Origin of the sequence: Agathobaculum sp. LCP25S3_E8, from assembly GCF_052117165.1 — a bacterium.
GTDB lineage: Bacteria > Bacillota > Clostridia > Oscillospirales > Butyricicoccaceae > Agathobaculum.
The window spans coordinates 1-49,977 of the sequence record NZ_JBQKJR010000020.1; the positions used below are offsets into that span (position 1 = coordinate 1).

41 protein-coding genes and 1 pseudogene are annotated in these 49,977 nt (G+C 49.6%); 12 read left to right on the top strand and 30 right to left on the bottom strand.

Annotated elements, in window-relative coordinates; all coding sequences use genetic code 11:
- Positions 1–140 precede the first annotated feature (140 nt).
- The 13 genes from ACTQ34_RS08640 to fliD form a co-directional block, all read right to left on the bottom strand.
- Positions 141–980 carry a PHP domain-containing protein gene (locus ACTQ34_RS08640; protein WP_441363438.1) on the bottom strand — a complete coding sequence of 280 codons (840 nt, stop codon included), beginning with the start codon at positions 978–980 and terminating at the stop codon, positions 141–143.
- Positions 981–991: 11 nt separating this feature from the next.
- The gene (locus ACTQ34_RS08645; RefSeq protein ID WP_441363439.1) at positions 992–2,182 is read right to left on the bottom strand and encodes an adenylyl-sulfate kinase; all 1,191 of its coding nucleotides are present in this window, start codon (positions 2,180–2,182) and stop codon (positions 992–994) included.
- Positions 2,145–4,082, bottom strand: coding sequence for a hypothetical protein (locus ACTQ34_RS08650; protein WP_441363440.1), 1,938 nt, complete (start codon positions 4,080–4,082; stop codon positions 2,145–2,147). Before ACTQ34_RS08650 ends, ACTQ34_RS08645 begins: the two co-directional genes overlap by 38 nt.
- A gap of 88 nt (positions 4,083–4,170) precedes the next feature.
- Positions 4,171–5,715: a flagellin N-terminal helical domain-containing protein gene (locus ACTQ34_RS08655; RefSeq protein ID WP_441363441.1), complete on the bottom strand. Its 1,545-nt coding sequence runs from the start codon at positions 5,713–5,715 to the stop codon at positions 4,171–4,173.
- A gap of 316 nt (positions 5,716–6,031) precedes the next feature.
- The gene (locus ACTQ34_RS08660) at positions 6,032–6,400 is read right to left on the bottom strand and encodes a response regulator (RefSeq protein ID WP_441363442.1); all 369 of its coding nucleotides are present in this window, start codon (positions 6,398–6,400) and stop codon (positions 6,032–6,034) included.
- 41 nt (positions 6,401–6,441) lie between these two features.
- Positions 6,442–6,900 (bottom strand): chemotaxis protein CheX, encoded by a 459-nt coding sequence (locus ACTQ34_RS08665; RefSeq protein ID WP_441363443.1) that lies wholly within the window; start codon positions 6,898–6,900, stop codon positions 6,442–6,444.
- 268 nt (positions 6,901–7,168) lie between these two features.
- Positions 7,169–7,549: a bacteriohemerythrin gene (locus ACTQ34_RS08670; protein ID WP_441363444.1), complete on the bottom strand. Its 381-nt coding sequence runs from the start codon at positions 7,547–7,549 to the stop codon at positions 7,169–7,171.
- 22 nt (positions 7,550–7,571) lie between these two features.
- On the bottom strand, positions 7,572–9,446 hold the full coding sequence (locus tag ACTQ34_RS08675) for a methyl-accepting chemotaxis protein (RefSeq protein WP_441363445.1): 1,875 nt from the start codon (positions 9,444–9,446) through the stop codon (positions 7,572–7,574).
- A gap of 34 nt (positions 9,447–9,480) precedes the next feature.
- The gene (locus ACTQ34_RS08680) at positions 9,481–10,200 is read right to left on the bottom strand and encodes a cell division ATP-binding protein FtsE (RefSeq protein ID WP_441363446.1); all 720 of its coding nucleotides are present in this window, start codon (positions 10,198–10,200) and stop codon (positions 9,481–9,483) included.
- Between the two features lie 32 nt (positions 10,201–10,232).
- Complete coding sequence (locus tag ACTQ34_RS08685) at positions 10,233–11,063, bottom strand: C39 family peptidase (protein WP_441363447.1); 831 nt, start codon at positions 11,061–11,063, stop codon at positions 10,233–10,235.
- A gap of 43 nt (positions 11,064–11,106) precedes the next feature.
- The gene (locus ACTQ34_RS08690) at positions 11,107–11,481 is read right to left on the bottom strand and encodes a hypothetical protein (protein ID WP_441363448.1); all 375 of its coding nucleotides are present in this window, start codon (positions 11,479–11,481) and stop codon (positions 11,107–11,109) included.
- The gene (gene fliS, locus ACTQ34_RS08695) at positions 11,478–11,849 is read right to left on the bottom strand and encodes a flagellar export chaperone FliS (protein WP_373163184.1); all 372 of its coding nucleotides are present in this window, start codon (positions 11,847–11,849) and stop codon (positions 11,478–11,480) included. Before fliS ends, ACTQ34_RS08690 begins: the two co-directional genes overlap by 4 nt.
- Positions 11,850–11,887: 38 nt before the next feature.
- Positions 11,888–14,437, bottom strand: a complete 2,550-nt coding sequence (gene fliD / locus ACTQ34_RS08700) for a flagellar filament capping protein FliD (RefSeq protein WP_441363449.1) — start codon at positions 14,435–14,437, stop codon at positions 11,888–11,890.
- A gap of 158 nt (positions 14,438–14,595) precedes the next feature.
- Between fliD and ACTQ34_RS08705 the strand changes: the two genes are divergently transcribed.
- Together ACTQ34_RS08705 and ACTQ34_RS08710 are read left to right on the top strand one after the other, a co-directional pair.
- Positions 14,596–15,357: a ParA family protein gene (locus ACTQ34_RS08705; protein ID WP_441363450.1), complete on the top strand. Its 762-nt coding sequence runs from the start codon at positions 14,596–14,598 to the stop codon at positions 15,355–15,357.
- A gap of 22 nt (positions 15,358–15,379) precedes the next feature.
- Complete coding sequence (locus tag ACTQ34_RS08710; RefSeq protein WP_441363451.1) at positions 15,380–16,327, top strand: late competence development ComFB family protein; 948 nt, start codon at positions 15,380–15,382, stop codon at positions 16,325–16,327.
- Positions 16,328–16,391: 64 nt separating this feature from the next.
- On the opposite strand, the gene ACTQ34_RS08715 is transcribed toward ACTQ34_RS08710, so the two are convergent.
- The 11 genes from ACTQ34_RS08715 to ACTQ34_RS08765 form a co-directional block, all read right to left on the bottom strand.
- Positions 16,392–16,625 carry a carbon storage regulator gene (locus ACTQ34_RS08715; RefSeq protein WP_441363452.1) on the bottom strand — a complete coding sequence of 78 codons (234 nt, stop codon included), beginning with the start codon at positions 16,623–16,625 and terminating at the stop codon, positions 16,392–16,394.
- On the bottom strand, positions 16,619–17,065 hold the full coding sequence (fliW, locus tag ACTQ34_RS08720; RefSeq protein ID WP_441363453.1) for a flagellar assembly protein FliW: 447 nt from the start codon (positions 17,063–17,065) through the stop codon (positions 16,619–16,621). The genes ACTQ34_RS08715 and fliW overlap by 7 nt, the downstream gene beginning before the upstream one ends.
- A gap of 13 nt (positions 17,066–17,078) precedes the next feature.
- A complete protein-coding gene (locus tag ACTQ34_RS08725) occupies positions 17,079–17,681 on the bottom strand; it encodes a DUF6470 family protein (RefSeq protein WP_441363454.1) in 603 nt (200 codons plus the stop codon).
- Positions 17,682–17,721: 40 nt separating this feature from the next.
- Entirely contained in the window at positions 17,722–18,747 is a 1,026-nt protein-coding gene (locus ACTQ34_RS08730; RefSeq protein WP_441363455.1) for a hypothetical protein, read from the bottom strand.
- 22 nt (positions 18,748–18,769) lie between these two features.
- Positions 18,770–21,127, bottom strand: coding sequence for a FlgK family flagellar hook-associated protein (locus ACTQ34_RS08735; RefSeq protein WP_441363456.1), 2,358 nt, complete (start codon positions 21,125–21,127; stop codon positions 18,770–18,772).
- A gap of 22 nt (positions 21,128–21,149) precedes the next feature.
- Complete coding sequence (locus tag ACTQ34_RS08740; RefSeq protein ID WP_441363457.1) at positions 21,150–21,614, bottom strand: hypothetical protein; 465 nt, start codon at positions 21,612–21,614, stop codon at positions 21,150–21,152.
- Entirely contained in the window at positions 21,614–21,862 is a 249-nt protein-coding gene (locus ACTQ34_RS08745; protein ID WP_441363458.1) for a hypothetical protein, read from the bottom strand. Before ACTQ34_RS08745 ends, ACTQ34_RS08740 begins: the two co-directional genes overlap by 1 nt.
- Before the next feature lie 192 nt (positions 21,863–22,054).
- Positions 22,055–23,107 carry a protein-glutamate methylesterase/protein-glutamine glutaminase gene (locus tag ACTQ34_RS08750; protein WP_441363459.1) on the bottom strand — a complete coding sequence of 351 codons (1,053 nt, stop codon included), beginning with the start codon at positions 23,105–23,107 and terminating at the stop codon, positions 22,055–22,057.
- Positions 23,108–23,120: 13 nt separating this feature from the next.
- The gene (locus ACTQ34_RS08755; protein ID WP_441363460.1) at positions 23,121–23,930 is read right to left on the bottom strand and encodes a CheR family methyltransferase; all 810 of its coding nucleotides are present in this window, start codon (positions 23,928–23,930) and stop codon (positions 23,121–23,123) included.
- A 40-nt stretch (positions 23,931–23,970) separates the two neighbouring features.
- A complete protein-coding gene (locus ACTQ34_RS08760) occupies positions 23,971–24,456 on the bottom strand; it encodes a chemotaxis protein CheW (RefSeq protein ID WP_441363461.1) in 486 nt (161 codons plus the stop codon).
- A gap of 36 nt (positions 24,457–24,492) precedes the next feature.
- Positions 24,493–26,622, bottom strand: coding sequence for a chemotaxis protein CheW (locus ACTQ34_RS08765; RefSeq protein WP_441363462.1), 2,130 nt, complete (start codon positions 26,620–26,622; stop codon positions 24,493–24,495).
- Positions 26,623–26,745: 123 nt separating this feature from the next.
- Between ACTQ34_RS08765 and ACTQ34_RS08770 the strand changes: the two genes are divergently transcribed.
- The 7 genes from ACTQ34_RS08770 to ACTQ34_RS08800 all read left to right on the top strand — a co-directional run bounded on the left by ACTQ34_RS08770 (position 26,746) and on the right by ACTQ34_RS08800 (position 40,445).
- The gene (locus tag ACTQ34_RS08770; RefSeq protein ID WP_441363463.1) at positions 26,746–28,164 is read left to right on the top strand and encodes a hypothetical protein; all 1,419 of its coding nucleotides are present in this window, start codon (positions 26,746–26,748) and stop codon (positions 28,162–28,164) included.
- Entirely contained in the window at positions 28,151–28,483 is a 333-nt protein-coding gene (locus ACTQ34_RS08775) for an EscU/YscU/HrcU family type III secretion system export apparatus switch protein (RefSeq protein WP_441363464.1), read from the top strand. Before ACTQ34_RS08770 ends, ACTQ34_RS08775 begins: the two co-directional genes overlap by 14 nt.
- Positions 28,480–29,070 (top strand): PilZ domain-containing protein, encoded by a 591-nt coding sequence (locus ACTQ34_RS08780; RefSeq protein ID WP_441363465.1) that lies wholly within the window; start codon positions 28,480–28,482, stop codon positions 29,068–29,070. The genes ACTQ34_RS08775 and ACTQ34_RS08780 overlap by 4 nt, the downstream gene beginning before the upstream one ends.
- Before the next feature lie 37 nt (positions 29,071–29,107).
- Positions 29,108–33,988, top strand: coding sequence for an S-layer homology domain-containing protein (locus tag ACTQ34_RS08785; RefSeq protein WP_441363466.1), 4,881 nt, complete (start codon positions 29,108–29,110; stop codon positions 33,986–33,988).
- A gap of 160 nt (positions 33,989–34,148) precedes the next feature.
- Complete coding sequence (locus ACTQ34_RS08790; protein ID WP_441363467.1) at positions 34,149–37,187, top strand: EAL domain-containing protein; 3,039 nt, start codon at positions 34,149–34,151, stop codon at positions 37,185–37,187.
- Between the two features lie 28 nt (positions 37,188–37,215).
- Entirely contained in the window at positions 37,216–37,869 is a 654-nt protein-coding gene (locus tag ACTQ34_RS08795; RefSeq protein ID WP_441363468.1) for a PilZ domain-containing protein, read from the top strand.
- A gap of 461 nt (positions 37,870–38,330) precedes the next feature.
- Positions 38,331–40,445 carry a methyl-accepting chemotaxis protein gene (locus tag ACTQ34_RS08800; RefSeq protein WP_441363469.1) on the top strand — a complete coding sequence of 705 codons (2,115 nt, stop codon included), beginning with the start codon at positions 38,331–38,333 and terminating at the stop codon, positions 40,443–40,445.
- Positions 40,446–40,562: 117 nt separating this feature from the next.
- Here ACTQ34_RS08800 and hcp read toward each other — a convergent pair whose 3' ends face one another.
- On the bottom strand, positions 40,563–42,209 hold the full coding sequence (gene hcp, locus ACTQ34_RS08805; protein ID WP_441363470.1) for a hydroxylamine reductase: 1,647 nt from the start codon (positions 42,207–42,209) through the stop codon (positions 40,563–40,565).
- Between the two features lie 122 nt (positions 42,210–42,331).
- Here hcp and ACTQ34_RS08810 point away from each other — a divergent pair, with 122 nt between their 5' ends.
- Positions 42,332–43,006 carry a Crp/Fnr family transcriptional regulator gene (locus ACTQ34_RS08810; RefSeq protein WP_441363471.1) on the top strand — a complete coding sequence of 225 codons (675 nt, stop codon included), beginning with the start codon at positions 42,332–42,334 and terminating at the stop codon, positions 43,004–43,006.
- A gap of 26 nt (positions 43,007–43,032) precedes the next feature.
- Here ACTQ34_RS08810 and ACTQ34_RS08815 read toward each other — a convergent pair whose 3' ends face one another.
- From ACTQ34_RS08815 to ACTQ34_RS08825, 3 genes are read right to left on the bottom strand one after another with little or no spacing between them, the layout of a single operon-like run.
- The gene (locus ACTQ34_RS08815) at positions 43,033–43,767 is read right to left on the bottom strand and encodes an ABC transporter permease (RefSeq protein WP_441363472.1); all 735 of its coding nucleotides are present in this window, start codon (positions 43,765–43,767) and stop codon (positions 43,033–43,035) included.
- A 3-nt stretch (positions 43,768–43,770) separates the two neighbouring features.
- On the bottom strand, positions 43,771–44,520 hold the full coding sequence (locus tag ACTQ34_RS08820; RefSeq protein WP_441363473.1) for an ABC transporter permease: 750 nt from the start codon (positions 44,518–44,520) through the stop codon (positions 43,771–43,773).
- Entirely contained in the window at positions 44,517–45,431 is a 915-nt protein-coding gene (locus tag ACTQ34_RS08825) for an ABC transporter ATP-binding protein (RefSeq protein ID WP_441363474.1), read from the bottom strand. Before ACTQ34_RS08825 ends, ACTQ34_RS08820 begins: the two co-directional genes overlap by 4 nt.
- Positions 45,432–45,560: 129 nt before the next feature.
- On the opposite strand from ACTQ34_RS08825, the gene ACTQ34_RS08830 reads away from it, so the two are divergent.
- Positions 45,561–46,274, top strand: coding sequence for a response regulator transcription factor (locus ACTQ34_RS08830; protein WP_441363477.1), 714 nt, complete (start codon positions 45,561–45,563; stop codon positions 46,272–46,274).
- Positions 46,271–47,650: a sensor histidine kinase gene (locus ACTQ34_RS08835; RefSeq protein ID WP_441363475.1), complete on the top strand. Its 1,380-nt coding sequence runs from the start codon at positions 46,271–46,273 to the stop codon at positions 47,648–47,650. The genes ACTQ34_RS08830 and ACTQ34_RS08835 overlap by 4 nt, the downstream gene beginning before the upstream one ends.
- A gap of 64 nt (positions 47,651–47,714) precedes the next feature.
- On the opposite strand, the gene ACTQ34_RS08840 is transcribed toward ACTQ34_RS08835, so the two are convergent.
- The gene (locus tag ACTQ34_RS08840) at positions 47,715–48,248 is read right to left on the bottom strand and encodes an HdeD family acid-resistance protein (protein WP_441363476.1); all 534 of its coding nucleotides are present in this window, start codon (positions 48,246–48,248) and stop codon (positions 47,715–47,717) included.
- A 16-nt stretch (positions 48,249–48,264) separates the two neighbouring features.
- Positions 48,265–49,875, bottom strand: a pseudogene (gene ftsH, locus ACTQ34_RS08845) (ATP-dependent zinc metalloprotease FtsH); the annotation flags it as partial.
- Between the last annotated feature and the right edge of the window lie 102 nt (positions 49,876–49,977).

Below are 49,977 nucleotides of genomic sequence, written 5' to 3' on the forward strand. Positions count from 1 at the left end.
TCAAGGCAAAGCTAAAGGGCTTGCCGCCTGCAATTCACAGACAACAAGCCCTTTCGGCTGCTTAAACAATTTTTGCTTTCAAATATTGTCTAACTTTTGGGGGTCACTTCACAAAGCACTGCCGGTATTTTATTCTTCAGTCAAGGCATTCCTGCAACAGGATCTAAAAGCCAAGATACATCCAACTGAATTGGCTTTAACAAATTCTCCGGATGCACGGCTTCTCCATGAAAGTCACTGCCACCCGAGACATACAAATCGTATTTTTGCGCGAATTCAAGATAGCGACGAGTCATTTCCGGTGTATGCTGCGGATAATAACACTCTATTCCATCCAAACCCACGTCCTTGAGCTGTGCGATCTGCTGTTCAAGAGCATCGTCTGTCATGCCGAGCTGATAAGGGTGCGCCAAAATTGCCTTACCGCCGCCCTGATGAATCACCTCAATACATTCTGCTGCCGGCGCCTTATATCTCTCAATTTTCTGATACTCATCCGTATCCAGATAGCGATCAAACGCCTCGCGTATAGAGGAAACATATCCGTGCCGCAACATCACTTGCGCAAAATGCGGCCGTGCAATCACCTCGCCGCCAGCGAGCTCTGTAACCTCATCCAGCGAGACATCTATTCCTTTTTCCCGCAGAAAATCGACAATACGGTACTTACGTTCATCTCGGCTCTGTCGCAGCTTGTTGCAAAGCGTTTGCAGCTCGATGGCATTATCGCAAAAGCCCAACCCGACGATATGCAAATGCCGATTTTCCTTTGCGCCCAATTCAATACCGCGTACAACTGTTATCCCGTATTCCTTCCCTGCACCTTGCGCTTCCTGCAAGCCGGATATTGTATCATGATCCGTAATAGCCAAACAGGTAATCCCTGCTTTTTTCGCTTTACATACCACCTGCACAGGACTGTACTGACCATCAGAAGCCGAGGTATGGGTATGCAGATCAACCATCATCATATGTTTCATTTTTCAGATCCTTACTTTTTTGCAACCACTCGAATAATCGGAGGATCGTCATTTCCATATGGCGCGAAGCCTGTTTTTTCTTCGGCATACTCAATCAAAAATCCTTGTTCCTTGAGGTGGTCAATCAATTCATCCATTACGATAAACCGTCGATAATGATTATCGTAATAAAATGCATTTCTCTCCAGCGCCTCTCCTCTTCCATAAAGCGGATCATGCACGCTGCGGACCTCAATAAAGAATTTCCCTGATTTTTTCAGCGAACGATAAATGGTTTGCATCAGTAATCGCTCCTGGTTTACATTGATAGAATGAATGGTAAAGCGACTGTATGCATAGTCATACGTTTCAGGTTGATGTTCTCCGCAATTTACAAAGTCGCTGCACAGGAATCTAATATTTCGTTTTTCCAAATTTGCCTGCTGCTGTATCGCTGTGTCAGAAAGGTCAATCGCCAAGACATTCAAACCGATATCCGCAAAAAACAAAGCATCACGACCATTGCCACAACCCAAATCAACTAATGTTTTACCTGGATCAACCAAAGTGGAGACATAACGCGCAAACGGCGAGGGTTCTGTCGAACAAATACGATTTTGATAATATTGATTCCAATATGTCGTATTGTCAATCGGATTCTGTACAATACAAGGATACAGAATCTTCTCAATCCGCTTGACAACCTCCAGTGGACTTTCATCCCCATCATTCTGCACGAGAAGATCCGGATTCTTCGGCTCGTCAAACGGCAAATCTACGCCTACCACATTATGTCCGGCTGTATATAATCCTTTCTGATTACGGGCAAGGAGCGTCTCCTTTTTGACCTTAATATAGATCTCCTTGTAACTGGGAATATTATCCCGATTCCACTGTCTCACAGATTCAAACATCGCAATGCTGCAGCAAACCACATCAATCCCCTGATTGGAAAGCAATTGACAAACACGGAAAATCCGTCCCGCCCAACGCAGACGTTCCTCGTGAGTATATCCGATATCCTCACCGAAGGCAGGACGCATTTCATCCCCATCCAGATAAACAACATTGGGCTTTGTCTTTTTCAGCCGTTGATAAAACAAACCGCCGATCGTGGTCTTTCCCGCACCGGAAAGCCCCGTAAAAAAGTAAACAGTTCCTTTGTTATCCATGGCGTTCTCCTTTTTAGTGATAGAGCGGTTGTTCCAGAAGGGCCGGATCAAGACGCAGCGGCGTCATCATGTGCAGCGGCTGGCCCTGCTTGTTGACGAAGCGCAGACCTCTCATCAAAAGTTGCGCAATACGCAAACGATTTTCGTTATAACTGGTTGTCACTTGCTTTGCTCGTTCTACAATATCTTCAGATTGTTTTTCCGCTTTTTTCTCCAATATCAAGTGATCTCTCCACGATTTTTCTATTATTGCATTGATACAAGCGAAATTACTAATTTTTTCTCGTACCCACTGTTCATCAACAGATTCACCCTTATAATACTGAAAATCATATCCATAATGCTCATACGCATCGCGCATAAAATACTCTAAAAACGCGCGTTCATCATCATTTGCAAATTCATCATAGGTTCGATAAACCGTGGCCGCGTCAAAACCTCTAACATTGCCTTTCAATGACTCTGGATTTACCCCATCCTTACTAGAACAATATGTCATACTTTCTGTATAAGGAATATCCAAAAACTCTGCTAACGCAGAAAAAGTAGCTTTGGGGTTTAATTTGCCATCCTCAAAACGCACAAGCACACTATCACGATACAAACGATTATATTGATCAATCATAAAACTCCGATTCAGTAATCTTTCAGCTATTACGTCTGGAGTGACTGCATCGTCACTCTGAAAGTCAGAATTTTTCATAAAGCGAATGGTAGCCGCATAACTTGTCGTAATACGTCGCATCGGTGTAAAAGTTTTTATGTATTTGAATTGCTTAAATATAGTGGATTTCGAAATTTCATCGAACTGTTCTGAATAAAGCAACGTCTTTCCCGTTTTATCATCAATGCGCATTTCGCATAGCACATTATGAAAATGGGGTTGAAAAAAAAGCGCAGGAGCAATCCGACATGTCTGATCAGAAACCGGTGCAGCTTCTAAAAATAAAGCAACCAGAAAATCTTTATCTGTTGGATGGCGGAGCTGAGAAAGCTGAATGTCGATCCGTGTTTTACAGCGCTTTTTCTTCAACTGCTCACGATAATCTTTTATCTGTGACAGGATGGAAGAAAACAAAATCGATTCAAACGATAGCAAATTCGGATGACCGTAAAAGATTTCATTGAAAAAATCGCCGCCGTTATGTGCTGCAAGCTGTGTATGCCAAATCAGTCGGTTGACCTCACGAATTCCAACCGGCTTGACCGGATACTTGCTGTAATCAATTCCAAAACGCTCTTTAAAATCAATCGGATACTGTGATATTTCATCCCCAAACAAAAACACCTGCTTGCTGTCTCGCAGCAGACTGTAGATCGAAAGGCATTGCAAATGGGCGCAAAATACCGGCCAATCTGTATAATGCAAATATATATGATTTTCCCTACCGACCCACTCACTTTTACGCACGTTGTCGGTCAAGTATTCTAACTGATATTGTGAATAAACATCCTTTGCAAGGATGGGATTTTCCAAATCTTTAAAGAAATAGCGGTCGATCACCGGATCGTTAAAATTCACATAATTGCCAAACCTGTTTTCCGCTTTATAATACGGGATATATCCTTCATCATTGAAGGGAAAAAACATAATTGGCAGATCATCAAACGCCAAGAAATCCTTGCGAAACAGATAGGGATAACGTCCTAACCGCTCACAATTCTGTTTATATCGCTTCATCTGCTCTGCTACATTCGGCAGATAAAACGCCTGTGTCATCAAATCCATCAGTTCAGCCTGATAGAAACCACGATTATATAAAGAAACAAATGTTGTGTAGGCTATTTGATAATCGCCCTCTGAAAAAAAGATAAAGCTGGCAGCTTCCATCTCCAATTCCGGCTGTTTCTCAGAAACCTCCTGCAGAACCATAAGATAAGCCTGCTGCGCATCCTCTTTCTGTCCTAACTCTGCTAAACGACGAGCAAGATCAATTGTATTACTGCTCATTCCGGACTCTCCTTTATCCATTACAGAAAAACGGGACGGGCAAATGCCCGCCCCGCTCTGTATGGTTGAACTAAACTGTTGGTTTGGCTTACTGCAGGAGCTGGAGAACGCCCTGCGGAACCTGATTGGCCTGTGCCAGCATAGCCTGCGCAGACTGAACCAGAATGTTGTTCTTGGTGTAAGCCATCATCTCGTCTGCAACGTCGGTGTCGCGGATGGTGGACTCTGCATCCTGAATGTTCTCAGTCATGACGGACAGGTTGTTGATAGTGTGATCCAGACGGTTCTGGGTAGCACCAAGCGTACCACGTACGTCAGAAACAACATTGATTGCGTTCTTGATGAGGTCAACAGCCGCAGCAGCGCCGTCCTGCGTGCCAATGTCGATGCCCGCGATGCCAAGCGAACCAGTGTGCATATCCTGAACGTATACCTGCAGCTTGTTGTAGGAATCAGAGGTATCGCCGATCTGCAGGGTCAACGCCTTGCCGCTGGCAGTGCTGATAGCAACACCATCACCATCCTTCCCAACCGTCAGGCCAGTAGCGTCTGCCAACTGCTGCGCAGCATCACCAATCTTAGCGCCGATAACAACCTTGACATCATCGCCTGCCAGCTTCTGTACATGATCCAGTGCAGCATCGTTAGCAGCCAGCGCAAACTTCTGTCCATTAATAGTGAAGACCGTTACTTGCGCAGCCGTAGCAGTATTGCCGGCTGCCGTGATAGCAGTAGATGCAATCTTGATCTTATCCGCTACCGGCGCCGTTACCTTCGTGCCAACAGTAGCTGCGGTGCCATTGACGGAACCCGTAATACCGGTTACAGTCGGAGCATTTGCACCGGTTTCCGTGCTGGTAATAGTCAACTTAGAGCCAACACCGCCAGTTGCAGTAAATGCGCCACCGGTTGCATCCTTAATTGCGCCGGCAATTGCAGCATTGACCTCGGTAGCCTGTGCCGTACTAGAAACCTTATAACTCTTACCGTTTGCATCAACGAGCGTATTTCCTTCACGCGTCAGCTTGATGCTATAGCTCTTGCCATTATCAACCGAAAGGTTAATCTCAATCGTTTTGCCATCTGTAAAACCAGTAGTAATCGTGGATCCTTTAGCAAACGATGCCGAAGTTGACGCAATGCTTGCAGAGCCTGGCGCAAAGGTAGTAGCAATTCCGGAGATCTCAATGCTCTTATTGCCGCCCTCGCTCAGCGAGCCGTCCAGCAGCTTGATGCCGTTGAAGTTAGCGGAATCAGCAATACGGTTGATTTCGCTCTTCAGCTGCTCAACTTCCTTCTGGAGGTTCGCACGGTCAGTTTCGTTGTCGTAGGTGCCGTTAGCGGACTGGTTAGCCAGCTCGACCATACGGTTGAGCATGTCATGTACTTCGGTCAGCGCGCCTTCAGCGGTCTGAACGAGAGAGATACCGTCCTTCGCGTTCTTCTGAGCGGTTTCCAGACCGGTGATCTGCGCACGCATCTTCTCGGAAATTGCCAGACCAGCTGCGTCGTCGCCAGCGCGGTTGATCTTGTAACCGGAAGACAGCTTCTCGAGGTTCTTAGACAGAGCCGAGGTGTTGTTAGAGTAATTGCGGTAGGCATTCATTGCCATAATGTTATGTTGGATTCTCATGATTCACTACTCCTTTACAGAATCCGTCCGAAGCAAATCCTTTTGCTTACGGTCCATTTGGTGAATAGTTGTTCTATTTCAGACGAGACAGTTACACCCCGTTTGAAAGCTGGAAATGCATTTCCCCTGCACAATGCCGGGGTTTTAACTTACACTCATATCATCGGTTACACGCAAAAAAAAATAAGCCAATATTTTATTTTTTTTAAATTTTGGCATTATGTGCATTTTATTAATATTTTTTTTGTTAGTTTTGTGCGCTCTGCTTTGATGCAGAGCGCACAAATCAACATATTAGACCAATTCTGTCTCTTATTTACGCATCACGAAACACATTCGACATTGATTCCAGAATCTGGCTGCGTTCAAACGGCTTGTAGACAAAGCCTTTTACGCCCACATCGTTTGCTTCGTTGATTGTATCATCATATGCAAGCGAAGAAACCATCAAAATTCGGGCATTTGGATACGATTTCAGCAGCTGACGCGCGGTTTCCAATCCATCGATGCCCGGCATCAAAATATCCATTGTCACCAAATCCGGCTGAACTTCACTATATTTCTCCAGAGCCTCTTCACCGCTTTGACAGAATGCAACAATCTGATACTCTGTATCCGCTAAAATCTTTTTTAATTGCAACTGAACGATACGAGAATCGTCTACTACCATGACTCTCTTGGACATATTGTACAGCTCCTTTTTAAGATTCATCTGCAAGTATACATCTATGCAGAAATCAGTTGATGAATTAGTTGTGCTCCCTCATTATGATCGCTCGCATAATTGATGACGTTCTGCGCCTCTCCATCCCCTATAGGGATATAACGTCCCATATAGAACACTGGAATGCGAAAACGAGAAGGACAATGCGAAATACGATACAATCCGGCAACAATCTGCCCGCAGATTATGTTGAAATATTCTTTTACAAGATCCTCAAAATCATTTGGATCCACTGTATCTTCCTGCATGACATAGCGCGCCAGACGAACCAAAAATGTGGTGTCTGCACATAATATCAAAGTGCCGTGGTAGCTTCCTTCAAATGTGGTATATACCGTACACATATCGTTGGAAAGTATGGCATCCCGCTTCCGAAGGCAAATTCCACCAATACGCTTAGTCATATCCTGCATTACCTGATCCAAGACATTCTGAATCTCTTCTTGCGTGAGCGCACTCAACGTACTACCTCCCATTTAAACTAAGATACCTGTCTCCAACAGTATCATACGCAAATCACGCCTCCCACTCATGCGCTATTGACGCGATATGGAGACGTGAATCAGACAAGGTCGGAATACGTTGGAGAGCCACAGTATACAGCCTGAGCGCGAACCAGCGCTGCACCAGCGCTGTTCAACCCACAATCTCAGGCTGTACACCGTCAACCTCCTACACATTCATATTAACATTTCTCTTACCATGCTAAATTTGGCAAAAAACGGCTCATCACTCAGTTCCGTTCTTCAAAAAAGCTGCCAAGCGTTTATCTTCATGCCGAATATGATTGATCAAGACGCTTGCCTGCGTATTAATTTCGCCCAAGCTCTTTACACTCGGACCATCCGCACGAATGCTATTGGCCAACTCCCGAATCTTCTGCTTATAATTTACATGGAAATTATGATGCGCCTGATAGTGGGGATAATGGTTCTTACGCTGCAAATCTTCCTCATCCGAAAAATGCTTATCAACATAATCCGCTAAGAAGTCTGCAGTTTCGCCAATCTTATTGCGACCTTGGCCGGAGCTGCATGCATCCATCAAATCATTGATTGCATCAAACAGCATACGATGCTCGGAATCAATCAAATCGTTGCCCGTTTCCAAATCAGGGGTAACTTCGTATCTCTTAGTACTTACCCGGATCGTCGAAGCTTGCGAACGAGGTGCCATGCCTGACTGGAAACCTATCCCCCGATACGGGGGAAGTACCTCCTGCATGAAAGCTGCCGCTGTTTACAGAAGTGGGGACATTGCTGTCATATGCCGAAGTGGCGGGCGCCTGATAATCATACGACGGTGCCGGTGCTGCTGCCGGAACTTCGTCGCTTGTGCCGACGCGGAAAGATGCAAATATCTGATGCAGCATATTGGCCTGAGAGGACAACTCTTCGCTTGCTGCCGCAGATTCCTCACTGGTTGCAGAATTCGTCTGCACCACTGTTGCGATCTGGTCAATACCTTGAGTAATCTGCTCAATAGACTCGGATTCACGCTCTGCCGCGTCAGCGATCTGGGTAATCTTTTCAACCGCCTTGCTGGTCAGATCCGTGCTGGAAGTAATGGATTCTGCCGCTGCGTGTGCAATGCTGGATCCATTTTCGACCGCCTTAATCGAATTTTCAATCAAAGCAGTGGTATTCTTAGCTGCTTCCGCAGATTTCGATGCCAAATTCCGAACCTCATCCGCAACAACTGCAAAACCCTTGCCCGCGGAACCGGCGCGTGCTGCTTCTACAGCCGCATTGAGCGCCAGAATATTGGTCTGGAATGCAATATCCTCAATCGTCTTAATAATCTTGCTGATTTCCTGCGATGTAGAGGTAATTTCGTTCATCGCCTGAATCATCAGAGTCATCTGCTGCTGGCTCTCCGAGTTCTGCGCACCTGCCGCGTCAGCATTCTCCTTTGCCGACTGTGCAGCCGCAGCATTCTTACGCGCTGCAGTTGCAATATCATTGATGGTAGCAGACAGCTGCTCAACTGCACTTGCCTGCTCGGTAGCGCCCTGCGCCAAAGACTGTGCACCAGTCGACACCTGTTCCGCACCTACAAATACCTGCTCAATCGAAGATTTCACATTGGAGATCATTCGCTGCATCTGCTCGGTTAACTGTGAAAGGGATTTAGAAATGCCCTGGAATGCACCCGGCAATTCCACTTCACTCGTCACACTGAAATCACCATTCACCATGGAAGAAGTGATTCGAGTGATTTCGTGGCACGCCGACTCGAGCACATGTTGGCTGGAGCGCAGCGCCTCTGCCATTTCGCCGATTTCATCCTTCGACTCGTATGTAACTCTATGGCTCAAATTGCCCTTGCTTATCTCAATCAATGCCGCACGAGTCTCATCCAGAGGTCTGGTAATCGAATGAATCAGGTTAGCCGCAAAAACTACTACCAGAATCAAAAACACAATCAGCAAGATGGCCATAATGATAAACATACGGGTGACTGACTGCTGCTGCTCAGTAACTATCTGCGAGATTTTTGCTGCAATCGAATCTGACAGATCGGTTGCCGCCTCCTTCTGTGCATTCAGAGCAGGCGTACACTCATTTACCAGAATGGTTTCAGCCTGTTCAAAATCATTTTGCTGCAGCGCGCTGGTAATCTCAGGAACAATATTCTTCCAAGCGGTAACGGCCGAGATAAAAGTTTTGTCTTTTCCGTCTCCCAGTGTGTAATGCTCCGAAACATACTCATGCGCACTGTCCAGCGCCGTCAATGCCTCATTCAGATTCGACTCATTCTCATTATAATTCGTCTTTTCCGTATCCAAAACCATATCACGAGCATATCGAGCGGCCGTATTAATCTCAATTCGGCTGGTCAAGACTTGCTCCTGCAACGCAACCTCATTATTAATCAAGCTCTCATACTGGTTGCGCAGTGAAAACGTATTCACCACAGAAATAATCAAAAGCATAAGCGATAGAAAAATGGGGATAGCAAACCCCAAAATTAGCTTGTGGTTAATTTTCATGTCTCTTAGTCGCATACCAAAAAATTCCTCCCAACAACTCATTATTTATTTATTCAAATCGGTTCGTTGCTCTTAACTCGCCGTATTTGCCCTTCTCAACGTCGCCGGCAATTTTTCCGGCAACCAATGTAACTACTCTGCGGCACATGATATTGACAAAATCCTTTGCGTGCGTCGCCATAATAACTGTAGTCCCGCAACGATTGATTTCATTGAGGATATTCATAATATCCCATCCTGTATCATAATCGAGGTTCGCAGTGATCTCATCCACAATCAGAATTGGTGGATTGCAGATAATTGCACGTGCCAATTCCACCATTTTGACCTGTCCGCCGGATAACTCAAACGGATATCGGTCCTCCATAGGTCGCATGCCAACAATTGACAACGCCTTTCGAGTATTCTCTGGAATTACCTTTGACTTGACGCCAAGCGCCCGCTGAACCAGCTCCAGATTTTGCCGCACAGTTTTTTTTCGGATCAGGCTTGCATCCTGCCAGACCTGACCAATATTTCTCCGATATACCGGCCTTCTCCAGCCGCGCAGTCGTGTCAGTTCCACATCATCCAGCCAAATTTTCCCCTCATCCGCCACAATCTGATTGGCCAGCAGTCGAAGCAATGTTGTTTTTCCTGCTCCACTGCTGCCAATAAGGAAAACAAATTCCCCACGTTCGATAGTGAGAGAAACATCATCTATCGCCGCAAATCGTCTTTGCTCATTGGTAAAATATTTGGTTACATGCTGCATTTCTATCTGGGGCACAGTAAACCTCCTGTTTGAGCGCTCAGGCGCTGCTAATCTGTCTCTTTGGATAAAAACCAGAGCGGTGCACCTGCTGTTTTGCTGGAACTCAATTCATTTATAATAATTGATGCATCCCACTCCTGCAAACTGCGCGCCCTGCTGTTCGGATCGGCAACCAAAATATTGCCATCCAATGTCACGCCACGTAACAGGATAAAATGTCCCCCACTGGTAAAGTGTCCGGCACTCATCAAAGCGACAGCGATACGGCCACCGGAAAGCTGTGTGCGCAGATCCTCCGGCGTAACGGAGCTTGGAGAAGAACACTCCAACCCAAAGGCATTGGCTACACCACGAACAATACTGTGATATGATCCGCTTCCGGCAGCCCAATATCCATTTTGACTGCACCAGCTGGCCATCTGCTCTGGATCGGTATTTGTACCGGTCAGACTTTTTACCGCCATCGCCATGGCAGTCGGACCACAACCATACGGACCGACACGATCAGAGCCATAGGGCTGATCTTTCCATGCCGGATCGCTTTGCGCAAAATACGCAATCGAAACCGACCCGCCCGTCAGCACCTCCTGACCATCCCGAATCACCAGCTCAGTGATTGCAGGATCTTCTATCATTACGCCGCCATCCGGTATTGCCGGTTCCCCTGCCCGCTGGGATTCGATCTGCTCCTGCCGCAGCGCACTGCGTTCTGTAATACGTTGTTTCACACCGTCAGCCGCCACCCGCACCTGATCGCTTGTAAAGCGCCACAAATCACCCGATTTCTCCACGACCGGATCTACGATCTTATGGAAAATCGGCGGGTCAAGCCAATAGCAGGCTGCCAACTCAGCTCCGCCGATAAAGACAGCCGCCATAAAGCATAATCCTATTCGTTTTGTCCAGCTTTTTTTTCTCACGCTATGACTTTCTTTCCGAGAGTACCTGACTGATTCTGCTATCAATCGGCACCAAACGTTCAATCACGCGCTTGTTCTGCTGCATTTGATTTACTATCATCTGCTCATCCGCGTTCTGTGGATTATCTCCACGAACCAAAGCACGCCAACGTGCTTCAATATCCGGCGCATCGATTTCCACAATGCGCCGGATATTGCCGTCGAGTTCCTGCATACGGAGCACAGGCTCTTGACGCATGGCCAAAAGCATACTGAAAGAAGTGCGGTCATTTCTGTCCAACGCCTCTCCCATCTGCATGGTTAAGTCAAGCGTCTCTGTCAGGGCCGTATAACGCTTTCTGAGTTGTACCAGCAGCTTCATCCACTGCTCATTCATACGCCGCCCGCCTTCTGTGCCTGTCGGAATGTATCCCTCAGGTCGGTCAATCGGGGCTTTACTTCGGCCAAAACCTTCTCGTTCCGTCCCACCTGTACGCGGCTTAACTCATAAGAAAAGAAATCATACAGGCGGTGCAGATCATGACTAATCGGATACTGCATATCAAGCGTGTCATCCAGATACCTTAGGATTTCCCGACAGCGGATAATTGATTCATCAAAAACCTCATAATTTTGGTTCTTGAGCGCGATTTCCGCACGGGTCAAACGCTTAATCAATTCATCATACAGCAGCATCAGCAGCTCGCCGGGAGTCATCGTATTGATCGACTGTGCTTTGTATTGTTGGTAGCCATGCATATCCATAGCCGGATTACCCCGTCCTTTCTATTTTACACCCTTTGTCAATAGCTGCTGCCACCCAAGCTCGACAAATAAGAACTCTGCGAGTTCATTTGTGCGATCAATGTTTCCAATTTGCTGAATTTCGAGGTGTAAAAATCAATTTTATCATTCAGCTGATCGGTCAGGGTATCAATCACATCATCATAGCTGTCAATCTTATCCTGCAGCGTGTTCTGCAACAATGCCATCGGAGAATACTGCGAACCAGCCTTTTCAATCAGAATACCCTTGGTTGCACCGGTTGTCGCCGCGTATTTATCGAGCTGCACCTTCAGGCGAGACATCGCGCCGCCCGAGGAAGTGTCATCAACCCACGAAGTGGAGCCATCCGAGTTGGTAACCTGCTTTTGCTCCAGCGGTGCTGTAAACGCCTCTGCAACCGCATCCGGATCGCTGGCCAGGGCAGAACGGAGCTTAGTCTCGTCCAGTGTAATCTTACCCTTATCCGAATAACTGGTGGATACACTTACACCAATCGCATCCAAATCCGAATTGGAGAACACGAAGCGCAGCGCGTTGGACAAATTACCCAGATCGTTATCGCCAAACAGCAAACCTTGCTTTGCCTTTGTCTCGTATTCCTCGATCTGCTTCTCGGTCATATCCGCCTTCTGATCATCCGTCAAAGGCTTATATTCGTTTTTATGATCCGGCTGGGTCGAATACTGTTCGTTGATTTCCGCAAGAACCTTGTTATAATCCTCAACAAAGCTCTTGACCGCATCGACAATCTTATCTGCATCAACCTTCTTATCAAACGTGACGCGCTCACCCTCGTTGTCCGCCGTAAACGTGCCGTTTGCGGTGACCTTGAAGCCGTCGATATCAAAAGTGTTCGTGCCACTGGTCAGGGTAGTCTTTACGCCGTTAATATACGCTTCCATCTGGGCATCCTGACCTTGGATGACACTAAACTCTTTTCCCTGATAGTTAGCAACTTCCTGTCCGCGAACCTTAGCGATATTTCCCTGACCATCATATTCAACTGCACCAAACAGCTTTGCGGCCAAGTTCGCGCCATCATCACCAATTTCAATCTGGCCGCCAGAACCGCCATGCGTGGAGGTGAACACAAACTGATTGGAAGTGGTAGAATAGCTGACCTTTACGCCCGCCTTCTCATTCTTATTAATATCGTTCATGATGGTTTCCAGCGTCGTATCAACCGAATACTCGCCGATTTTCACACCATTGATCTCAAGCGCATACAGCTTGTTACCATTTTCATCCAACTTGTCCCCGCTGCCATCCTCGTTCTGTACAGCTTTCAAGTCGGTAAATTCGATGCTGGTTTCATCTAACCCATACAACTCTCCAAGGGTTTTACTGGTATTGACACGGTTAGACGCGCCACGGTCGATGCCGAAGATACCACCCTTGCCGATTACGTTCAACGTACCGGAATTGATAGAAAGCGTATCGCCTTCACCGGCGGACACCAACTCAAATGTAGGCTTGAATGTTCCGTCGCTTTGTACACCGCTTACATGGACGCGGTTGTAGCCGAACGCCTGATCAAACTGGGTTTGCAGGTAATCCTGCATTTTCTGAGCAGCATCTTCTTTACTGGTTGAATTAACAAAAATCTCGTTATACTCGTCTGTTCCCTTTTCCGGCATCTTAATCGTCGCCGTTGTACCGTTATAGGTCACATTCATGGTTGCGCCAGCAAGTACATCAGCCGTCGATTTTGTGGAGAAGAGATCGTCGTTCGTAATCTCTGCACTTGATGTTATCTTCCCAGTGCCGCTCATTGTATCACCAGCACTCAGATGCAGCGCATTTAATGCAGATTGAGAAGAATAGCTCTTCAGCTCTAAGGTGTTAGTTTCCTTAGCGCCATCAACAAAGCTGAACTCCAAATTATTGCCGGACACCTCTGCCTTGATTTTGGAATTCATCTTGATGCTTGTGCCGTCCGACAAAGAGATGGATGCATTACCAAGCTGTTTATTTATCTCATCTGCTACATCCTTAAGCGAGTTGTACTCACGATCACTGTCAAATGTAATGGTAAATGTTTTATTGCCGTACTCAAACGAAAGCTGCTGGCCCGCCAGATTGCTGACGTCAACCTCACCCTTCAAGTCTACGGCATTATCAGCCTCAATGCCACTCTTATTGGAAACGCCATTAAGTCCATTAAAGCTGACAGTCTCTGTTTTCGCCAAATTTTCTACTTTGCTGATCTGAATATCGCTGGTTGTACTGCCGGAAGCGGAAATCATGTCCGCATTTTTACCCAGAGATGTGATAATGCTCGGCTGGAAAAATGCAGAACTCATCAGATTGGTAGACGAAGTATACGAAGTATACTTGTTAGAAATCTGTACAAGCTGATCGCTGATGCTGCGATAGGCCTCCTGCTGCCACAGGAGAATCTGCTGATTCTGCTTCTGCGTATCGATTTTTGATTTGATGCCCGAAACCATTCCTTCAATCATAGATTCGGTATCCAAACCGCTTGCAAGGCCACTGATAATATTGCTAGAACGACTTCCGTAAATGCTGGAAGAACTGCTACTACTGCTCACATTACTGACTGCCATATTAATCGCTCCTTCCAAAAAACTGTTATTCGCCTTTGAGAATTGGCGAAAAAGAAAATATGCGATAAAAAAATTTTATTCTATGTTTTTATTTCGACATGTAGTATACTAAACATAAGAGAATATTAAGATTTTTTTCAGATAAGGAAGTGTTTTCTATGGCGGAAATCATTGCCATTACCAACCAAAAGGGCGGCGTCGGAAAAACAACCACAGCAGCCGCGCTCATCGCGTCGCTTTCCGAGCGCGGGTATAAAGTTCTTGGCGTTGACCTCGACCCACAGGGCAATCTTGGTTTCAGCCTTGGCGTGGACATCGAAAACGTGCACACCATGTATGAAGTGTTCAAGAAACAGCTTCCCATCGATCAGGCGATTTGCACCGCAACCTACGGAGACCTCCTTGCCTCCAACATTTTGCTGTCCGGCGTTGAGCTGGAATGCAACAAACCTGGACGCGAATACATGCTTAAAACCGAGTTGTCGCTGGTTTCCGCTCGCTATGACTATATTATCATCGACACCCCTCCTGCTCTCAACCTTCTGACCGTCAACGCTTACGTTGCCGCTGATAAACTCATCATTCCGATGGCACCAGAAATTCTCAGTCTGCTGGGCGTAACACAAATCAAAGAAACCATCGAAACCGTCCGACAATATTACAACCCCAGCCTTAAGGTCATCGGCATCCTGCTGAATAAATTCAACGCTCGCCTGAACCTAAATCGCGACGTGCTGGAACTTTCCCAGCAAATCGCCCAGCAGCTTGACACCAAGGTTTTTGAGTCTAAAATCCGTCAAAGCGTTATGGTGGCGGAAGCGCCCGCGCACGGGGAGAGCATTGTTACCTATTCCCCCACTTGTAAGCCCGCTATGGATTTCGTTGCTCTTGTAGACGAAATCCTCGCTGATAAATCCTAAACCACGGAAGGAAAGTTAAAAGATGGCATCAAAACGCAGTAACAAAACCGCACGCGTGCTGAACTTGATAGCAACCCCCAGCGACGCTACACCAGTCGAAGCCGAACAGTCGACCGTCCCAGCCGCATCTGCGGAAACGCAAGCAACGCCAGCGGCAGCCCCTAAGGAAAAAGCTCGTTCCGGCGCAAAAAAAACCAAGAATACCTCCAAAGCTGCAACATCCCAATCGACACCTGCCGCACCTGTCCCGGAAGAACCTTCGCCGGCTTCGGAAACGACCGCATCAGAACAACCGCAGCCGCAAGCCACTTCCGCCCCCATGCCGCAGCCTGTAGTTCCCATCGTACAAACTGTACGGGAAAAAGAGCAGCAGCTTTCAGATGACATTAAATTAGGGCTGCTGCAGGCCCTAAGTGAAGCGGAAACGCCCGCACAATCGACCGATCCGTCCCCCACTAGCGAGCCGCAAGATTCGGCAGCGGATGAGGACATAAATGATCCGGAAACCGTAGAGCTATCCGTTCCGGAACAGGAAACTACGATAGAACCAGCCACAGAACCGGAAACCGAACAGGTGTCGTCAGAAGCACCGCAACCAGAAGAGACCGCGCCTTCTGCCAAATCGTCAGAACCGGATCGGACCGCCATTAAAGTACCGCAACCTCAGAAGCCAGCCGAGGAAATTTACACCCCCGCCGGAGAACAAAATGTTGAATACACCAATGTCCTGCAAGAGCTGGTTGAAGAAACTTCGCTGTATTATATCGAAAATATGCTGCAATGCCGTTGTCAGCGCTGTATTGTCGATATGAAAGCGCTTGCATTGACCAACCTCCCTTCTAAATATGTGGTACTCGAAAAATCCAAGCGAGCTGCTTATATGAGCGTTTATGCAGCACGATACGAAAAGGAATTATCCGTTCAGATGATGCGCGCTTGCGTTATTGTTAACGAACATCCGCATCATTAAAATCAAAAATCCTGCGTCTTGTGACGCAGGATTTTTTATTTCTGTCCACACCAGAATACCGGCATTACTTTTCGTTTTCCTTGCGAAGCATTTGCAGCAGCTGCATCGGGGATTCCTTCTCCTGAGCGGCCGATCGGTTCTCCCGCTGCGCTTCCACCAATTCTGTCCGAAGCACCGCAATATCACGCGGCGCATCCACCGACAAACGCACACGCCCCTGACCGATTTCCTGAACCGTGACTACAATCCGATCTCCAATCGTAAGCGACTGGCCTTCTTTTCGTTGCAGGATCAGCATGCTCCGTCATCCTTCTTTCCCAGCGATGAAAGTGGGCACCGCATCTCATACTCGTCCAGAATCACCTGCCGTGCCTGACGAGTCTGGTCGTTCAACACAACCGGACAACGCAGATTGACCGTACTCTTAGAAACTGGGTTTTCTACTCTGCACAGCACGTAATAGCACAAATCCTCGCTTTTATCAACGCCCAGCTGCTGCAGATCCTCCTGCAACAGCACGGGACGGTATTCCGGCATTACCATAAAGGGATTGAGCAATGTAAATGCCAAAAAAGGCGTTTTTACACTTTGCAGGCAGAGCAGGAAGTCCTCCTCTTCCGAAAAAGAGAGGAGGACAAATTCCTTTTCCTGTTCAAACCCAAACAAGCCATCCGAAAAGCGAAGCGTTGTGCTATCGTCAATATTCAACTCACCAAAATATTTGGTTTGTATTTTCATACTTTGCTCCTTATTAAGCCTGTTCGTCTAACGGCACATAGTCCGGATCCGCAGACGGTGGAACATAGACCGGCCCACCAATATATTTGATAATGACATCCGGCTGCTGCATAACAGTAAACTCAATATTGCCCGGAATGAATTCCACATTACCATTATCCATTCGCCAATCAAAATTAAGTTTATCCATCTCATACCGGATGCTGAGCTCCCCGCCATCCCATGAAATATCCGGTCCAGTGGTGGGAAGCCATTTCATCGCAAAATCAGTGTTGACCTGTTGCGACTCCATCGCAAACTGGGAAATCAACTGCTCTCCGATTTTTGCTTCCAACAATAAATCACCTCGACGCGCATATGTAGCAGTGGTATCATAAACCTTTTGCTGGCCGCGCTGCGCAGCCTGCTCAATGCTTCGCATCGCAGTCGGCGACACCGAATTGCGCGCTTCAAACGTATCAATATTCACTTTGATCGGCTTGCTTCGTATCTGCAAGCCTCCCTGATTTCTTGAAATCTCCAAGTCAACCGTTGAACGCTTGTAGTCCAACCGCGCATGGTTAACCTTCATCTCCAGTTCTATTGGAACCGTTTTAATCTCTATCAGTCGTTCCATCCACCCATCACTCTTTCCCTTTTATTTTCACCAAATTATATTAACTCATATAATCGATAAAAGATTGCGACAAAATATCATTTCCCACACGAAGTGCCGCATTGTAACTATATTGAGCATACGCGAATGTAGTCAGCGCATCAGCCAAATCCACGCGATCCAAGCCCTCATACTGCGTTTGCAGCGTATCACCTGTCGAAGTCAGACGCGTATCATTAGACTTAAGGAACTGTGCCTGTGTGTCCATCTTAGTCCAGTTGGCGCGGAAGTCGGAGTTTGACTCCTGCAAATTATCAAACAACGCATCAGCACGCTCTGAATCTGCCGGATTCAGATAACCGGTCTCCGAATCTGCACGGGAGTAAATCTCACCCAACTCTGCGATTGTGCTGATCATATTTTTGGGGATGCCATCCGCCGTGCCATCTGTCGTACCGTATCCCAGCAAACCAATGCCGGAAATCGCAGAATTGAACGCTGTCGACGGTACCACTTGCTCGTTTTCATCCAACTGCATGCCAAGACCAATGTCCACATATGCAGTCTCGTTCGCCATTTCCTTAAAAGCCGCTTCATTCGCCGGATCGTTTACATCCAAGCCACGGAATAATAACTTACCGTCCTTAAGTTCAAACGGAGCATTATCACCGTCTGCACCCGCGAAGATAAACTTTTCACCATACTGCGCATTAAGCGTTTGTACCATGCCCTCTGCAATGCCCTTAAGCGTTTCACCTAATTGCACACGTGCGCCCGCTTTGCTGTCGTCCTGCCCCTGCTCAGCCGCATCCAGTGCATCCCGATACTGATTTTGAAGCTGCTGCAGACTGCTGCCTGCGGCCTCAAATTTGCTAATCATCTCCTCGCTCATACTCTGCTGCGCAGTATTGCGGGCATATGCCGAATGCAAGCGGAAAGACTGCGTTGCCAAAGACGGCGAATCCGCATAAGAAGTAAACCGCCGTTGAGTCAGAACAGTATTCATCGACTGATACTGATTGAGTGTTGCACGCGCCAAATGTCCGCGGTAGGTACGCAGCGTACCATTTGTGGTAACACGCATCATTTTTTCCCACTACTCCTTTCTGTTAGCGTCCGACAACGCCCATACCGTTGATGACCTTATCCATCGCTTCATCCAGCGCGGTCATTAGTCGGCAGGCAGCTGCGAACGATTTTTGATATTGCAGGAGGTTGATACCCTCATCATTCAGATCCACACCCGATACGCTGTCCCGGCTGGTATTAATTTCATCGGCCGCTGTTGCGTAGGTTTCGTAGATCGTGGAGGTCGTGTTGATATGCGAACCCAACACGCCTTCCATGTTTGAGTAGCAACTCTCCAGATTTCCCTGATAGATATTCGAGGATGCAACCGCGCCGCCAATCTTGCCAGCACCCATTTTGAAATCATCTGTCGCCGCACCCTGATCATCTGTAATTTGGATGTCAGTAACCAGACTGCACAATACACCATCATCAATTTTGCCGTCATTGGCCTTCAATGTAATGGTTCCATCTTTGACCTCAATATCATCAAACTGCGACAACTCCTGTTTACCTGCAATTGCTGCTTGCAAATTTGCCAGCGTCGCATCTGCATCCGCGCCGGATTGAAAATCAACGGTCACGGTATGCTTCTGATTCATGCTGTCAATATAGGTGATCTGCGCCTTCAGGTCCTGCCCCTGTGTACCCGTTTGCTCTAACTTTCCGCTGGTAAACGGCGTTTCGTCTTGCCGAACAATATCAGTTGCCTGATAATTATACGCTTCATTCAAAATATTATAGAATCGGTTGATATTATCATTTTCCGAGCTGACCGCATCCGGCTTAGTAGAAGGCACAACCGTCGTCTCGCCGGTCTGCCACTTCTTGGATATCGAGATATTGGATGCAGTAATCAGCTGCGTCGGGTTATCCGGGTCATCACCGTCCGCCACAAACAGGTTTCCGGCCCCCTTAATGCCTAAGTCGGCAAGTGACTCTCCATTCGCGTTTGTCGTATTGATTCGGTTCATCTCGGTAGCAATTTTATTGGCCAGCATGTCCAACGACCGCATATAATATGGAATACCACGGATATTGTTGTAAGCAGCATCCGTGCTGAATTCACCGGATCCGACCAGCATCTGACGGGTTGATTCAAGTGCGCCGTATCCCATTCCATTTGTTACTGCACCTTCGTTACTCAGCACAGCTGGCGTTGCCTTCTGACCGCCGAATGAAACCTGCGCGCCAGCAGCCAGTTCCATACTTGTTATATTAAGTGCATCCTTGCCTTGCTGCTGAGACACCAAGCTGACACCGGAATTGGTTGTCACTACTGTGAACCGATCTTTTAGCGTTGGATCATTCGCTAAAGCATCCCGTAGACTTTGAACGGTTGCTTCCCGAGCCGCTTTCACCTCATCCGGATCGTTCGGATCGAGCGGCGCGGTCACATCAAACGTAACGTCAATAGAATTTTTATTTCCCGCTGCATCCGCATAATTGACCGTGATTGTTTGCTTGTAGTCTGCGGCCAGCGTTTTATCAAAGTTTAATCCGCTAAGCGTAAAACGAGAGGAAGTGTTAGAGGTCTGGATGCCATCCGGATCATGCAGCTCGCTGATATTCAAGAACATATTCGCATCGCCATCGACCAAGCTTATATCCGCACGGTCAATGCCGTCAATCAACGTCTGTCCCGGCTTGCCGGTCTGTGCATTCACCATTTTGATGGTCAGCTTTTCCACTTCAACGCCCGCGCCGACATCTTCCTTACTATAGGTGACGTCTATCTTCATAGACTCGGAAAGCGTGTCGATCAGCGTATTGCGCTGGTCCCGCAGCTCAAGCGCAGCATCACCGTTGATATCCGCAATACGAATCTGCTGATTCAGCTCTTGAATCTTTTGGAGCACATTATTCGTGTCTTGAATATCCTCATTATACTGCTGCAGGATGTTATCATAAACCTGCTGCAACTTGGATGCACTCGTATTAAGCAGTGTACACAGATCCTGTGCAGATTCACGCATCAGCGTTTCAAATTCCTGTTCGCCCACATGACTGCCCAACTCGCTGATATTGCCCAACAGGTCCTGCAACTGGGTAACAATGCCCTCTTTATCAACATTGTTGATGACGCTTTGCAGCTGATCGAGCACATTGAGCGTGGCATCGGTCGAACCGACGCTCGACATCTCTTTGCGGAAGCGGATATCCAGATACGGGTCACGTAACTGCGATACGCCCGCGAGCATTACGCCCGAACCAACCGAAGCCGAACTGCTGGAATGGTACAATCCTCCACTATTCGTAATGAAGCTGTACTGATCGAGCTGCTGACGGGTGTATCCCGGCGTATTGATATTGGAAATATTCTGTCCGGTCACGTTGAGCGCCATCTGACTGGCGATCATACCGAGACGCGCTACTGTAAACTCACCAAAAGTCGCCATATCGGCGGTACCTCCTCTTCAGTCATACGTGGAAATCCGTGTGTGCACCGCTGACAGAAGCCGTCTGCTCCTTCGTCTGCACCGGATCAAATCCCAGATTTGTCATCATACCTTCTACTTCGTGCAAGCTGCATTCCAAAGCGGAACGTGCCACTTCAGCCGCACTTTGCAGAACGCGGTACTGTGTGGTCAGCGCTTCTCCAGCGGCTTTGATCTCCTGACGCATTGCCTCATCCGGCACATGCTCCGGCAACTGCGCCAGCCGGATGTTTTCCAATCCAAGCTCCGCCTGCAGCTTGATTCTGCGCTGATCCGCATTTCGCAGCGCCAGAGACAGCGCCTGCTCCTGCTTCATGCACTCGCCCAGCTTTTCCAAATCATCCGTCCGCACAGCAGCTGCAACCGCCTTCTGCGTATTCGTCAAATCCTCCAGTGTGCGTGTGAGGTCACGAATCAGCTTTAACATATCCTGAAAGCTGCCCGCCATCAGCACACACCTCCCAGCAACATAATCTGTGCCGCCAGACTGTCAATGTTGATTTTATAATCACCATTTAAAACCTGCTGCCGAACCTGCGGCACTTCTTCGGATTGTTGCGTCCGCACCTCCTGCGCGAGGTGGCTGGACAGCTCCATGGAAAAACGCTGATCCTGAGAATAGTGTGTGGCTTTCAACTCCACACTGTCATATTGTCCGGAAGAGCGGCACTGCCCCTCCACACTTTCCATTTGCATGTGTGGCCTCTGGAGAGGGGTCATTCCTCCTGTTTTCGAAACCATCATCATCGGTCAACTCCTCTGTTCCTCAATACTACCACATAGCTTTTGTTGCTACAGATATTTATTTTATCGGAAAGAAACAAAAAAAAATAAGCGTTAAACTACATTTTTTGTTTAACGCCTATTTTTTTATTTTATGAGATTGACTCAGAGATGCGAACCACTCAAATGTCTTACCAGTACACCGGCGATATTTTCGCATGATGCCTGCTGCATTACCGCACCGATATTGTGCGCAACCATCGGCATGCCGTAAACCACACAGGAATCCTTATCCTGCCCTATCGTATAGGCACCCTTCTTACGCATTTCCAACAGACCCTTGGCACCGTCACTGCCCATTCCGGTCATAATGATACCCACCATGCGGCATCGAACATTCTGCGCCATTGACAGAAACAGCGCGTCTACCGACGGACAATGTCCGCTTACCTTTTCCCCCGGCATACAGGAAACCGTATATCTGGTGCCGTTGCGCACCACGCGCATCTGCTTATCGCCCGGAGCAATCAACACCTGCCCCCGCACGATTTCATCCCCGTTCTCCGCTTCCTTCACTTTCATCTGGCAGATACGGTCCAGCCGCTCCGCATACATCTGCGTAAATCCAGGTGGCATATGCTGCACAATCACCATGCCCGGAATATTTGCAGGCAGGCGGCGCAGCACCTCCAGAGTTGCCTCAGTTCCGCCGGTCGACGCTCCCAAACCGATAATCACATCGGTAGGCGCTACGCCCATTTTAAGCGGCAGAGACGTAATCCGATTGTTGGATGCAACCGGCCTCAGCGGCGGACGGCGCACCCGCGCACACGAAGCGACAACGATTTTATTGGCCAGCGCTTCGATAAACCGGTCGTTTCCTTCAGTTCCATCCGGCTTTCGCACAAAATCCACCGCACCAACTGCCATTGCATCAAAAACACGCAGATTCAAAGACGAAACCAGAATAATCGGAATTGGATGAATCGGCAAGATTTCCTTGACAAAATCAATGCCGTTCATCCCCGGCATTTCTACATCCAGCGTCATAACATCCGGATTGAGGATAGGGAGCTTTTTGCGGGCGTCCATTGCGTTGAACGCCTCCCCTACCACTTCAATATTGGGATATCGAGACAGGCCATTCTGGATGATACGACGCGCAAGCATTGAATCATCTACAATCATCACACGAATTTTCTTCGTGTCAAATCCCATTGTTCCCATCCTTTCAAGCCTTTTGGAACGTTGCCGGACGCAGAATGCGATACGGGCTGTCCTTGCTGATATTCTCCGAATGGCCAATCAGCAGGTAACCGCCTGGATTGCTCGCATCATAAAACCGCTGTATCAAAGCATCCTTTGTCGGCTGGTCAAAATAGATCATAACATTCCGGCAGAAAATCACATCGAACTTAAGTTTAAAACGGATTGGATCCATCAAATTAAAGGTCCGGAAAATTACATTCTTACGAATCTCCGGCGTTACCGTATAAAGCCCGCTGCCATCTTGCCGCCTGATAAAGTACTTCCTGCGCCATTCGGGCGGAATATCTGCCGGGAGCTCATAAGAAGGATCCCGCGCTTCCGCCAAGGCCCTCTGTGAAATATCCGTAGCCAATACACGGGTATCCCATGCCGCAGCCTTCGTGCCGAAGTACTCCTTGAGACACATGGATATATTATATGGCTCTTCGCCCGTCGAACAACCGGCACTCCAAATCGAAAGCACCTTTTTGCGCTCGTTGCGCTTAGTAATATCCGGCAGGATCACTTTCATAAAGAAATCATAGTGATCCTTTTCACGCATGAAGTAAGTATAATTTGTTGTCAATTTGTTCAGCACAAATTCTATCTGCTCCTTATCCTTTTTGTTGAGCAGATCGTCTACAAACTCCTTGAAACTGGTATAGCCCTGCGCTTGCAAGGAAGCGGATAGCCGGCTGTTGATGAGCAATCGTTTCTGTTTCAGGTTGATCCCGTAATTGTCCTGCATAAAGCGAACCATCCGGTGGAAATCCGAATCAGATAACTGCATCATATCTCAACACCCCTTTTGCATGTATTTCGCAAAACCGTTTTCAGCTTTGCAGCAGCAGCGGACAATCCAGAACCAGCATAGTGCCCGACCCATCCGGCATTGCGCACATGCCCGACACGTACTTCTGCGCATTGTGCGCCGGCATCGTCAGAATGGTTTCTACCGGTATATCGATAATTTGATTGACTGTATCCACCAAGATGCCGATTTGCATCTCGTTGACATTCAAAACAATGATGCAATCTGTATCAACCGGCATAAGGCTCAGGCGCAGGCGCATATCAATCAGCGGGATAGTCTGTCCGCGCAAGTTAATAATACCACGCACATAATCCGGCACCATAGGAATTTTGGTAATGGGATAATTGGTGATGATCTCAATGACGCTTTCCGCTTCAATACCGAACATCAGGTTATCGGTCTGAAAGGTCAGATATTTTTTGGTTGCAACTTCGGTTAACTCTTTCTTATCCAGCTCAGCCGCCTGCTCCTCTTCTGTGGCAAACAGCATATTTTCATCAGACATGTTTGATTCACTCCTTCTCCGGCGCGCGTTTGACGATCAATAACCCGCAAAACCGGTATTTGATGTAAGCAGGCTGGCAACATCCAAAATCAGGCTGATATTGCCGTCTCCCAAAATCGTGCAGCCGACAATACCCGCTTCTTTAATTCCAAAGCTGTTCAGATACGTCGGCAGCGGCTTGATGACCACCTGCTGCTCGCCAAGCAGTTCATCGACAAACAGGCAGTAGGAGTTTTCGCTGGTTTCCACCCACACGAAAATTCCGTCGTCCGTTTTGCTTGCTTTCGGCTGCAGCCCATACAGCTCATGCAGACGCACGACCGGATAGAAATTATCCATCTTGCTGATCATTTCGCCCTGCATTGCGTCGTGAATAATTTCCGCCTCGGACGCATTAAAGGACTGGCGGATGTTCTGCAGCGGGATGGTAAAGATAGAATCGCCAACCGAAACCTCCATACCGTCCATAATCGCCGTAGTCAGCGGGATTTTAAGCGTCGTGCAGGTGCCCTTGCCAAACTCGCTGGTCATCAGCACAATACCGCCGACAGACTCAATGTTCTTTTTCACCACGTCCATACCAACGCCGCGGCCGGAAAATTCCGTAACCTCCGTATTAGTGGAAAAGCCGGGCATCATCAGGAAATTCATAATCTCACGCTGGCTGTAATCCGTATCCGGATTTGCAAGGCCCTGCCTGATAGCTTTGCGCAAAACCGCATCGCTGTCCACGCCTTCACCGTCATCCTCAATCCGGATGATAACCTCACTGCCCGTATTCTGCGCGGACAGGATGATTTCACCCTCCGGATTTTTGCCCGCTGCAATGCGCATCTGCTCATCCGGCTCAATACCGTGATCCATGGAGTTACGAACGATGTGCATAATAGGATCGCTGATTGCGTCCACAATCGTCTTGTCAATTTCCGTATCCTCGCCGATGATGGTCAGCTTCGCGCGGCGGCCCAGCTTCTGACCCATATCACGGACAATACGGCGCATTTTCTGGAACGTACCGGAAACCGGCACCATGCGCAGCGACATCGAGATATCCTGCAATTCGTCGGTCAGCTTGCGCAGCTGCCGGGCGGATTTATTAAAATTATCCAGCTTGGCAGCGTCGATCCCCTTGAGATCGGGCGACGCAGTTACCATAGCCTCCGTGATAACAATTTCCCCCACCACTGCCATCAGTTGGTCGAGCTTGGACAGGTTGACGCTGATAAGGCTCTGCTTAATCTGATGATGGGCCTGATTCTGTGCGTTGCTTGTTTCCGTCTTGGTGCTCTCTGCCGCCGGCTCCGCTTTCTTTTTCGGCGCCGGAGCAGCTTCATGCTTCGCAGGCTCCGCAGCCTTGGCCGGCTCACTTGCCGGTTCTGCCGGCGCCGCAGGCTGCGCCACGGGTTCCTCATCGATTTCCTGAAAGTTCTTGACAAAGCCCAAGCCGCTCACAACCTGAATCGCCTGTTTGCGATCATTGTCCGAGCTGAAATGCATCACAAAGCCATTCTCAGCGATAGATTCCGACAGAGAAGGATCGTTTTCCAGGTTTTCCGGTTCATAGGTAAACTCCTGCATGCACTGGTCTTTTACATCGCTGACCGCCATAAAAGCGCGCAGGTTTTCCATCCCGCAGCCTTCATCCAGGAACACACGCAGGGAATACCGATGATCGGCGTCCGCATGGCTGGTTTCCGCCGCAGGTGCGGCCTGCGCAGGCTGTGCCTGTGTCTGTGCCTGTGCTTCAGCTGCCTCTCCGTTAATTTTGTCGATGAACATATTAATTGTATTTAGGAAATTGTCGATATTGTTAGAAAGAGGTTCTCCGTTCTCGATCTTGCTTACTTCACTGCGGAAGTAATCAATCGACTTGAATAACAGGTCAAACAGCTGCGGCCGATCCTGTTCCGGAACAACCTCCATCGTTTTTTCACGAATCAAATAGAACAGATCCTCAATTCGATGCGCAATTGTCATCAGAGGTTCAAATTCCATCATTGCCGCAGAACCCTTTAGGGTATGCATGATACGAAAGATTTCATTTACATCATCTTCCGAAAGCGTGTCCGCCTGTTCGGCCGACAACATAATATTATCAAGCTGTTCCAGCAGTGTATTTGTTTCATACAAGTACATTTCCAGAACGCTATCGCTGTTATTTTCCATAAAATGAACGCCGCCTTTCTGAATTTTGAATAACCGTGTTTATTATAAATTCGACCAAATGCGGCAGGAATTAAGGCAGCATGCAAAACATTACAGAAATTTCTATGGAAATGGAGCCTTACTATGCCAAACATTACAAGCGTGACCAATCCCGTTCCGGGGCAGGAAGGCAATACATACCGGTCCCCCATCACGCCAAACGACACACAAATTCAGAACATTCCGGACCCGACGCGCGTCGGGCGAGCGGATGCCCGATCGGACCGCCAGGATACGGCCAATATGGATGTCGGACGCCGTTACGACTCCTATTTTCAAACGTTTCTGCAGGCGCTGCGTTCCTCCGGATCGATTACCGAAACCGCTGCGCGTTTCCTTATCGCCCATTCGGGTACGCTGGTGCTCTCCGGACTTTCCCAAGGCATTGCGCAGGAGCTTTCCCAGTTTATGCAGATGCTCAGCGTCGGACCGGAAGAGCTGCTCGCTCTGCTGCAAAACCAGATGTCCTCCGGCGCGCGCTTCAGCGGCAAGTTGTTCGATGCGCTGCGGGATGTTTTGCAGCACAACCCCTCTGCCGGCTTGAAAACTGATATTTTGCAGTTTCTCAAGCGGTTTAACGACTTTTCTTCCACCTCCCATATCGAGCGTAATTTACAGCGCACTATTCGGCAAATGACATGGTTTATGCCGAGCCGCTTCAGCAGCACGCTCGAAGGCCACGCCACTCAGCTCGAGCAGCTGCTCGCTAAGGGCGACCGGGGCGGTGTACTGCAACTCATGCAGGGCACCGTTCTCCCTTTCCTTTCGGACTATGTTTCTCAAATGCATGACCGCGGCATCGCCCGCAGCCTGTTGAGTATGCTGATTCTCGACATTGCCCGCTACGAAAACGGCAACCCGCAGTCCATGCTGCAATCTTTCTATCAGCTGCTCGGCTATTCCTCCATGAAGGAGCATTTCGGACAGATGGACAGCAAGCAGTTGATTCGTCTGCTGCAGGAAAGCGCAGCCTCAATCAATAACACCAACAATCCGATTGCCGACCATCTTTCACAGATGTCTGCCGCCGCCCTGCGCAGCGAAGGTAATGCAGATCTTCGGCAAACCTTCCAAGCGCTCGTTGATTCTATTCTGGTCAATCAGAGCGTATATATGCCGCTGGCGCACGCCATGCTGCCGGTGGAGATGGACGGCAGAATGATGTTTTCCGAATTGTGGGTCGATCCAAACGCAGAAAATGAAAACGGTTCGTTCTCGCAGGAAAAATCCATGCGCATGCTGCTCAAGTTCGATATACAGGAACTGGGCATGTTCGATCTGGTGCTGACCTATCATGACGGCACCGTGGATGCCTCTTTGCACTGCCCGCCGCATTTGGAGAAGTTCACCGAGCAGTTTGAACAGAAAATGGCGGCGCTGGCCGAGCAGGATGGACTGAAGGCAGCCACCATGCGCGCCGCTCCCATGGCACGGCCGCTCGCTATTTCCGAGGTATTCCCCAAAATATTTGAAAGGAAGGACAGCATCAATGTCGCAATATGATGGCAGTCGCAAGGCAGTAGCCCTGCAATATGAAAACGGCTCGCCGGCCCCCGTTGTGGTCGCCTCCGGTATGGGCTATCTCGCAGAAAAAATCGTTGAGGTTGCCGCGGAGAACGGTGTCCCGGTTTACGAGGACACCTCGCTGGCCACGATGCTTTCCCAATTGCAGCTCGGTCAGGAAATCCCGGAATCATTATATCGGTTCATCGTGGATATTTATGTATATTTCCTGCATTTTGACCCTAACAACCCGCAAAAGCCGCGTGTTCCGGTTTCCAAGGATGCCGCGGTACCTAGCAAGGAGGCGACTGAAACATGAACCGAAGAGGAGCCGAAAACGAAAAGTTCGTTTTTCTGGACGATAATCACCAAACGCTTGCCAGTGCTGTTCTGCTCGGGCAACAAGGCCAAATCAAGTCATTCCGTCTGATTTATGCCCCGAACTGCGATTTGCAGGCGCTCTCGTCTTTTAATGTACTGAGCGTCAATTCCACCGAATTCATGGCCTGGCGCGGCAGGATTCAGCAAATTCGCGGCGATGTTCTGGACTTTATCGCGGAGGAGCGAATTGACTCCCGTCTGCGTAGGCATTTGCGTATCCCCATGGCATTTCGCACCTACATATATCCGCTACACGGCCACGGCACCCGTCTTCCGATTATCAGCAAGGATATCAGCTGCGGCGGCATTGCTCTGTATTGCGTCACCCCGCTCAAGACCGGTGCGAAGTATGAAATTGCCCTGCCCTGCACCGAGCCTCCCATCATTGTCCGGCTCGAAATCCTTCGCGTCCTTTCCAAAGAGAAGAACCTGTACTCCTGCCAGTTCATCGATCTGCTGCCCCAGGAGGAAGCAATGGTTCAAGAAAGTATTTTTGAATATGACCTGCACCATCACACTGCGTAGGCCTACCGCGAATCCAAAAGAAAAGGTGTTGTAAAGAATGATGCACTTCAAAAAAACGTTTTTCCCTATTCGGAAACGCGCATGTGCGTTTCTACTCTGCCTATGCATGCTGCTGGGCTTTTTACCAGTTTTTACCCCAACTGCACAGGCCGCGGAATCCAACTATTATCTGGACCGGCTGGTGTCGTGGGATATCATGCGCGGCGACCAGTACGGTAATCTGGAGCCGAATCGCTCCATCACGCGCGCAGAATTTGTCACCATGCTCAACCGAACTTTTGGTTATACCAAAACCGGTGCGCAGCCGTTCCGCGACGTAGTAACCCGTGACTGGTATTATGACGATATCAGCGCAGCGTATACCGCCGGCTATTTTCAAGGCACCTCCAAATCGACCGCTTCTCCTAACGCAACACTGACGCGCGAAGAAGCGGCTACGATGTTGTGCCGCAACTTGATGCTGCAACCCGTTTCCGGCGAGAACCTGTCGTTTACCGACAGCCGCCTGGCCAGCAGTTGGAGCCGCGGCTACATCAAGGCTGCTGCGGATGAAGGCATTCTGCGCGGCGATCCGGACGGAAAATTCCGTCCCCTCGACAATATCACCCGCGGCGAGGTTGCCATCATGCTGGTTCGTGTGATCGGCACGCCCATTCAGGATCCCGGCACCTACTCAACCAGCGTTGCAGGCAACCTGATGGTCTCCTGCTCGGGTGTCACGCTTGAAAACATGACCGTTACCGGCGACCTGTATATCACTGGCGGCGTCGGGCTGGGATATGTCACGCTTAATAACGTGACTGTATACGGCAAAATCATCGCCAGCGGTGCTGGCGAAAGCAACAAGGGCGATTGCAGTATCATTCTGAAAAACTGCACTGCCCCGGAAATGATTGTCGACAGTCCCTCCAACCAGTATGTCACTATCCGCACGGTTGGCAATACTGATATTGACAAAGTATATGTCCGCACCGACACCTATCTGGAAGGCAAATCTACCGGACGGCACGGTTTCCAATATATCGAGGTCGACGGCGAATCCGGCACGCGGCTCGATTTGGCCGGCAATATCCATGAAGTTGTCACTGTGGCACCGGAATCCGAAATCAACGTCGGCAGCGGCACGGTGGAAAAAATGACCGTTGATGAAAACGCAGTCGACTCCACCGTAACGATTGCACAGGGCGCGGTGGTAGAAGAGCTGAATCTGGATACCGGAGCAACTGTGACCGGCAAGGGCGACATCGGCACCCTGAATGTCAACGCACCGGGCTGCAAGGTGGAAATGCTGCCGGATGATATCAACATCCGTCCCGGTATCACCGCCGACATTAACGGCATGACAATGGACAGCACATTGGCGGATCAGATTTCTGATTTCCCCCGCATTTTGAGCGGCTATCCGCGTATGGATGACATTGCACCGACACAGGCCGAAACCTCTTTCACGACCAACAAGCCCGGCACCATTTACTGGGCAGTTCGCCTGAGCGGCGACGGTCCGATGGCTGCCAGCGATCTAATCAAACCGCCTACTTATGGTGCCAACATTGTTAAAAACGGTAATCTTGCTGTGAAGGATGCAAACGAAGTACTTTCTCAGGCAATTAACGGCTTAACAATTGACACTTCCTATGTTCTATCCGCTGTACTGGTAGACAGCCGCGGCGACCAGAGTCTCGTCAAGAGTGTCTACTTCACCACTCCTGACAACAGTAAGCCTGATTTTGCTTCCGGTTATCCGAAGGCAACCACCATCGAGGATACTTATGTTGACTTTGATGTGGCAACCACTAAAACTTGTACTCTTTACTGGGCGATCTACAAAAAAGGTATGCCCGCCCCCACCGCAAACGACTTCAAGGACGGTTCACTGAGCGGTGCGATTGATTCCGGCAGCCGCAAGATGATCCGCAGCGAAGAGGACAGCATCCGCATGGGCGATGTGATCGAAACTGCCAAGAATGCGCTTGCTGAACTAACGGATTACGATGCTTACTTCTTCTTGACCGACAGCATCAACGACTCGTCTGTGAAAAAGGTTTCGATCACCACTGCTGATCGCACCCCTCCGGAATTCCTTAACAATTATCCGCGCATCAGCAAGATCGACAAAACTGCGCTGACCGGTGAAGCAGCCATCAATGAGGATGGTAAGGTCTACTGGGCAATCGTCAAGCACGGTACGGACTATCCGGTCGAAAACGCCGCACTGGATGATGATACTGCCAGAGAACTTGACCAGAAGCTGCAAATCAAGGGTGGCATGTATGCGCTTAAGAGTGGTTCCTTCAACGCCAAGGAAAATACTGCCGCTTCGTTCAATATGTCCGGCCTGGAGGCGGAAACCGCTTACGACATTTATTTTGTCGCCGAGGACAATTCCGGCAACCTGTCTGCCATCAAGGTTTTGGAAAATGCCAAGACATTGGATACCAACGCACCAAAACTGGTAGAATTGCGTTTTTCTGAGGCCAACGACGAAGGAATTCCGCTCGCGGATACCGACATCACGCTCGTGTTCAGCGAAGATATCTACAGCACGCAAACCAAGCTGTCGCTGGTGGAGATGTATGAATCCGACAAGGATACGTTTGATGTTGCCGGGAGCAAGGATGGAGAAACCGTTACGTGGTCAACGGTTATCGACGGAATGTTCACCCTCAACAATTTGGACATCACAGACCCGAATAAGAAGGTGTCACTGGATCTTGGCTCTCCCACCGGCAAAGAGAATATGACCGTTTCCCTTAACGAAGACGGCCAGACCGAGGTTACGTTCCATAACGCAGCACTCAATCTGCTCAGCGGCACGCGGTATCAGTTTGTTCTTAACTTTTTCACCGACTCTTCCAACAACAATATGGGTCGGGATACCAAGTCTGACGAATTCCGCATCATGGATGCACAAGTGGATTTCAATGAACTCGAGACTGTCACCATTACAGAGGATGACGGCTCTGCAGATGGTTCTCCTGTTTCAGTAGACACCACGTTCTCCATGATCCCTTATGCCAACAGTACTGCTAACGCGTCGGATAATACTCGCTACGACGTAATTATTGCATCGGATACCACAATTTCTTTCAATCTGTATCAACGAGAGCATACGACGGATGATAGCGTCAAATGGAAAAAGGTCAACCTGACCGATCCTATTTCCATTGTTAATCCCCCTACCGAAAAATGGTCCGGCAGAAGCTACAACAAGGATATTGCCGGATGGACAGAACCTGAAGATTATCCCGTCCTGCAAAGCCTGACAACCGGCTACGACTATGCAATTGAGTTGACCTCCATCAATGAAATCACTGAAAAAGATAAATGGGATGCAACAGTCAACCTATATCTATTCTGCGTTGCCGGTTCTCCGAGCAATCTGCGCAATCTGGTACAGGGCGATGTGACTGAATCCATTTGGCAGCAGCGTGTAATCACCGATAAAACTGTATCCTCCATCGGCAATCCCTCCAATTTCAGCATTGAAATCGTCCGTTCCAACCAGAGCGCGCCGAATTTCAACCAGGCATATCCGCGCATTTCGCCGGGTGACTCCCTCACGACGATAAGCTATCAGCTTGACCGCGCAGGCGACGTCTATTATGTTGTGGCACCGGAAACCAATCTGCCGCCGAAGGATGGTAACACAATTATCGATAAGGAATACGGAAAACCTTGGGACACCACACCTCCCCAAAGCTCCGGCATCTTGAATCTGGGTAAGCTCAATGACACAGATGCGCCAAATGTTCTCCCATCCGGCCCACGTAACATGAACATTACCAGCCCTAATGCCAGCCAGATTATGAACCCATCTCAGTTCACCAACGACGCTGGTTATCGCACCGGTAAAGCAACGTATTCCGGCGCCGGCACGGCGACCATTCAGATAGAAAATCTGAAGGCGAACTCCAAGTATTATATCTATTTTGTCCTGAAGGGTTCCTACGCACTGCCATCCAACGTAATGTGCTATAAGTTCTCCACGACGGATGTAGTATCGCCAAACCTTAAGGCAAACGCGCAAAACACCAACGATGTTCAGTATCAGGTTTCGTCGGCAACATCCGGTACCATTCTGATAGATACGTACTGGGCACTCTATAACGCGAACACCAACGGTCATCCCTCTATTTTTGAGCAAAAGATCACGGTAAACGGCAAACCCATGAAAATCCTTAATGCCATGAAGGATGACACATTCGACCTCAATGCCGACAGCGACACCAAACAGCAGGTTTGGGAGACCTTAACCGGTGGCGGTTCCGGTTATCTGAACTCGCAGTCTGGTCAAAATCTGAATGTCTCTGCGGGCGCTGAATGGGTTCCCTTCCAAAACTTCTTGGATTCCGAGAAATTGGAATACAACAATACCTATGTTTTCATTGTTGCAGCTCAAAACAAGCAAGGCGGCAATCCTGTATTCCGGTCTGTACAAAACATTATGCGTGTAGATGCGCTTGGTCCTCGCATTGAGAACATCCGTACACCTTCATCCACTGGTTCGAGTGCTCACCTGTACAGTGGCACTATCACCGTCACCTTTGACAAGAAGCTTTATGTCCGCAAGAGCAATGGCAGCAAGGCAGCATATCCTCCCGGAAATACAACAGATGCCTATCCGCTCGGCGAAGGCTGGTGCTATATCAGCAAGGCTAATTTGAAATCGCTTTCTATTACATGCCAAAATATTCCCGCAGGCAGCATGATCGAAATTTCGCCCCATGGGCAGGATTCTGCAGATAAGGATGTCTCCTATCCTTTCCTTGGCGAAAATGATTATTTCAGCAAACTGGATCCTATCCGTCTGCTCCTCAATGAAACCGTCAATGAAGACGGAACATCCACCTTCCAATTTGTTATCAGCGCGCCTACGCAAGACTGTGACGGCATGACATCAGAAATCATCCCCTCGTAAACTCATATAAAAAAAGAAGCCCACGCGGGCTTCTTTTTTTGCATTTTCCCTGTTCGCTTTAATTTTACTTGATTTTTCCCAATACTTGATTTTTCCCAATATATGATATATGATATATAATATCAATGAGTACAAAATCTTCCTGAAAGGAGAATGCAACGTGAAGGCCATTTGGGAATTTTTAGATAACTTCTATGCCGGTGTTTATGTAGCAGATATGAACACCTATGAATTGATATACATGAATGCCAAGGCTCGAGAATGGTTCCAGATCTCCGACCCTGAGGAGTATGCGGGGAAAAAATGCTATGCTGTTCTTCAAAAATTCCGCATGCCCTGTCCGTTCTGTACCAATACACAGCTGATAGACGATCAGTTCTATGAATGGGATTACTATAACCCTGTTATCAATAAGACCTTCCATCTCAAGGATTATATCATCCAATATGAGGGACGAAAATGTCGTATTGAAATTGCCATTCCCGATGATGCGGTTCTCAAAGCCAAAAACGGCAATGCGGATGACACTGAGATGAATCCGGACTTTTTTATCAACAAATGTCTGATGGCCACGCATTCTGCATCCGACCCTTCCGTATCGATAGGGCTGATGCTGCAGTATATTGGCTCGCAACTCGGTTGTGAAAACATTTTTCTCTATGAGCGAATGGATAACGGTGAATTCCTGAGCACTTATCATTGGGCCCCCACATCTACTGAGCATCCCTTGAATCTTTCCCTTCAAGTGGAGTACCCTCAGCACCTTCAAAGCCTATACCGCAACGAAGTTTTGATTTTCAGTGACAGCGATGATCGTTTGCCAACCCCTTCCCAATTTTCGTCACAACAGGATTTTGCAGACATCCATACGCTTGTACTGTCCCCTGTGCTGTCCAAAGGCCGAATTATCGCGCTGCTGCGTCTGGATAACCCATCGGTACAGCACATTCGCAAAATATCCGGCACCATCAAGGTCTTATCGCACTTTATGGGTTCCATCTTGTTGCGCCGGGATCTGATGTCTCATTTGGAAGAACTTAGCTACCACGATTCCATGACGCAGCTGCTCAATCGACATGCGCTCAACCAGTATATCAGCAGCGAGGATTATCAAAAGCGAGAAACGCTTGGTTTAATTTATTGCGACCTGATTGGCTTGAAGCGCATCAACGACAACTTGGGTCACAACAACGGAGACCGCCTGATTATGCAGGCCTCTCACATTTTGACCGAGCTATTTTCTTCCAAAAATGTTTACCGCATCGGCGGGGATGAATTTCTGGTCATCTGTCAGGATATCTCCCAAAAGGGTCTGGAAGAACAGGTGGAACAGCTCCGCGCCCGTGTTGCACAGGATAATTGTGCACTGTCCATTGGATACACTTGGTCGGATTCTCCCGAGGATGACTTTTCCCAACTCATGACGCTGGCTGACGACAGCATGTATCGAGACAAACTGTCCTATTACGAAAACCAAAAAGCGCATGATCCGCATATCGAGTCCTCCAGATCCACTGCGTTTCAAGCGTTCCTGCAAAACTATTACTTTGACGCCGAAACCTTTTTCCATTCCATTGCCATGCCCGAAGCGCCGTTCTACCTGTATTGCGGTGACGTTCAGCGCAATATTTACTATATCTCCGACAACCTGCGGGACACCTTCAACTTTGACAGCAACCTTGTCTATGATTTTGTCGGCTTGCTGGAACAGCGCATTTATGAACCGGATCGCCAGCTTCATATCAAGGACTCTCAAGCCATGTTCCGCGAAAAGCGCACTTCGCACAGTATCCGCTACCGTATCTTTGACAAAAACGGTCAGCTCATCTGGATTCATTGCCGAGGGATACTCACTTGGGATGAGAGCAAAACTACGCCTTTGTTTTTCTCCGGCAGTATGATAAGTCTAAAAAACGAATCCGAAGTTGATCCCGTTACCGGCCTTTTGAATCTGTCCTGCGCGCTCAAGGATCTCGCAACGCTTTGCCGTCGGCAGGCCAAGCTTCTGCTTCTGTGCTTCAATCTGCGGAATTTTTCCGATATCAACCTGTCTCTGGGACGGAATACCGGAGATTCCATGCTGCGTGAAATCGCCAACCGCATGGAAATGGAGTTGGGTGAGCAGTTTGAATTTTTCCGATTGGATGGCGTGCATTTTCTGGTGTTAACACAACTCGACTATGATGTCCGTGTACTCTCCGACACCATTCGTCAAATCGTTCTTGATATTTATCGACGCAATGGTATTCACATTATGTATCCTTGCGCCATCGGTGTTTTGCACGCCCCTCAGGACGGCACCGCCCCGCAAGAGCTTATCGACAACATCCTGTTGGCGACACAAAATGCCAAAAAGACCTATTCCACAGATTTTGTCGAATTTTCTACCTATATCTCCAAAGGATACCGTGAACAAAGCGACATCAGCATGGCACTCAATTATAGTGTAAATCATGGTTTTCAGGATTTTCAAATCGTTTTACAGCCTCAGGTTACGGCAGATACCGGCGAGATTTACGGAGGCGAGATCCTGCTTCGATGGACCTACCATGGTCAGGATATTCCCCCATCTAAATTCATTCCCATTCTTGAACAAGTCGGCCTTATTGTCCCGGTCGGGAAATGGGTAGTCACGCAAATCATGCAAGCCTGTCAGGAAATCTTTCTTCGTGCACCCAATTTGAAAATTTCCTTCAACGTCAGTTATTTACAGATTCTCGACCCCTCCTTTTTTGATTATATTCACAATGCCATGCTTTTATATGGCATTCCCGGACGTAATCTGATGATCGAATTGACAGAAACACATTTTGACGAAATGCCGGATTATCTGGAACATTTTATCGAACGATGTGATAAGGTCGGTATCTCCTTTGTTTTGGATGATTTCGGTACGGCGTATTCCAGTCTGCACATGCTGCTGCAGTACCCTGCCGACCTCATCAAACTGGATCGCACTCTGATGTGTGAGCTCACCTCTTCCCCTGAAAAATTGAATTTTATGATGAGTATCATTTATGCCTGCCATCGTTTTGGTAAAAAAGTATGCGTGGAAGGAGTGGAGACGCAAGAGGAACTTCAAATTGTCCGTCAAACTGAATGCGACTTTATACAAGGCTTTTATTTCTATAGGCCGCTTGAACTTCCGGATTTTTATCGTATCTTGCGCAGTAAAGATAATAAACTCACTCAAAGCTGAACTAGTTCTTTGGAAAGGATTATGAGCCATGCAAGAATATATGGATTCCATGCAGCATTATCTTGGTGCATCATGTGAAGTGCTTAAACTGGATAACAATTTTTTATTTGCCGGTTCTATCCACCAGTATGATGCCGGCGAGGACGAACTAACCGTCTCTATCCGTAATGGCAATGAAACACCGCAGGGAATTATATACCATACACCTGTCAAACTGCATGTGCAGACGAACATCGCAATGAATAAAGTGCTCCTGCTTTACGGTCAGGTATCCCGCTGTGCGGCTGATTTCTGGAAAATTGCTTTGAAACATAGTTTTTCCTGTGCAGAGCGACGCAGCAGCTTCCGTCAACCGGTCACCGCTGAAGCGATTGTTTCTCGTGGCTCTGGCATGGCCTCCTCCGCAGTGGCACCCTGCAAAATGATTGACGTCAGCCTGAGCGGACTTTGCTTCAGCAGTCAGGAACGCTATCTTGAAGGAGAACAAATCTTTATTTCCTCCCTGCAGCTGCGCCGTAACGGCCCCACTCATTCCTTTTCGTGCACTGTGCAGCGGGTACAGCCGCTGGAATCCGGTGCCTTACGATATGGATGCAGCTTTAACGATATCACGGAACGTCAGGAGGATTTGCTTTTCCAGGATATGTTCTCGCTTCAAGTAAAGGCATTCAATCAGCAATAATGAGTGCTCTGCGCAGGACTCCTATGGGATTTTTATCTAACCCTTACAAAAAGCTGATTTTTCATGCCGCATAGGATGTCAGCAATTCATACGATTTCCCGACATTAGCACCCAAGGGGCGCTGCTTTTGCAGCGTCCCTTTTCTGATGTCCGATAGTCTCTTTTGCAAAGACCACTCCCCCAAAAGCCTCGACTATTATTCTAACATGTCACATATTCAAAAAAATGCAGCAAAATCTACAAATACTGTAAATACGCCTATTTTTTTGGTATATTTTGTGCGATAAGTATATATTTTTTGTATTCCGAACTTCTTTCATTGTGCAAAAAAGAAAATATTATTGGATATAACTGTTATCATTTGAAAAAAACGGTCAAAAATATAGACATGGGTTGTTGCTGCTCATGTACAACAGTTCACACTACACGGGAATGAGAAAACTAAATGGGAAGGTGTTATCGTGAAATTAGGGATCGCGCAAAAGCTAGCTTTAGGAATCCTAATTCCGCTCATTTTGGTGTTGGGCGGTATTGGAGCGCTGCTCGGTATGCAAATTTCCAACACAGTGGAGCAAATGATGACGGAAAATTTAACCGCACAGGCGGAGTCCGGTGCGCAGCAAGTGAATGCATTTTTGAAGCAATACTACGGCATTGTAGACACGATGGTTTGTTCGCCTGCCATTTCCAATGTGGCAGCAGATCAGGCAAAAACCTCATTGGACGGCTCGGCGTACTTTTCCGAAATGCTCAACGAACTGAAAGAAATCCAGCAGCGATATGAGGGGACGGTGCTGGGCGTTTGGTTTGCGGATATCGGCCTGCAGGAGCTGGTGTATTCCGACAATAGCCGCTTCACTTCGGCAGATATGGACTTCTCCACGCGCGAATGGTATATCCTTAGCCAACAGAAACAGAAAGCGATTGTCACGGGTGCTTATATAGATGTCGCAACACAGAAATTGGTCATCAGTATAGCATGCCCCATTATGAGCAACAACAATATGATTGGTGTAGTAGGCCTCGATGTTTCCACAGAGCAGTTGAGCAATTCTCTCAGTTCCATTCAGGTCGGTGAAACCGGCTACATCACCTTGATTGACTCCTCCAACATGATCATCTATCATCCGGACTCCTCCGTGGTCGGCACTACGATTGAGGAAGCACAATATTCCGACAACATGAAAGAAGCGTTGCTTAACCGCAACAGTGTAAAAGGCTTGTCATATACCCGTCAGAACACTCCGTATTATGGCAGCACCGCCACTTTGGATGACATTGACTATGAAGTTCTGGGTGTCCTTCCGTCAGAAGAATATAACAGCCACGTCACCAGTACCGTACGCGTGATTGTCATCAGCTTTGTCATCTGTGCTATTCTGTTGGCAATCATCGTTATCCTGCTTGCCATTTCTATCATTCGCCCGCTCAAGCGTCTGGGCAAGGTTGCAGATCGTCTGGCCGACGGCGAATTGGATGTGGATTATCATGTGACAGGCCACGACGAAGTTGCCCGCCTGGGCCAGTCCACGCTACGCATTGTGGATCGTTTGAAGACGTACATCAAATATATTGACGAATTATCCTCTGTTCTGGATCAAATGGGCCGTGGCAATCTGGTATTCGAGTTGCAGTATGATTATCACGGTGAATTCGCCAAGCTCAAAGAGGCACTGTTGCGTATCCAGAAGAACCTTTCGGAAACATTGTCCAGTATTGCAATGTCCGCAGCACAGGTGCACATGGGATCGGATCAAATTGCCAGCGGTGCGCAGGCACTGGCACAGGGCGCGACTGAGCAGGCATCTTCGGTGCAGGAATTGTCCAGTACCGTGCAGAGCCTAAATGAGAAGGTCACCGAAGGCGCAGCGCAGGCCGGTCAGATGATTGAACAACTCAATGAAGTAAAATCACAAGTGAGCACCAGCAATGGGCGAATGCAGGATATGCTCACTGCAATGCAGGATATCAGCCGCCACTCTAATGCGATTGGTAAGATTATTAAGACGATTGACGACATTGCGTTCCAGACCAATATTCTAGCACTGAATGCAGCAGTTGAAGCTGCCCGTGCAGGCGCAGCAGGCAAAGGCTTCGCAGTGGTCGCCGATGAAGTGCGCAACCTTGCCGGTAAGAGTGCGGCAGCAGCCAAGGAGACCAATGAATTGATCGCGCATTCCGTGGAAGCTGTCAAGCAGGGCGAAGGAATTGCCCGCGCAACGGCTGACGCGCTCAGTACGGCTGCCTCTAATTCCGATGAGGTTGTCGAAGCAGTCGAACGTGTTACACGCGATTATCAGGATCAAGCAGCCCGCTTGAAGGAAGTTTCTATCGGTGTCAACCAAATTTCTGAGGTAGTGCAGACCAATTCCGCTACTGCTGAGCAAAGTGCTGCGGCCAGTGAGCAATTGTCCGGACAGGCGCAGATGCTGAAGGGCATAATCAGCCATTTTGTACTGCTCGAATCCGAAAACGGCATGCCCATGTCATCCTTTGGCGAAAACAGTTCTACCGATTCGGTCTCCCCAGCGCCGGTAGAGCATTATGACAGCACTAACTATACTGATAAGTATTGATTATGCCACTCACATAAGCAATACAGAAGCCCAGCCAACGCTTGGACTATTTGAAAAAAAGAGGGACGCTACAGCATGTAGCGTCCCTCTTTCTGCCTGTGACAGATATGTCTTCACTTATGCGTTTTCTGCACCGAAGAACAGTCGAATATCGTCTTCCACCGTGCCGATGCCTGCAATACCGAAGTTCTCCACCAGAACCTTGGCCACATTCGGGCTGAGGAAGGCTGGCAGTGTCGGTCCGAGATGGATATTTTTGACACCCAAATACAGCAGGGACAGGAGTACGATTACCGCCTTCTGCTCATACCACGCGATGTTGTAAACAATCGGCAGGTCATTGATATCCTCCAGTCCAAAGACCTCCTTGAGCTTGAGCGCAATCACTGCCAGTGAGTAGGAGTCGTTGCACTGTCCCGCATCCAGTACGCGCGGAATACCGCCGATGTCACCCAAATCCAGCTTGTTATACTTATACTTGGCACAGCCTGCGGTCAGAATCACCGCATCGTGCGGCAGTGCCTTGGCAAAGTCTGTATAGTAGCTGCGGGACTTTGCACGGCCATCACAGCCCGCCATTACCACAAACTTGCGGATCGCGCCACTCTTGACCGCTTCTACAATTTTATCTGCCAGCGCGAGCACCTGCGCATGCGCAAAGCCACCCACGATTTCGCCGCGCTCGATTTCTTCCGGCGGCGCGCAGTGCTTGGCATGCTCAATGAGCGCAGAAAAATCCTTGTGCTCCCCTACGCCGCCCGGAATATGCTTGCAGCCCGGATAGCCTGCCGCACCCGTGGTGTACAATCTATTCTGATAACTCGCCGCCGGCGGCACAATGCAGTTGGTGGTCATCAGAATCGGACCGTTAAAAGACGCGAATTCCTCTTTCTGCTTCCACCACGCGTTGCCGTAATTTCCGACAAAGTGCGGATATTTCTTAAACGCCGGATAGTAATGCGCGGGCAGCATTTCCGAGTGCGTGTATACATCCACGCCCGTGCCTTCCGTCTGCTCCAGCAGCATCTCCAGATCGCGTAAATCGTGACCGGATACCAAAATGCCGGGGCGTGTGCCAACGCCAATGTTTACCCGCGTGATTTCAGGATTGCCATAGGTTTCGGTATTCGCCTTGTCCAGCAGCGCCATACCCTGCACGCCGTACTTGCCGGTTTCCATTGCCAGCGCTACCAGCGCGTCTACCGACAGGCTGTCATCCAAGGTTGCCGCCAAAGCACGCTGCAGGAAGGCATCTACCTCGCCGTCATCTTGAAGCAGCGCATTCGCATGCTTGGAGTACGCCGACAGGCCCTTAAGGCCATAGGTGATCAGCTCACGTAGAGAGCGGATGTCCTCATCCTGCGTAGACAGTACGCCAACGGTCGCAGCCTTAACTGCAAAATCCGCTTCGTCCGCCGTCCAGTGTGCAGCCTCCGGCAGCAGTTCCGGCTGCGCTACGCGACGCAGCAGCTCCCGCTTGACTTCCAGTGTCTCACGAATGCAGGCCACGATTGCATCTTTGTCAAAATTTGCATTTGTAATGGTGATAAACAGATTGAGCGTAATCCGGTGGTTGATTTCCGGCGCAATCTCTTCGCCCTGCTTGCGCAGCGCGGTGGTCACCGCGGAAAGGCCCTTGGTCACATACACCAGCAAGTCCTGCATGGCAGCGACATCCGGCTTTTTACCGCATACGCCTGCCATTGTGCAGCCGGTGCAGCCCGCAGTTTCCTGACACTGATAACAAAACATTTTCGGTTCCATCGTTCATTTCCTCCACATATACCATGAATCATACAATCCATACGGTTGTTGACGTTACAAGCGAAGTATACTATACTCAAGACAACAAGTATGTTGTTATAACAACAATGGAGGAATGTTTTTTGAATACCACCGTTTTATCGAAAAGCGCACTGTTTCGCGGCATCCAACCGGACGAAGCGAAAGAAATGCTGCACTGTTTAGGTGCAGAGCGGCGAAAATTCAACAAAGGCGCACGCATTTTCTGTGCCGGCGATGTTACAACCGATCTTGGTCTCGTCCTCACGGGCAGCGTTTTAATTCAAAACGACGATTTCTGGGGCAACACCACCGTTCTGGACCATGTGATTCCGGGTCAGATTTTTGCGGAAACCTACGCCTGCACCGGCGAACCGCTGATGGTAGATGCGGTTGCGGCGGAACCTGCCGAGGTGCTGTTGCTCAACGTTGGGCGAGTACTGCAAACTTGCCCGCAAGCCTGCACACACCACAGCCGACTCATCCGCAATCTACTCTTTCTTTCCGCGCGCAAAAACTTAAATCTATCGCGCAAAATTTTTCACACCGCATCCAAATCCATCCGCGGACGGCTGCTGTCCTACCTTTCGTTTCAATCGACGCGCTGCGGCAGCCGCAGCTTCACCATTCCGTTCAACCGCCAGCAGCTCGCAGATTATCTGAACGTCGACCGCAGCGCACTCTCCAATGAGCTGAGCAAGATGCAAAAGGACGGCTTACTCCATGTCGACCGTAACCGATTTGAACTGCTTTGCAGCCAGGATATGCTGCAAGGTTGAGTTGCACGATACTTCATGAAAAACCGTCAGCCAGTTTTTACATCGCGCATTCGCAGCCAACACACACAAAAGCAGTAACCCACCAGAACAAAAACGAAGGAACTGATTGCAAACGCTGTGCCACTGCATTGCATCGGCTCGGTCGGGTGGTGCGAGCACATGGAAAGCGGCAGCAGTGAGAACGGAAAGTATACCCCATACCCCTTCACCACCGCCGCAATACCGCAAAAGCCACCCAGAAGCCCTGCACCCACCGGCACGGCAAACGAGCGAATGACCAACGCCACGGCAAGCAGCAGCGCAGACTGTACGGTCAGGCTCCACCAACCGCGCAGCAGCCACAGCGGCAGCGCCGCGGGCAACGGCGCGGTTAGACCTGCAACAAGCCCGCCGATGATAAACAACGCACCAATCAAAAGCTGCGTCAGCGCACTGAGCAGCGACACAACGACCAGCTTGCTCAGTACAACAGTATGCACCGTAATCGGCTGCGTCATCACCATATTCCAGTTGCCGTGCAGATGCTCCAACCGGCACAAATAGGCGCAGTAGATTCCCACGAGCGTAGGTGCAAACAACGTGCAGTAGAACAACGCGTGCTGCGTCCAAAGTGAATACCACGCATCCTGCAAAATTGCAATATTGCCCAGATAATTGAGTGTTCCAAACACTGCGGATAGCAGCGGCAGCACCAGCGCTGCAATCCAGATACACGAACGGCGTAATTTCAGCAGTTCTGCACGAATCGACCAAATCAGCATCGCTCAAACCTCCTTCCGCACAAACAACCGTCGGCCAATGCAGTACAGAACGACCAGAAATACCACAGCCACACACAGTGACTGTATATCAAACGAAGTAAAGTAATAGTGAGTGACGCGGGTCTGTTCGTTCCAATCCATCGCTGCCACATGCAGCACACCATAGTATCCCCACGGAATGCATTTCTGCACGGCAGTCGGAAAAAACAGGGAAAACAGCCCGGCAAATGAGCCAATTAATCCGAATATCATTCCTATCATCTGATTGGAAATCAGCAGCGAAAGAATCAGCTGAAACAGTACCAGCACGGTTGTGACAAGCAGCACCGCGACAAAATACAGCGCAATTTCTACTGTCGGCAGCGGTCCCACAAACCCGTGCCGCACACCGAATATCACCATCACTGCGGTTTGCAGCAGCAGATAAGCCGCCATATAACATACCGAACACAGAAATTTGGCACAGAACAGGCTGCCTGCTGTCTGCACCGTCTCAAGCAGCTTGAGCGTCTGCCCCTTGTGCTCGATATCTGCAATGCGAGAGGCCACTATCGCCGCGACAATCGGCGTCATCATGGCGTTGAGCAGCGGAAAGGTGTACAGGATATTGCACCACCCCTCCTGCAGCTCGGCCTCGCTCATATTCCGGAACGACCACAGCCCCCATGCAAGCTGCACTGCAAGCATAACCAGCGGCGCAAGCCAAACCCACCTGCGGTGGCATTTGTAAAACTCCAATGCAAGCGCTTTCACAGACTGTTCGCCCCCTCCGTCAAATCCAGGAAAATGTCCTCCAGATTTTTGCGACGCTCTTCCAGCCGTATGACGCCAATCTGCGCTGCGGTCAGCAGCCGGACACAATGCGCCGCCGCCTCATCCTCCAGAGGCGGCAGGAGCAGCAAGCCATCGCGCGCTTCGCACGCAATACCGTTTTTTGCAAGCATCTCCATGGCTGCTTCGTCTCGGTTGGTGCGCAGCGCGAGATGGTGCTCACTTTTTTCATGCAGCCGTTCAATCGTATCCTGATAAACCAGCGCGCCATCCGCAATGATGCCGACATGGGTGGCCATCTGGTCAATTTCGCTCAGCAGATGGCTGGACACCACCACTGTCATGCCGAACTGCCGCGGTAAATCGCAAATCAGTTCGCGCATTTCCTGAATGCCCGCTGGGTCCAGTCCATTGGTTGGCTCATCGAGAATCAGCAGGCGCGGATGCGTCAGCAGTGCCGCCGCCAACCCCAGCCGCTGCTTCATCCCCAGCGAATACTGCGCAACTTTTTTGTCCTTTTGTCCGTCCAGCCGCACCAGCGCCAGCGCTTGTTCAATCGCGCGTTCCGGTACACGGCGCAGCATCTGCAAAATACGTAAGTTTTCCGCTCCTGTCAAGTGACCATAACAGGACGGCGACTCAATCAGCGAACCTGTATTCCGCAAAATCTCCAGTCGGTTTTTGGTGTTCATCGCGCGGCCGAATACCGTAATTTCCCCGTCCGTCGGATGCACCAGCCCCAGCAGCATTTTGAGCGTTGTGGACTTTCCTGCGCCGTTCGGACCAAGAAAGCCATAAATCGCCCCCTCCGGCACTGCCATATGCAGATTTTTGACACGCATGGCCGCACCATATCGCTTGCAAAGCCCCCGTGTTTCAATCAGATAATTCATCGAAAAGCACTTCCTTTCATCCCACAGTTTGCATGCTCTGCCTTACAGGCCGATGAATCCTGCCTTACTTTTACCTTACATTTTCGCCGAAAGGTGTTTTACTGTGGTATGATAAGCATGGTGATTACTATGGAAACATTTTACGACTACAAAATACTGGTGGTCGATGATGAAACAGCCCTATGCGATATGATTGCCGAAATGCTGACCCAGGCAGGATTTCGTGCAGTGCGCACCGTGCAAAGCTGCGCGGCGGCGCGCGAACAGTTCACTGCTTTTGCCCCGGACGCTGTATTGCTGGACATCATGCTGCCGGACGGAGACGGTTTCTCCCTTATGCGTACGCTGCGTCACGAACGCGATGTACCCATTTTATTCCTGTCCGCGCGAGATGCGGATGAGGACCGGCTGCACGGGTTGGGACTAGGCGCAGATGACTATATTGTCAAGCCCTTTTTGCCGCAGGAACTGGTCTTGCGGCTGCAAGCCGTACTGCGGCGCGCCTACGCTACCCGCTTACAGGAAAACTCCGATATACTGCGCATGGGGGAAACTGTTGTGGACTGGGGCAGCGGCACAGTCACACGCGGCGGGCAGACTGTCTCCCTCACCGCCAAGGAATACGCCCTGCTGCGCAAATTAGCAGCAAACCGCGGCAATATTGTGACCATTGACGCGCTTTGCAGCGCCGTCTGGGAGGATGGCAGCTTCGGTTACGAAAACACGCTGATGGTGCATATCCGACGGCTGCGGGAAAAAATCGAGGATACACCGTCCGTGCCCCGCTGGCTGCTGACTGTGCGCGGGCTGGGCTATCGGCTGGCGAAGGAGGAGGCGCGATGAAGGGATTAGGGCGCATCCTGTTCCGCTTTACGGCAGCGGCAATTGGCGTAGGTATCTTTTTGCTGCTGCTGAATCTGTTTGTATTGATATATTTCATTCTGAGCAGCGCTGAGATACAGCCAACATCGACCAACTATATTGAACAAATCGCAGGCGGCATCGCCCGTCAGCCGGACGGCAGCTGCTCGATTTCCGCCGAAGCACAGACGTTGTTGGACGAGAACTTCGTCTGGGCGATGCTGCTGGACGATGCCGGAACGGTTGTCTGGCAGGACCGTATGCCCGAAACACTGCCGAGAGCCTATTCCGCGGGCGATGTTTCCAGCTTTTCCCGTTGGTATCTGGAAGATTATCCGGTGCACACCTGGTCGGATGCAGACGGCCTGCTGGTTCTGGCCAGCACACCGGGCAGCGAGTGGAAATACAATATCGTGATGCCGACAGCGCAGCTTGCACTATTGTTCCGACTGATGCCGCTCGTGCTCACCATCAATCTACTGGCTGCACTTTTACTGGCACTATTTCTTGGCTGGCGCATGTATCGTTCCGCCTCCCCCATTGTGTCCGGTATCGCAGCGCTTGCCAGCGGCGAGGCAGTCGAGCTGAGCGAAAAAGGCGTATTGGGCCAACTGGCGACCGGACTGAACCGAACCTCCTCCCATTTGCTGCGGCAGCAGGCACTTCTCAACCGCCGCGACCGCACCCGTACCGAATGGATTGCCGGCATATCGCACGACATCCGTACACCGCTGTCACTGGTACAGGGCAACGCCGCACAGCTGGAAAGCGATACCCGATTGCCAGAGGAGGCGCGCCAGCGCGCTGAACGAATCCGGCTGCAAAGTCAGCGCATCAGTCGCCTCATCAGCGACCTTAACCTCACATCCAAGCTGGCATATGCCATGCAGCCGCTGAACTTTCAGCCATTTTCTCCGGCCAAAATGCTGCGGGATGCGGCTGCCGAATGGCTCAACGGACTGGATGATACGCAACTCTCGCTTGCAGTAGACATCCCGCCTGCATGCAACGCGCTTGTTGCGCAGGGCGATGAACATCTGCTGCGGCGCGCGGTCGAAAATTTGCTGCGCAACTGTAGTGCACACAATGGCGCTGCCGTACAGGTACGCCTGTGCCTGACCGCCGATCAAACCGTATGGCGCATCATTGTCGCAGATAACGGCACTGGTCTGCCCCCCGACGTGCTGGCGCGTCTACAGCATGGAAACCGAGAGGCACTGCCCACTCATGGATTGGGGTTGACGCTGGTGCAGCAAATTGTGCAGGCGCACGGCGGCAGCACACTGTTCAGCAATACTACGCCCGGTTTACAGGTTACACTTGTTTTGCCGATGCAGCCGCCCTGCTCTTCTAAATAGCCTGTCCAGACGCAAAAAGAGAGGGACGTAAACGTCCCTCTCTTTTTGTCAATCCATCCGCGGATCATTGGTTGGGAAACGATGCGAACAAACCGCGCATCAGTGCCATCAGGCCCTGCGCAATCAGCACAATCGCAATTACCACCGAGATTGCTACTACTGCAATCATCGGGTGCATTAAAATCGCTGCACCAAACAGCAGCACGACTGCGCCTACGCCAAGCTGCACACCCCAAAACGGCATCCCGCTTCTGCGGTAAACCAGCGCTCCCGCACATTTGACAACGCCGGAACCAACCGCCCACACAGCCAGCACGTACGGCAGTATCTCAACCGCCAGCCAGCCATTACACAAGAACACAACACCGAGCAACACATCAATGATGCCATCCGCCAGAAACCAGCCGGAAAGCCCATACACCCATTTGCGCGCGGCATAAACCACCAAGTCCGCCGCACCGGAAACCAGCATGGTCAATCCAAACAACCAAGCCACCGAAAGCAACGTTTCCTGCGGATGAACGAGAAAATACAGGCCCATAACCAACAAAAACAATCCAATCAAAATCCACGGAATGCTTCCAGGTTTGTTTTTCATCAGAGCCGCCTCCATTTTACCCATTCTCTGTTTTGTTCAGCAAATCCATAAACTCCTCGCCTGTTATGGTTTCCTTTTCCAGCAGATGGTGCGCCAGACGGTGCAGTGCCTCCATATTCTCCTGCAAAATGCCAACTGCCTTTTCGTGCGCAGTTTTCACGGTCTGCACAACTTCCTCATCAATCTGCGCCGCAGTCTGCGCTGAGCAGGCCAGAGAGGTATCGCCAGACAGATACTGATTGGTTACGGTTTCCAGCGCCACCATATCAAATCGCCGGCTCATGCCGTACCGCGTAATCATCGACCGCGTCAGCTTGGTTGCCTGCTCAATATCGTTGGATGCACCAGTGGTTATCGAACCGAAAATCAGCTCCTCCGCCGCACGACCGCCCGTCAACGTGGTCACCTTGTTCAGCAGCTCCTCGCGCGTCATCAAATTGTGCTCGCCCTCATCCACCTGCATCGTATAGCCCAGTGCGCCCGAGGTGCGCGGTATAATAGTAATTTTGGTGACTGGCGCGGAATTAGACTGCTTGGCCGCCACCAACGCATGTCCGATTTCGTGATAAGCCACGATTTCCTTTTCCTTCGCGCTGAGCACCGCATTCTTGCGCTGCGCACCCGCGATGACCGTCTCCACGCTCTCTTCCAAATCGGCCTGCTCGACTGCGCTGCGTCCCAGACGCACCGCGCGCAGCGCCGCTTCGTTGATAATGTTTGCCAAATCCGCGCCGGACGCACCCGAGGTTGCACGCGCAATCGCATTGAAATCAATGGTTCCGGACATGTGAACATCCTTAGCATGCACCTTCAAAATCGCGATACGGCCCTGTAAATCGGGCAGCTGTACCGGAATACGCCGGTCAAATCGGCCGGGACGCAGCAACGCGGGGTCGAGCGATTCCGGACGGTTGGTTGCCGCCAGAATGACTACGCCCTTGGTGCCGTCAAAGCCGTCCATCTCGGTCAGCAGCTGGTTGAGCGTCTGCTCACGTTCGTCATTACCGCCTATGCCGCCGCCGTCACGCTTTTTGCCGATGGTATCAATCTCATCGATGAATACAATACACGGCGCTTTTTCACTCGCCTGCTTGAACAGGTCGCGCACCTTTGCCGCGCCCATACCAACAAACATTTCGACAAATTCGGAACCGGAAATCGAGAAAAACGGAACATGCGCTTCGCCGGCTACTGCCTTCGCCAGCAGCGTTTTACCGGTGCCCGGAGGGCCGACCAGCAGCGCGCCCTTGGGCAGCTTTGCGCCGATGGAGGCATATTTATTCGGGTTGTGCAGGAAATCCACAATTTCGGTCAGCGCTTCCTTGGCCTCGTCCTGTCCGGCTACATCTGCGAAAGTCTTGCCGGTTTCGGTTTCCGCATAGATTTTCGCTCCCGACTTGCCAAAGCTCATCGCGTTGCCGCCCATACTCTTCATCATCTTTTTGCTCAGCCACTGGCCAACCACGACAATCAGAATAATCGGCAGTGCATAACTGAGCAGGATAGTCAGCATCGGCGAAGTCTGCGTCGGTATTTCGGCTGCAAAATTCACATCTGCCTTATCCAATCGGCTGTACAAATCCGAATCGGGGAAAATACCGGTCTTGTAGATACCGGTCGTGCGTCCGTAAGGACACCTTGTTTCGTGTGATACGAAGGTGCCCGCGGACTGTTAGGAATTCTGCTGTTGGCACAGCAGCAACATAAAAGTATCAAAAAGTTGTCATCA

Excerpts from the sequence above, each read along its gene's own strand:
- ACTQ34_RS08640 (WP_441363438.1), bottom strand. The coding sequence starts at position 980 with ATGAAACATATGATGATGGTTGATCTGCATACCCATACCTCGGCTTCT.
- ACTQ34_RS08650 (WP_441363440.1), bottom strand. The coding sequence starts at position 4,082 with ATGAGCAGTAATACAATTGATCTTGCTCGTCGTTTAGCAGAGTTAGGA.
- ACTQ34_RS08655 (WP_441363441.1), bottom strand. The coding sequence starts at position 5,715 with ATGAGAATCCAACATAACATTATGGCAATGAATGCCTACCGCAATTAC.
- ACTQ34_RS08660 (WP_441363442.1), bottom strand. The coding sequence starts at position 6,400 with ATGTCCAAGAGAGTCATGGTAGTAGACGATTCTCGTATCGTTCAGTTG.
- ACTQ34_RS08675 (WP_441363445.1), bottom strand. The coding sequence starts at position 9,446 with ATGCGACTAAGAGACATGAAAATTAACCACAAGCTAATTTTGGGGTTT.
- ACTQ34_RS08685 (WP_441363447.1), bottom strand. The coding sequence starts at position 11,063 with ATGGCGGCTGTCTTTATCGGCGGAGCTGAGTTGGCAGCCTGCTATTGG.
- ACTQ34_RS08690 (WP_441363448.1), bottom strand. The coding sequence starts at position 11,481 with ATGAATGAGCAGTGGATGAAGCTGCTGGTACAACTCAGAAAGCGTTAT.
- fliS (WP_373163184.1), bottom strand. The coding sequence starts at position 11,849 with ATGGATATGCATGGCTACCAACAATACAAAGCACAGTCGATCAATACG.
- fliD (WP_441363449.1), bottom strand. The coding sequence starts at position 14,437 with ATGGCAGTCAGTAATGTGAGCAGTAGTAGCAGTTCTTCCAGCATTTAC.
- ACTQ34_RS08705 (WP_441363450.1), top strand. The coding sequence starts at position 14,596 with ATGGCGGAAATCATTGCCATTACCAACCAAAAGGGCGGCGTCGGAAAA.
- ACTQ34_RS08710 (WP_441363451.1), top strand. The coding sequence starts at position 15,380 with ATGGCATCAAAACGCAGTAACAAAACCGCACGCGTGCTGAACTTGATA.
- ACTQ34_RS08715 (WP_441363452.1), bottom strand. The coding sequence starts at position 16,625 with ATGCTGATCCTGCAACGAAAAGAAGGCCAGTCGCTTACGATTGGAGAT.
- fliW (WP_441363453.1), bottom strand. The coding sequence starts at position 17,065 with ATGAAAATACAAACCAAATATTTTGGTGAGTTGAATATTGACGATAGC.
- ACTQ34_RS08725 (WP_441363454.1), bottom strand. The coding sequence starts at position 17,681 with ATGGAACGACTGATAGAGATTAAAACGGTTCCAATAGAACTGGAGATG.
- ACTQ34_RS08730 (WP_441363455.1), bottom strand. The coding sequence starts at position 18,747 with ATGATGCGTGTTACCACAAATGGTACGCTGCGTACCTACCGCGGACAT.
- ACTQ34_RS08735 (WP_441363456.1), bottom strand. The coding sequence starts at position 21,127 with ATGGCGACTTTTGGTGAGTTTACAGTAGCGCGTCTCGGTATGATCGCC.
- ACTQ34_RS08740 (WP_441363457.1), bottom strand. The coding sequence starts at position 21,614 with ATGGCGGGCAGCTTTCAGGATATGTTAAAGCTGATTCGTGACCTCACA.
- ACTQ34_RS08745 (WP_441363458.1), bottom strand. The coding sequence starts at position 21,862 with ATGCAAATGGAAAGTGTGGAGGGGCAGTGCCGCTCTTCCGGACAATAT.
- ACTQ34_RS08750 (WP_441363459.1), bottom strand. The coding sequence starts at position 23,107 with ATGGGATTTGACACGAAGAAAATTCGTGTGATGATTGTAGATGATTCA.
- ACTQ34_RS08755 (WP_441363460.1), bottom strand. The coding sequence starts at position 23,930 with ATGATGCAGTTATCTGATTCGGATTTCCACCGGATGGTTCGCTTTATG.
- ACTQ34_RS08760 (WP_441363461.1), bottom strand. The coding sequence starts at position 24,456 with ATGTCTGATGAAAATATGCTGTTTGCCACAGAAGAGGAGCAGGCGGCT.
- ACTQ34_RS08765 (WP_441363462.1), bottom strand. The coding sequence starts at position 26,622 with ATGGAAAATAACAGCGATAGCGTTCTGGAAATGTACTTGTATGAAACA.
- ACTQ34_RS08770 (WP_441363463.1), top strand. The coding sequence starts at position 26,746 with ATGCCAAACATTACAAGCGTGACCAATCCCGTTCCGGGGCAGGAAGGC.
- ACTQ34_RS08775 (WP_441363464.1), top strand. The coding sequence starts at position 28,151 with ATGTCGCAATATGATGGCAGTCGCAAGGCAGTAGCCCTGCAATATGAA.
- ACTQ34_RS08780 (WP_441363465.1), top strand. The coding sequence starts at position 28,480 with ATGAACCGAAGAGGAGCCGAAAACGAAAAGTTCGTTTTTCTGGACGAT.
- ACTQ34_RS08785 (WP_441363466.1), top strand. The coding sequence starts at position 29,108 with ATGATGCACTTCAAAAAAACGTTTTTCCCTATTCGGAAACGCGCATGT.
- ACTQ34_RS08795 (WP_441363468.1), top strand. The coding sequence starts at position 37,216 with ATGCAAGAATATATGGATTCCATGCAGCATTATCTTGGTGCATCATGT.
- hcp (WP_441363470.1), bottom strand. The coding sequence starts at position 42,209 with ATGGAACCGAAAATGTTTTGTTATCAGTGTCAGGAAACTGCGGGCTGC.
- ACTQ34_RS08815 (WP_441363472.1), bottom strand. The coding sequence starts at position 43,767 with ATGCTGATTTGGTCGATTCGTGCAGAACTGCTGAAATTACGCCGTTCG.
- ACTQ34_RS08825 (WP_441363474.1), bottom strand. The coding sequence starts at position 45,431 with ATGAATTATCTGATTGAAACACGGGGGCTTTGCAAGCGATATGGTGCG.
- ACTQ34_RS08830 (WP_441363477.1), top strand. The coding sequence starts at position 45,561 with ATGGAAACATTTTACGACTACAAAATACTGGTGGTCGATGATGAAACA.
- ACTQ34_RS08835 (WP_441363475.1), top strand. The coding sequence starts at position 46,271 with ATGAAGGGATTAGGGCGCATCCTGTTCCGCTTTACGGCAGCGGCAATT.
- ACTQ34_RS08840 (WP_441363476.1), bottom strand. The coding sequence starts at position 48,248 with ATGAAAAACAAACCTGGAAGCATTCCGTGGATTTTGATTGGATTGTTT.